41 protein-coding genes are annotated in these 51,970 nt (G+C 52.9%); 22 read left to right on the forward strand and 19 right to left on the reverse strand.

Annotated features, from left to right (window positions below; all coding sequences use genetic code 11):
* Positions 1–174: 174 nt before the first annotated feature.
* Complete coding sequence (locus HQL65_07070; GenBank protein MBF0135984.1) at positions 175–1,326, reverse strand: aminotransferase class I/II-fold pyridoxal phosphate-dependent enzyme; 1,152 nt, start codon at positions 1,324–1,326, stop codon at positions 175–177.
* Positions 1,327–1,364: 38 nt separating this feature from the next.
* On the opposite strand from HQL65_07070, the gene HQL65_07075 reads away from it, so the two are divergent.
* The 4 genes from HQL65_07075 (at position 1,365) to HQL65_07090 (ending at position 5,678) form a co-directional block, all read left to right on the forward strand.
* The gene (locus tag HQL65_07075; GenBank protein ID MBF0135985.1) at positions 1,365–2,843 is read left to right on the forward strand and encodes a tetratricopeptide repeat protein; all 1,479 of its coding nucleotides are present in this window, start codon (positions 1,365–1,367) and stop codon (positions 2,841–2,843) included.
* Positions 2,819–4,480 (forward strand): AMP-binding protein, encoded by a 1,662-nt coding sequence (locus HQL65_07080; GenBank protein MBF0135986.1) that lies wholly within the window; start codon positions 2,819–2,821, stop codon positions 4,478–4,480. The genes HQL65_07075 and HQL65_07080 overlap by 25 nt, the downstream gene beginning before the upstream one ends.
* An 81-nt stretch (positions 4,481–4,561) precedes the next feature.
* Entirely contained in the window at positions 4,562–5,263 is a 702-nt protein-coding gene (locus HQL65_07085) for a hypothetical protein (protein MBF0135987.1), read from the forward strand.
* Positions 5,264–5,273: 10 nt separating this feature from the next.
* The gene (locus tag HQL65_07090; GenBank protein MBF0135988.1) at positions 5,274–5,678 is read left to right on the forward strand and encodes a HEPN domain-containing protein; all 405 of its coding nucleotides are present in this window, start codon (positions 5,274–5,276) and stop codon (positions 5,676–5,678) included.
* Positions 5,679–5,706: 28 nt separating this feature from the next.
* On the opposite strand, the gene HQL65_07095 is transcribed toward HQL65_07090, so the two are convergent.
* Entirely contained in the window at positions 5,707–5,994 is a 288-nt protein-coding gene (locus tag HQL65_07095) for a hypothetical protein (GenBank protein MBF0135989.1), read from the reverse strand.
* Positions 5,936–6,193 carry a hypothetical protein gene (locus HQL65_07100; protein ID MBF0135990.1) on the reverse strand — a complete coding sequence of 86 codons (258 nt, stop codon included), beginning with the start codon at positions 6,191–6,193 and terminating at the stop codon, positions 5,936–5,938. The genes HQL65_07095 and HQL65_07100 overlap by 59 nt, the downstream gene beginning before the upstream one ends.
* Positions 6,194–6,757: 564 nt before the next feature.
* Here HQL65_07100 and HQL65_07105 point away from each other — a divergent pair.
* The gene (locus HQL65_07105; GenBank protein ID MBF0135991.1) at positions 6,758–7,357 is read left to right on the forward strand and encodes a hypothetical protein; all 600 of its coding nucleotides are present in this window, start codon (positions 6,758–6,760) and stop codon (positions 7,355–7,357) included.
* A gap of 159 nt (positions 7,358–7,516) precedes the next feature.
* On the opposite strand, the gene HQL65_07110 is transcribed toward HQL65_07105, so the two are convergent.
* On the reverse strand, positions 7,517–7,978 hold the full coding sequence (locus tag HQL65_07110; protein MBF0135992.1) for a thermonuclease family protein: 462 nt from the start codon (positions 7,976–7,978) through the stop codon (positions 7,517–7,519).
* 142 nt (positions 7,979–8,120) lie between these two features.
* Here HQL65_07110 and HQL65_07115 point away from each other — a divergent pair, with 142 nt between their 5' ends.
* The 4 genes from HQL65_07115 (at position 8,121) to HQL65_07130 (ending at position 12,478) form a co-directional block, all read left to right on the forward strand.
* The gene (locus tag HQL65_07115; protein ID MBF0135993.1) at positions 8,121–8,459 is read left to right on the forward strand and encodes a helix-turn-helix transcriptional regulator; all 339 of its coding nucleotides are present in this window, start codon (positions 8,121–8,123) and stop codon (positions 8,457–8,459) included.
* Between the two features lie 190 nt (positions 8,460–8,649).
* Positions 8,650–9,099: a PIN domain-containing protein gene (locus HQL65_07120; GenBank protein ID MBF0135994.1), complete on the forward strand. Its 450-nt coding sequence runs from the start codon at positions 8,650–8,652 to the stop codon at positions 9,097–9,099.
* A complete protein-coding gene (locus HQL65_07125; protein MBF0135995.1) occupies positions 9,089–9,307 on the forward strand; it encodes a hypothetical protein in 219 nt (72 codons plus the stop codon). Before HQL65_07120 ends, HQL65_07125 begins: the two co-directional genes overlap by 11 nt.
* Before the next feature lie 234 nt (positions 9,308–9,541).
* On the forward strand, positions 9,542–12,478 hold the full coding sequence (locus HQL65_07130; protein MBF0135996.1) for an EAL domain-containing protein: 2,937 nt from the start codon (positions 9,542–9,544) through the stop codon (positions 12,476–12,478).
* 79 nt (positions 12,479–12,557) lie between these two features.
* Here HQL65_07130 and HQL65_07135 read toward each other — a convergent pair whose 3' ends face one another.
* Positions 12,558–13,181: a YdbL family protein gene (locus HQL65_07135; GenBank protein ID MBF0135997.1), complete on the reverse strand. Its 624-nt coding sequence runs from the start codon at positions 13,179–13,181 to the stop codon at positions 12,558–12,560.
* Positions 13,178–15,361 carry a hypothetical protein gene (locus HQL65_07140; protein ID MBF0135998.1) on the reverse strand — a complete coding sequence of 728 codons (2,184 nt, stop codon included), beginning with the start codon at positions 15,359–15,361 and terminating at the stop codon, positions 13,178–13,180. The genes HQL65_07135 and HQL65_07140 overlap by 4 nt, the downstream gene beginning before the upstream one ends.
* Before the next feature lie 197 nt (positions 15,362–15,558).
* Between HQL65_07140 and HQL65_07145 the strand changes: the two genes are divergently transcribed.
* The 6 genes from HQL65_07145 (at position 15,559) to HQL65_07170 (ending at position 24,253) form a co-directional block, all read left to right on the forward strand.
* On the forward strand, positions 15,559–15,993 hold the full coding sequence (locus HQL65_07145; protein MBF0135999.1) for a c-type cytochrome: 435 nt from the start codon (positions 15,559–15,561) through the stop codon (positions 15,991–15,993).
* Between the two features lie 61 nt (positions 15,994–16,054).
* Positions 16,055–19,729 carry a transcription-repair coupling factor gene (gene mfd, locus HQL65_07150; GenBank protein ID MBF0136000.1) on the forward strand — a complete coding sequence of 1,225 codons (3,675 nt, stop codon included), beginning with the start codon at positions 16,055–16,057 and terminating at the stop codon, positions 19,727–19,729.
* Between the two features lie 8 nt (positions 19,730–19,737).
* Positions 19,738–21,660 carry a biosynthetic arginine decarboxylase gene (speA, locus tag HQL65_07155; GenBank protein MBF0136001.1) on the forward strand — a complete coding sequence of 641 codons (1,923 nt, stop codon included), beginning with the start codon at positions 19,738–19,740 and terminating at the stop codon, positions 21,658–21,660.
* A 188-nt stretch (positions 21,661–21,848) separates the two neighbouring features.
* Positions 21,849–22,415 (forward strand): hypothetical protein, encoded by a 567-nt coding sequence (locus HQL65_07160; GenBank protein ID MBF0136002.1) that lies wholly within the window; start codon positions 21,849–21,851, stop codon positions 22,413–22,415.
* A gap of 12 nt (positions 22,416–22,427) precedes the next feature.
* A complete protein-coding gene (locus HQL65_07165) occupies positions 22,428–23,432 on the forward strand; it encodes a hypothetical protein (GenBank protein ID MBF0136003.1) in 1,005 nt (334 codons plus the stop codon).
* Positions 23,429–24,253 (forward strand): hypothetical protein, encoded by an 825-nt coding sequence (locus HQL65_07170; protein MBF0136004.1) that lies wholly within the window; start codon positions 23,429–23,431, stop codon positions 24,251–24,253. The genes HQL65_07165 and HQL65_07170 overlap by 4 nt, the downstream gene beginning before the upstream one ends.
* Positions 24,254–24,355: 102 nt before the next feature.
* Here the strand turns inward: HQL65_07170 and HQL65_07175 are convergent, their stop codons facing one another.
* From HQL65_07175 to HQL65_07195, 5 genes are all read right to left on the reverse strand, one after another.
* The gene (locus tag HQL65_07175) at positions 24,356–25,126 is read right to left on the reverse strand and encodes a ParA family protein (protein MBF0136005.1); all 771 of its coding nucleotides are present in this window, start codon (positions 25,124–25,126) and stop codon (positions 24,356–24,358) included.
* A gap of 40 nt (positions 25,127–25,166) precedes the next feature.
* On the reverse strand, positions 25,167–27,056 hold the full coding sequence (locus HQL65_07180) for a potassium transporter Kup (protein MBF0136006.1): 1,890 nt from the start codon (positions 27,054–27,056) through the stop codon (positions 25,167–25,169).
* 327 nt (positions 27,057–27,383) lie between these two features.
* Positions 27,384–27,842: a PIN domain-containing protein gene (locus HQL65_07185; GenBank protein ID MBF0136007.1), complete on the reverse strand. Its 459-nt coding sequence runs from the start codon at positions 27,840–27,842 to the stop codon at positions 27,384–27,386.
* A complete protein-coding gene (locus HQL65_07190; protein MBF0136008.1) occupies positions 27,839–29,098 on the reverse strand; it encodes an ImmA/IrrE family metallo-endopeptidase in 1,260 nt (419 codons plus the stop codon). The genes HQL65_07185 and HQL65_07190 overlap by 4 nt, the downstream gene beginning before the upstream one ends.
* A gap of 215 nt (positions 29,099–29,313) precedes the next feature.
* Positions 29,314–30,519, reverse strand: coding sequence for a class I SAM-dependent methyltransferase (locus tag HQL65_07195; GenBank protein ID MBF0136009.1), 1,206 nt, complete (start codon positions 30,517–30,519; stop codon positions 29,314–29,316).
* A gap of 287 nt (positions 30,520–30,806) precedes the next feature.
* Between HQL65_07195 and HQL65_07200 the strand changes: the two genes are divergently transcribed.
* Complete coding sequence (locus HQL65_07200; protein MBF0136010.1) at positions 30,807–32,369, forward strand: radical SAM protein; 1,563 nt, start codon at positions 30,807–30,809, stop codon at positions 32,367–32,369.
* Between the two features lie 111 nt (positions 32,370–32,480).
* On the opposite strand, the gene HQL65_07205 is transcribed toward HQL65_07200, so the two are convergent.
* From HQL65_07205 to HQL65_07225, 5 genes are all read right to left on the reverse strand, one after another.
* Positions 32,481–35,807 carry a response regulator gene (locus HQL65_07205; protein MBF0136011.1) on the reverse strand — a complete coding sequence of 1,109 codons (3,327 nt, stop codon included), beginning with the start codon at positions 35,805–35,807 and terminating at the stop codon, positions 32,481–32,483.
* The gene (locus HQL65_07210) at positions 35,767–36,648 is read right to left on the reverse strand and encodes a protein-glutamate O-methyltransferase CheR (GenBank protein MBF0136012.1); all 882 of its coding nucleotides are present in this window, start codon (positions 36,646–36,648) and stop codon (positions 35,767–35,769) included. The genes HQL65_07205 and HQL65_07210 overlap by 41 nt, the downstream gene beginning before the upstream one ends.
* 4 nt (positions 36,649–36,652) lie before the next feature.
* Entirely contained in the window at positions 36,653–40,405 is a 3,753-nt protein-coding gene (locus tag HQL65_07215; protein MBF0136013.1) for a response regulator, read from the reverse strand.
* Positions 40,406–40,662: 257 nt separating this feature from the next.
* The gene (locus HQL65_07220) at positions 40,663–41,250 is read right to left on the reverse strand and encodes a hypothetical protein (protein ID MBF0136014.1); all 588 of its coding nucleotides are present in this window, start codon (positions 41,248–41,250) and stop codon (positions 40,663–40,665) included.
* 155 nt (positions 41,251–41,405) lie between these two features.
* Entirely contained in the window at positions 41,406–42,263 is an 858-nt protein-coding gene (locus tag HQL65_07225; GenBank protein MBF0136015.1) for a co-chaperone YbbN, read from the reverse strand.
* A gap of 271 nt (positions 42,264–42,534) precedes the next feature.
* On the opposite strand from HQL65_07225, the gene HQL65_07230 reads away from it, so the two are divergent.
* A complete protein-coding gene (locus HQL65_07230; protein MBF0136016.1) occupies positions 42,535–42,828 on the forward strand; it encodes a DUF1640 domain-containing protein in 294 nt (97 codons plus the stop codon).
* Positions 42,828–43,553 carry an isoprenylcysteine carboxylmethyltransferase family protein gene (locus HQL65_07235; protein ID MBF0136017.1) on the forward strand — a complete coding sequence of 242 codons (726 nt, stop codon included), beginning with the start codon at positions 42,828–42,830 and terminating at the stop codon, positions 43,551–43,553. The genes HQL65_07230 and HQL65_07235 overlap by 1 nt, the downstream gene beginning before the upstream one ends.
* A gap of 157 nt (positions 43,554–43,710) precedes the next feature.
* Here the strand turns inward: HQL65_07235 and HQL65_07240 are convergent, their stop codons facing one another.
* The 3 genes from HQL65_07240 to HQL65_07250 all read right to left on the reverse strand — a co-directional run bounded on the left by HQL65_07240 (position 43,711) and on the right by HQL65_07250 (position 47,852).
* Positions 43,711–44,109, reverse strand: a complete 399-nt coding sequence (locus tag HQL65_07240; GenBank protein MBF0136018.1) for a response regulator — start codon at positions 44,107–44,109, stop codon at positions 43,711–43,713.
* A gap of 227 nt (positions 44,110–44,336) precedes the next feature.
* Positions 44,337–47,054: a hypothetical protein gene (locus HQL65_07245; GenBank protein ID MBF0136019.1), complete on the reverse strand. Its 2,718-nt coding sequence runs from the start codon at positions 47,052–47,054 to the stop codon at positions 44,337–44,339.
* A gap of 15 nt (positions 47,055–47,069) precedes the next feature.
* The gene (locus HQL65_07250) at positions 47,070–47,852 is read right to left on the reverse strand and encodes a DUF3142 domain-containing protein (GenBank protein MBF0136020.1); all 783 of its coding nucleotides are present in this window, start codon (positions 47,850–47,852) and stop codon (positions 47,070–47,072) included.
* Positions 47,853–48,055: 203 nt separating this feature from the next.
* Here HQL65_07250 and HQL65_07255 point away from each other — a divergent pair, with 203 nt between their 5' ends.
* From HQL65_07255 to HQL65_07270, 4 genes are all read left to right on the forward strand, one after another.
* Positions 48,056–48,613, forward strand: coding sequence for a hypothetical protein (locus tag HQL65_07255; protein MBF0136021.1), 558 nt, complete (start codon positions 48,056–48,058; stop codon positions 48,611–48,613).
* Between the two features lie 25 nt (positions 48,614–48,638).
* Positions 48,639–49,028 (forward strand): DUF1987 domain-containing protein, encoded by a 390-nt coding sequence (locus HQL65_07260; GenBank protein MBF0136022.1) that lies wholly within the window; start codon positions 48,639–48,641, stop codon positions 49,026–49,028.
* 267 nt (positions 49,029–49,295) lie between these two features.
* A complete protein-coding gene (locus HQL65_07265; GenBank protein MBF0136023.1) occupies positions 49,296–51,386 on the forward strand; it encodes a GAF domain-containing protein in 2,091 nt (696 codons plus the stop codon).
* 25 nt (positions 51,387–51,411) lie between these two features.
* Positions 51,412–51,720: a transposase gene (locus tag HQL65_07270; GenBank protein ID MBF0136024.1), complete on the forward strand. Its 309-nt coding sequence runs from the start codon at positions 51,412–51,414 to the stop codon at positions 51,718–51,720.
* Positions 51,721–51,970: the final 250 nt, after the last annotated feature.

Consider the following 51,970-nt stretch of genomic DNA (forward strand, 5'->3'; position numbering starts at 1 on the left):
TCCAGGAGGAAGGGCTGTGCCCTTCCTCCTGGTGGGGTTTGGGGCGAAGCCCCAATAAAGTCTTTCTTCCTGATTTGTTTTATCCGAGAGTTTATGGACAGCCTCGGAAAAACTCATGGGTGGTGTTCCTACCCGGCCCGGAATTTTGTCACACATGGATGGCTTGCATCGTTATCAAGCCAACAAGGTTCGAACGGTCGCGATGACCTGTTCCTGGTCTTTTTCAAGGAGACCTGTCGAACAGGGTAAGGTCAGAATGCGCGGGGCAATCGATTCGCTGACGGGTTGGGGTGTGCGTGGCGCGTGCCGATAGGGAAGCTGTCCGTGGATGGGCTTCCAGAAGGAGCGGGCGGCGACACCGGCCTCTCGAAAAGCTTGATACAATTGTCGAATCGCTGCGCCATCCAGCGTTTCGGGCAGTAGATATCCGGAAAACCAGCAGGCGCTTTCCGCCCACTCCGGCACCGGAAAAGGGGTGATTCCGGGGAGTTCATGACAAACGGCGTTGTAGCGGGCGCGAATGCGCTGTTTGGCGGCCACCAGGGTGGGCAGGCGTTCCATCTGGGCGCACCCCACGGCGGCCTGGAGATTGGTCAGGCGATAGTTGAATCCCACCCGGTCATGGTCATACTCTTCGCCATGGCGGGCGGTGGTGGTGAGATGCCGGACCAGGTCCAGCAAGGCCGGATCATCGCCGGCCACGGCCCCGCCACCGCCACAGGTGATGGTTTTGTTGCCATTGAAGGAAAAAACCGTCAAATCGGCTCCCAATGCCCCAATTGCCCGTCCATGACTGCGTGCCCCCAGGGCTGCCGCGCCGTCGGCCACCACCGGCAAGCCATGCTTTCGTGCCAGGGCCACGATGGCATCCATGTCTGCCGGCGTTCCCAGGACATGGACCGGCATGATGGCGGCCACCCGGCGTCCGGTGGGTTTATGGATCACGAGGTTGTCTCCCCGGCGTTCCGTGCGTTGGCACAGTTCGATTTCCAGCAATTCCGGATCCAGATTCCACCCTTCCTGGTCCACGTCCAGCAACCAGGGCAGCGCCCCGCAATGGGCCACGGCATTGGCACTGCCAATGAATGTATAGGACGGCAGGATCACGAGATCGTCCCGTCCTACCCCGACCGCTGTCAGGGCGGCATGCAGGCCGGTGGTTCCTGCCGAAGTCGCCACGGCCCGTGCCGTCCCGGCGGCGGCAGCCACCAGGGTTTCAAAACGATCCACAAAGGGTCCTACCGACGACACAAACGTCGATTCCATGCACTCTTGTAAATATTTTGCTTCGTTTCCCGTGAGATCCGGCACGGCAAGAGGTATCATGACCTTTTCCCCTGATTCGGCTCGCTGAATGGTCGCGCATGGACTCTGCCACGCTCAAAAATCTTTTGGCCCAGGGAATAAATTCGCAAAAAGCAGGCCAACATCAGGAAGCCGTGACCCTCTTCCACTCCATTCTCAAAGAGGTTCCCGGACATCCCTATGCCTGTTATTTCCTTGGCTTGTCGCTCATGGAGACCGGGGATCCGGACCGGGCCATGGAGGTACTCAGCCGGGCCATCGTCGGTTATCCCGAGGAGGCCCTGTTCCATCAGGCCCTTGGGACCCTGCTCCAGAAACAGGGTCTTTACCACCCTGCCCTGGAACGGTTGCACGACGCCATCCGCCTCGCTCCGCAGGATGCGAATAATTATTTCCTGGCTGGCGACGCCCACATGGATCTGGGGCAATTGCCGGAAGCCACCACCCGGTTTCGGGAGGCTTTGCGCCTGCAACCGGATTTCAAGGAAGCCGCCGTCAATCTTGGTTTGTGCCTGAAGGCTTTGGGGGATCTCGATGCGGCCCTGGGTCTTTTTGACTTTGCCCTGACCCTGGATGCCGATCATCTGCCGGCCCAGCTCAACCGTGCCCTGACCCTGCTCATGGCCGAGCGGTATGCCGAAGGGTGGCAGGCCTACGCTTGTCGTTTTCATCTGCCCGAGATTCGGGAACAGATGCAACGCCTTCCGGCGGATCTTCCTCTCTGGCGGGGCGAACCCCTGATCGGCAAAAAACTCCTCGTCGTCGCCGAGCAGGGATTTGGTGACAATATTCAGTTTGTCCGCTACCTGCCCCTGGTCAAGCAGCTTGGGGGGGAAACGCTCCTGGAGTGCCCCGTTGTTCTGGAATCCCTGTTTCGGCAGCTTCCCGGCATCGACGCTTTCACGAATCGCATCCACGTTGCCCAGGATGGTCAGGGGTGTGATTATTATTGTCCATTATTGAGTCTGCCCGGCTTGTTGGGTACGACCCCCGCTACCATTCCGGCCTCGGTACCCTATCTCCATCCAGATCCGGAATTGCTCGAACTCTGGCGTCCCCGCATTCCTGGGGAGGGTTTCAGGGTGGGGCTTTTCTGGGAGGGAAAGCCCCTGCACCGCAACGATCTGGCCCGGCGGCGCTCCTGCCGTCCCAAAGACCTGGAACCTTTGCTGGCCTTGCCGGGAATCACCTTTTTCAGTTTTCAGATGGCCGATTCGACTGCGCCGACCCGTTTTCGAGCCAAGGTGAAGCAACCCATCGACCTGGCGGAACATTTTACCAATTTTGCCGAGACTGCTTCGGCCCTTTCCCTGATGGATCTTTTGATCACCATCGACACCTCCATGGCCCACCTGGCCGGAGCCATGGGCAAGCCCGTCTGGCTTCTGACCCCGTTTGCCCCGGATTGGCGCTGGCGTCTTTATGGCTCCGACAATCCCTGGTATCCCACCATGACCCTGTTCCGCCAACAACAACCCGGACGCTGGGATCAACCTGTCCAGGAGATGGTTGAATGTTTGCAAACCCGAAAAGCATGAGTGTTCCCACAATCACATCCATCGTTCAGGAACATGGACAGCAGTTTCCGGAGAAAATTTTCTGCCGCCTGTTACAGGAAGGGAGTGAGACAACCCTGACCTATGGTGCCTTGCTGGAGCGGGCCGGGTCTTTTGCCGGACTGTATCAGGCCCATGGTGCCCTGCCCGGAGAGATCATTCCCATTTTTCTGCCCCACAGCCTGGATCTTTACCCGGCCTTTCTGGGAGCCATGTTGGCCGGCTGCATTCCCTCTTTCATGCCGCCTTTGACCGTCAAACAAGAACCCGGACTTTACTGGGAAGCGCATCAAAAACTGTTGCAGCGCATGGAAATACGCCTGCTGCTCGCCGACCAGCGGTTGGCCGATGATGCGGATAAACTGCACTTTCCCCGCGACAAAATCCTCCAACCCGGACAGGCGCAAACGTTGACCCAGCCACCGGTTGCGGTCACCCGTCAGGCCGAAGAGATTGCCTTTTTGCAGCACAGTTCCGGGACAACCGGCCTGAAAAAAGGGGTGGCCCTTTCCCATGCAGCCGTGTTGCGGCAGGCCGCCGCTTATCGTCGGGCGATTGACCTCGGCCCGGAAGATGTTGTCGCTTCCTGGTTGCCTCTTTACCATGACATGGGGTTGCTGGCCTGTTTCATTATTCCCCTGCTGGCCGGGGCGACCCTGGTGACCATGGACCCGTTGGCGTGGGTCATCCACCCCGAATCGTTGTTCGAGGCCGTGGAACAGCATCGTTGCACGCATCTCTGGATGCCCAATTTTGCCTTTCACCATCTCTGTCGCACGGTGGATCCTGCCCGACGCTCGTTTGATTTATCAAGCCTGAAGGCCATCATCAATTGTTCGGAGCCGTGCAAGGCGGAAACCTTTGCCTTGTTCAGCCGGACTTTTGCCCCATTCGGCATCACGCCGGAAAAATTGCAGATCAGTTACGCCATGGCCGAAACCGTCTTTGCCGCCACGCAAACCCCCCTGGGCAAAGCCGTACAACCCCTGGCCGTCGATCAACAATCCCTGCTCGAACAATCATGTTATCATCCACCCTCGGATTCCCGCCCAATCCAATACCTGATGCCGGTCGGAGCCACCCTGGAAGGATTGGCAATCTGCATCATGGCAGCGGATACGCCTTTGGCGGATGGACAGATTGGTGAGGTGGCCATCCGGGGCGATTTTCTTTTTTCAGGCTATTTCAGGCTGCCCGAGATGACCGCCCAGCGACTCAGGAATGGCTGGTATCATACCCGGGATTGTGGCTTCATCCTGAATGGGGAACTCTACATTACGGGTCGCCAGGATGACCTTTTGATCATTCATGGCAAAAATATTTATGCCCACGATGTGGAGCAGGCCATCAACCCCATACCCGGCATCAAACCGGGGCGGGTCGTCGCCGTCGCCCGATTTGACCCGCTCCTGGGCAGTCAGGAGCTGATCATCCTGGCCGAAACCATCACGACCGAGGCCGAAGTTCATAAAAAAATCAAAAAAGAGATCGCCGCCACCCTGGGTGCGATCTTCAACATCACCTCCCCAAAAATCCGGTTGGTGGCCCAGGGGTGGCTGGTCAAAACCACAAGTGGCAAGATCAGCCGGGAGAAAAATTTGGAGAAATTGAATCAATAAATTGTTCCTGTTTTTCTGCGTCAAGTGTAAAATAGTGGGTTGGACAGCGTTTATCAAAGTTTACCATGTTGAGTAAAAAATATGAATATACCTACACCGGTTGCTAACGATGCGGCGATTCATTTATTAAACAATATCGCAGAATTCAAGCCTGGCATGCCAGTTTATGATATTCATGTTGAAGGGTGGAAAGCAAAAATCAGAAGATTGTATCGAGAAAACAAAACAGACAGAACCAATTTTCATATTGTACTTGGAATGTCGGCTTTGCATCAAAAAGATGAGCAGGAGGCTTACAATAATCTAAGAAGCGCAATTCAACTAAAGCATAATTCTTGGTATGTTCATCAGTGTTATTTAATTATGCTTTTTGCTTTCGGGCGCATAGAAGATGTGGTGGATCACATACTTCTTGTTCGTGATAGTTTTCCAATGGAGGGACATTCTATTTATAATTGGTTATTAAATACAGGGTATATAGATAATGAAAAATTAGGAAATCATCTATTTCCTAACGTGTGCAAGCTGGCGCATATATGCAAGAGGAACAATATACTTTTGAGTATGGTTAAGCTTGGGCATTTAGAAGATGATCACGACAGGTGGTTTAGGTATAGTTTTCTACTAAATGAATCACCAGAGACGACAAGGAAAATTCAGGAAGAATGGCATGATTTTATGATTGATCAAGATATTAATGTTCTTGGAGATCATAAAATTAGTATTAGCGTTGAATCTACTGATCTGTCAGTAAAAATGGTGTCTGATCAATACCATTATTAGGAAAATAATAGTGAAACCGTCTGAATTTCTTAAGCATGCAGAAAAAATATTTGAAATGAAAGGTGATGAAGCTGCGATGCGTAGCGCATGTAGCCGTGCATATTATGCGGCTTATCATTCTTGCAGAATCCTTATGAGGTATATAGATGCCAAACCATATAATACAGAAACGGGAGAGCATCAGAAACTTATAAGCCATTTTACTAATTGCATATCTCTTTCCGAGCCTATGAACACAAAGGATAATGTTAAATCAATAAAGAAAATCGGACATATGCTGGGAGATTGCCGAAATTTACGACATGATGCTGATTATCATTTAGAAAGTGTCTTTTTAGAGGTAAATGCCGAGTCGGTTATTGTGAACGCGCAAAATATCATCAATAAAATAAAAGAGTTAAATTCAAGCAGGTAGTGCTGAATTCAAGGTTGTGGTATCAATTTCAGGCCTTGATCGTTATTTTGGCCACAGGGTGAAATATCCGCTCTCCTGCTGTAAATTCAGGATCAAGACGCAAGGTGACAATCTCCCTGGTTCGTGGCGCGACAAGCCGGGCATTTGCGAACCAATGGGCCTCGGGCATAAAGGTATCAGGATCAGCAGTGATGGAGGATTCTATTTCGGTGTCGGTCATTGGTTCTACCGATTGAGGCAATTCGTGTGGCATGGATTTAATCTTCACTGGTTCCAGTCCTTCTTGCGCTAAATCCAAGCTCTTGGACAAATTCATCCAAAGAGACTCCTCCCCCATCCCGTTCATATTCCTCCAGGGCAAGGCGAGCTGCGGCGATGTCTTGTCGATCCTCTTCCATTTCCTGCAAATACCGCTCAATGGCATGCACCACCAACTCGGTGATGGTCCCACCGGTCTCTTCCACCATCGCATGTAACTGTTTTTCCATGGTGTCTGGCAACGTGACAGCAAGCACGATTCATTCTTCCTGGCTGGCGTGAAACCCATTTGGTGCGAAGATAGCACATTTTTTTCATTCGTTCTGTACTCCATGAGGTTTGCACAGGATGTCCCCGGTTTGAAAGAAGTAATTTAGGCAATTTGCAGTTTTTCTTGTTAATATTAAATTATATTAATAATTATATGCATCCAATGTTGGATTTTCAGCGCGATTTTTTTGATTTTGCTTTCGTTCAATATATTGAAATTGTTAGATATTATTGCATAATTTTATTGCGCGACGCAATTCATTGGTTACAAATGGTTTATAGTTTAATAATTTTTATTTGTAAGATTAAATTTTTGTTGCAAATGCAATTATTATTTGGTAATCTAAATCAAATACTAGATTATTTAGTTAATAAGGTTTTTCAGTAGTGTTCTCTCTGTATAAGGTTTAATCTATGGGTGTGGTTTTTTATATATGAGAAAGCCTGTTTTTCTAATGGTCTAGGTGGTATGTTATTAAATACATTTAATTTTTTTCCGGGTTTAGAAGTTTCTCTGTTTGTCATGTGTCCAACGTTATGGAGATTCAATTATGGCATCTGCCTTTACTCATATATTTGAGAACTTTGATAAAACTCTTGACAGTGCAACGATAGATTTGTTCAGGATGTCTTTTGAAGGCTCATTAAAGCATCGTGAGGATGATTTGGTAAATGAGTTATCATCTCTTACCAAAGACAACTATGAAGATCATCCGGATATAAATGGTTACGAAATGCACCTTGAGGATTTAATAGGTGAAGTTTATACAGTAAGAAAACTTGGTTATGAGCTATGCGTGGTTGCCCTGTATAAACAGATTGAAATTCACTGCAAAAAAGTAGTAAAACATAGTGGGTTATATGGTGATAAACAGACGTTAAATATGCGTGAACTAGAGAAAATGCTTCCTTTTAAATTTAATGTGCTTCCAGAATTTTCGGCATATGAGGAGCTGCGCCTACTTAATAACATCATAAAACATAATGGTTGTGTGACAGCAATGTTGGCTAAAAAACTCTCGTCATGGAAAAGAGACGCGGAATTAACCGATCTTGATAAAAGCTATGACCGACTCTTGCCACTTGTCAAACTGTTTGTGAAAGGGTTTGCATTAGAGATTCATAAAATTGCAAAAACAAGCAATAAATAGGAATCCGGAATTTGGGCACTATACCGATTTAACTTTACAGCTATAAGGTAAATAGGTGTGGTGTACCAAGATTTATGGAAATGAATGCTCCAGGAAGTTGTCAAATGTGGTTGGTCAGGACATCAGGAAATGCAACCCATTTTTCCACTTGGCTTTTAATCACGGAACCTCCTCGTCTGAAGTGTATTCACACCACGTCTTGATTTTTCGTTTACCATCATAGGGAACCGCCAAACCATCCTTGATCAGCGAATCACCCAAGTCTATTCCGTCTGCCACGACCCTGGCCACAATGCGAAAGTATTTATCTCGTCCGGTTTCCTTCAGGGTGATGCGTTCTGCTTTTCCCAGCAACTGTTGTATCCTCTCTTTTGTTTTTATGGCGACCATTTTTTCCATTGGGCACTTGGCACGAATTTCCGGGGCATCAATGCCGCGCATGCGCACGGGGATGTTTTGCCCCAGAAGAGGATGCACACCAGGAATGTCAAACCGTATGGTGTCTCCATCATAATTGCGCAGATAGATGACGCCTTCCATGTCACCATAGGTTTGTTTTCCGTTGCCGGAAAATGCTTTCAGAGATGGGGAAAATATCAATATTTCCAATATGATGATCATGATACGCATTCGAGACCAACCTTGCAACTGCCGCGAGCCATGGGTCTGGTCTCTATACTAAGGACTCCTTAGTATCCTTGCAACAGGTAAACTAAGAAAATCTTAGCCCACGTCAACGAACAGGACATGGGCTGGACTGGGGATGGCAAAAACACCGATACCAGAGCGACTCAAGGAAGCCAGAAAGCGGGCGGAATTCTCCCAGACCGAGCTGGGGGTGGCTGCTGGAATGGATCCATCCGGGGCAAGTGCCAGGATGAACCAGTATGAGCGGGACAAACATGTACCGGATTATCAAACGTTGAAAAGGATTGCCGGTGTCCTGGGGTGTCCTGTTCCCTACTTTTACGCCGAGGATGACACCCTTGCTGAAATCCTGTTGCATCTGGGACGGTTGGACGAATCCGGCAAGGCTGCGCTGCTGGAGGAGTTGAGAAAGGCGTCCCGGAAGGCGTCTTGTCTTCAGCCTGATACCGCGTGATTGATGGATGCGTTCATTATGACGAAGTGGAATTGGACGAGTCCGGCAAGGCTGCGATGTTGGAGGATAGGTGATTCGCTTCTTCTGTCCTTTGATTTTGACAAATTGACTCAATCGGCCAATTGGACTTGTTTTACCTCTATATTTGAATGTACAATGACGGTGTACTTTATTGAAAGGTATGCGCCTGATGTTGGTTTATCTCGATCTGTGCTGTTTTAATCGGCCTTTTGATGACCAGGCGCGGTTGCTGGTTCGTTTGCAGACCGAGGCCAAGCTGCATGTACAGTCCATGATTCGCGAAGGGAATCTGAAATTGGTGTGGTCGGCTGTAATCGACCTGGAAAATGCGGCCAATCCCGACGTGGAACGCCGCATGGCAGTAGCATACTGGAAACGATTGGCGAATGTTGATATATCACCTTGTGAGGATGTCGAAAAAATGGCTACGGCATTTTCCCTCAAGGGAGTGAAACCCATGGATGCCCTGCATGTGGCCTGTGCCATCAAAGCCGGTTCGGATTATTTTCTGACAACGGACAAGGCATTGCTGCGAAAATTGGCGTCGGAAACGTGCGTGCGTAGCATTGATCCCACAGATTTTGTGCGTAACCTGTCAGGAGAAACACATGCGAACTGATTCCGAAATCCGTGTTCATGGGATCCAGGTATTGGTGACTGCCATGGGAGAGGTGGAAGCCGAAAGATTCATCACTTTGCTCAATCGGGGGCGTTTTGATTACACGGAGTGGCGTAAAAGTCAATGGGCCGGCGAAACTGTCGCGACCCTGATTGAGTCTGTGCGCATGCTTCAGCAGAAGCAAAATCCAGAATTGGATCAAAACTGAATCGAAACAAGTTGCATCGCATGGGCAAGGAAACCGGAGCGGCCTGGTTTGCCAAGTTGATGTTATTTTGGAGACTATTATAGTCGTTTTGGATTTACTTTTTTTATAATGAAAGTGGACGGGATGATTTATTGATGATGGCTTCCTCTTTCCTGGGATTTGATGGTATAATGATCGCTTGATCACTATAGCACCATGCCAGACAGAATTCAGGAGGAGAAAGAGCGAACCGCCATGTCAAAGTTTGTCGTCAAGTCGGTCAAAACAAAGTTTATATCTTTGTTTTTATTTATGCTTTTGCTGACCTTGTCCGGAAGTGCCCTGGTATCTTTCAAGGTGACCGAGGATGCCATGGTGGAGAGTGCCCTGGCGGCCATGGACAATGTGAATCTGGAACTGGCACATCGGGCAGCAACGTTTCACAACAAGGCCAGGAGTGATCTGCTTCTTTCGGTAGAGAACGAGGTTTTCAAGGAATACTTTTCCCATCCGGATTTTTTGGCGGGGGTGCGTCGTGATGCCAAAGGCGTCATTCAATTCTCCGAGGCGCAAAAATCGCTGAGAAACAGGATAAACTCCTGGTTGTTGTCGTTGCAGAAGCGGCTTCCCATTGTCGAATCCTGCCTGATTGACCGGACGGGTCAGGAACACACGCGCGTGACCTATGGCAAGATTGCCCTGGATGAGGATTATTCGGACCGTGAGAACACTTTGCCATTTTTCCAGTCTGCCATGAATCTCAGAGCTGGTGAGGTCCATATACAGTATCCTTACATGTCCCCGGAAGCCAAAAAGTGGGTTTTTGCCTATGTTACCCCGATCATTCTGGAAAATGGGGAGAAACCGGGAATTTTACATTATGAATTGCCGGTATCGCTGTTTCAGGATCTGCTGCGGGGTGGGGATATCCATGACAGGAGTGAACAGGATCGGAGTCGATTGTTGATTTTGGATCCTGCGGGCCTGATCGTGGCGGACAGTCGCCAGAAAATTTCCCTGGACCAAAGATCCGATGCTGTGGTGGGCAAGGAAGATCCGCTGGCAAGCTCTCTTCCCAACGTCAGCACCATTGATACATCGGAACGTTTCCAGGCTCTTTTTGCCCGCATTCGGCAGGGTGAAACCGGCTCCGGCTGGTTCGAGGCACAGGGTGAACGACAATTCATGGTGTTTCGGCCTCTGACAACCTTTGGCTGGAGCGTGGTCCATATGCGTCCCTACCATGCCCTGTTGCAGGGGAAAAGGTCCCTGAATGAATTGAGATTTTATTTTGCTCTTGCCGCAATTTTGTCGCTGTTGGTGGCTGCGGGTGTCATATGGTATTTTTCGCGCCGGATTACGGAACCCTTGCACAGTCTGACTGGTTTTGCCCGGAAGATCGCCTCGGGCAACCTGGACTTTACCATGCGGGTCAGGGAGGAGACCCAGGATGAACTGGGTCTTTTGGCCCGCACCTTCAACCAGATGGTGGAAACCCTCGCCAGAACGACCGATTCCAAGGAGTTTACCGAGGGTGTCCTGATGGGCATGGTGGATGGGTTGCTGGTCCTGGATATCGAGAACAAAATTCATCGTCTGAACCCGGCCATTCTGGAGATACTTGGTGAGAGTGAATCCGGACTCATGGGACGGCACTTTGATCAGTTGCTGCCCGATCCGGTATTTGCTGCCGAAATGTTTCGGGATTTGTTGGCCGGCAATCCGGTACGGGCGCGGGAAAGCGTGTTTGCCACGACAGACAGGCGGGTTGTTCCGGTTGCCATTTCGAGCAGTTTGTTGCACAAGGAAAATGGCGCAATTGCCGGGGTGGTCATCCTGGTGCAAAACATCAGTCAACGCAAGGCCGACGAAGAACGCCTGTATTTTCTGGCCAATTACGACCCCCTGACCGGATTGCCCAACCGGATCCTGATGCAGGAACGTCTGGGACAGGCGCTCACCCGCATTCCCTGGCGCAAGAAAAGGCTCGGGGTCATGTTTTGTGATCTGGATCGTTTCAAGATCATCAATGATACCCTGGGCCATCGGGCTGGCGACGAATTGCTGAAAACCACGGCCAGCCGCCTGCTGACCTGTGTCCGGGACGGTGATACCGTGGCACGCCTGGGGGGGGATGAATTTGTCATTCTATTGCAGGATGTCGAAAAGCAGGAGGATATTGTCCAGATTGCCGACAAGATCATTCAAGCCGTCTCCCGACCCATGATCCTGGAAAAAGGGGGGGAAGTCGTTGTCACGACAAGCATCGGTATCAGTTTTTCCCCCGATGATGGCAATACCGAAGAAATATTGCTGAAAAATGCCGATATTGCCATGTATCATGCCAAGGATGAAGGGAAAAACAAATATTGCTGCTACTCTGCGGATCTGCACAAAAAATCCTCGACCCGTCTGGGACTCGAAGCCGACCTGCGCCGTGCCGTCGAACAGGGAGGGTTTCTGGTTTATTACCAGCCACGTCTTGATCTGGGCAGGGGCCGGATCATGGGGGCCGAGGCCCTGGTGCGTTGGCAGCATCCAGAGAGGGGCATTGTACCGCCCGGGGATTTTCTCTCCCTGGCCGAAGAGTTGGGCGTAATCGAAGAGATCGACCGCTGGGTATTGAAGGAAGCCTGTCGGCAAAACCGGGTGTGGCGCAGACAGGGGTTTCCTGCCATTCGCATTTCCGTCAACATGTCCCATCGGCTGTTTCGGACCCCGGGACTGGTGCAGGTCGTTGCCCAGATGCTGGATGATCATGAACTGGAAGCGGATGCCCTGGAGCTGGAGCTGACCGAGTCCATTGCCATGGACGAAATTTCCAATTCCATCCAAATTCTCCAAAGCTTGCGGAAAATGTGGATTCATCTGGCAGTCGATGATTTCGGTACGGGCTACTCTTCATTTGCCCATTTGCGGAAACTGCCCGTGCATGTTTTGAAGATTGACCGCTCCTTCATTCGTGATATTGCTGCCGATACCCAGGATGCGGCCATTGCCAAGGCCATCATCGACATGGGACACACGCTCAACCTGCGTATCACGGCAGAAGGGGTGGAGACCGAGGATCAACTGCGCATCCTGACCGCACAAGGGTGCGATGAAATTCAGGGATACCTGATCAGTCGGCCTGTCATGGCCGCCGATTTTGAAAAATTATTCCACCTCTCCCACCCGCCCCGGAAAATATGAATCCGTACCGGGATTTATTCCACCTGTCCCGCCCGCCCCGGAAATAAAGACCGATGACGGGTTTGTTTTCAACCAGGGCTTATTTTTTTTGCCAATTTCCTCCGGCGCTTTGCAACCACCAGCCGCTTCTGGCTTCCTGCCGCCATTTTTCGGCAAACACGCCACGGACTTCGCCGGCCCATTCCGGATGGTCATTGGCCTTGGCAATTTCCTGGTAGAGTTCTTCCCGGTCACGATTTTCCGCTTCGAGCAGACGCCGGACCTCGGCCCGGTCGTGGATGGACAACCCTTCCTCGGAGCGCAGGACCAGTTTACCGTGGGCATCGATTCCCACGGCACCGTTGTCCATGAAGGGAATAATCCGCCCGGAACGTTCCCGGATACGCTCTTTCAGGCTGCGGATGGCGGCTGTCGAGACATTGATGTCGGCGGCCTGGACCGGAGCGACCAGGATATCCAGAAAGGCCGTCAACAGGCTGGCCGGGTTCAAACGGCTGTGGGGAGGGGGAGGGGAGGCAGGAGGCGAAGCCGGAGATTTTTCCCTGGCAGGTGGTTTCTGCCCCTCGCTGCCCCAGACCTCTTTGACAATTTTTTCAGCGGCATCCTGCATGGCGGGAGCCGGAAAATAAATGTTGACTGTGACACATGCTGCCAACAAGAGACCAAGAGCCGTCAGGCCCACTTGCAACACACGTTTGTTCATTGGTTTTTCTCCTCATTGTTTTTCATGTCGTCAGCCTGACGGATGCGTTGCAAGCGATTCATCATGTCTTTCCAACCAATCACCGAACTGTGGATGACCACATTCACCCTGGGAGGCAGGAGCGATCCGGCAACCAGATGCTGTTCATCGCCATCTGCCTGGGGCATGCCGTGCAGATGGAAGGTATCGTGACGCAGTTGGCAACGAAATCCCAGGGCACGATAGCCATAATCCTTGAACATCGACAACAGGCCGCGTTGTAAAAACCCGCTGCTGCCGGAGCCGAGAAGATTGATTTGCTCGATGGCACGCACACTGATCCGTTGCGGGGCGGAACTTTCCACCGAGGCCATTTCGGCCTTGAAGGCCACCGGCTCGCTGCCAGCCATGATCAATTCCTGCACCGATCCGGACAGGGTTCCCTCGATACGGCCCACTTCCATGAACTGGGTCAATTCACCCAAATCCATGCGATCCAGATCCATTCGTGCCCGCCATTCGGGAAGCGTGGAAGAGAGTCGATCCCCTCCCAGATCCGACAGACGGACCTTGCCCCCGAACAGGTGTGCCGTCAAGTCGCCTGTCGTCGTCAGCTTGCCGCGTTCAAGAACGATTTCTGGAAATTGACCTGTCACCTGTCCCTGGACCAGAGGTTTGTCAGCCTGGGCGACCACAAGTTGGCCCAAATCCAGATGGTCGATCTCCAGGGCAAGGGAGAGGCGTGCCCGGTCCAAGCCGACTGCGTCCAGACGGGCTTTTGCGAGGGTCAAACTGCCTCCGGCCAGCGGCACCACGACATCCCTCGCCAGCCGCAGGTCATCGCCCACCATGCCGGGTTGGGCGGTGATTGCAGGAATGACCAGCCTCCCCAGGTGAATATCGCGCAGATGCAGGGAGCCATAAAGCGGTTGGGTGGCAAACGGCAGGTCAAAATCCACTCCACCCACGCGGAAATCGTCGCCCGCCCCGGCAAAAAAACCGTTTTCCAGGCGGAGATTTCCCTGTAACTCCGGGCGTTCACGGGTTGGCAGGAGACGCCAGGCCAATTCACCGGACAGAAGCCCCTGCATCTCACCCCTGGCCAATACCGGCAGGGTCTCTGCCAGGGGTTCGCGCAAATAATCATGCAACACCTTGCCGAGATCCAGGCCGCTGAAACGGGTCCACCCTTGCAGAGGTTCGTGTGGCTGCACATCGACGCCCGCATGAATTTCTCCCAGGGTGGCACTGGTCAAAACGCCCGAGCCGGACCAGGTGCCTTTTTTGATCTGACGCCAGGCAAGATCCGCGACCACATGTTCGGCGTGCAGGTTGCCATAGAACTTGTCCGCCAGCCACTCCCCGGCCTGCACCTGCAAGCGGCTTTTCAGGTTCCAGGATGTTTTTCCATCCCCGTTCAAGGTTCCGGACAACCCACCTGCCAGCCCCTCCACCAGGGCATCGCCGGAACCGCCCGAGTGCCACACGACATCCCGAAACTGGACGGCGAATTGCCCTTTCCAGATGGCAGCCGGGGTTTGTGCGGCGGAAAATGTACCGGTCAGTTTGCCGGATCCCCTGGCGGGTACCTGTTCCGGGGTTGTGGCGGCAGCCTGGAAATGGTTGACATCCAGGTGCAGGGAGCCGGAAATTTTTCCGGATGTCGTTTGTTGCACATGCAAGGAGGTGCGGATGTGAATATTTTCCAGGTGCCACGGTCCCTGGGTCAGGCTGGCATCCCGGATGTGTATCCGGTCTATTCCCACCGGCAGGCCTGGCCAAACGGGCTGTGTGACTTTGGGGGCAGAGGTTTTACTGGTGTCTTTTGCATGTGGCAGAGTGATCCGGAGCTGATCCAATTCGAGGTTGGAGAGAATTCCTTGCAGCAATAAACCGGGCTGCATTCCCAGATGCAAGGCGGCCAGGGTCAGGGTTGTGCCATCGGGTGCCACGCCGGTTACCTCACCCAGATGCAGAGTCGGCCAGGGCTGCATCCAGCCGACCTTGTTGACCGTGACCCGCCAACCCGTTTTTTCCGCCAGTTTTTCCAACACCCATTCCCGTCCCCAGGTGCTGAACAGACCCGCGCCGATCAGGATGACCGACAAGGAGAGGAGCAGCCCGCCGATTCCCAGGAGAGTGGCCAATATTCGCCAGGTTTGGTACCTGAATCTGTTCGAGCCTGTGCCTATTTTACGCACTTTGACCTTTCCAATCCCGTCCGCCATCCCCATAAAATACCCGATCAGGATGGCATCCAACCTGCCTGACGCAACTGTGCCAGCAATCCCGAGTCGAAAAAAACCAAAAAAAGGGATTGCATTGGAAAAAAATTGGACTAGATTGGCACCATGATCTTTTTGGAGAGATTGGCCCGGTGCGGAGGAATCCCTTTGCCATGGATAAACTGATCAAGCCAACCACCTTTGCCATGTTGTTGATTGCCGCAGGGGCGACGGTGGCCATCATTTTTTGGAGATTGCACGGCGATGTCATGATTGGTCGGCGGTTGGTGGAAAATCATTGTGGCGTCTGTCACGATATCACACCGAACAAGAAAAACGAAAAGGGGCCTTATCTGTGGGGCATTGTCAATCGACCCGTGGGCGCTGCCCAGGGCTATAAGTACAGCCAGGCCTTCATGCGCCATGCCCAGGAACACCCCTTCATCTGGACCGAGGACAACCTGAACCTGTTTTTGACCAATCCCCAACGTTTTATTCCCAACGTCCGCATGTCCGAACATCGGGTGGAGCATCAAATCTCCTTTGACGGCATTGAAGACCCGGCCAACCGCCGCGACCTGATTGCCTATCTGAAGAGACTGCAATAAATGTAATATAATTTTTTGCCACAGTTTTTTTCAACACTCCAGCAGAATGGCCAACCCTGGCATGAAGCCCGCAGATCTTTCCCGACTTTTTTCAGATATCATCCAACCACTTCTGGAAAAAACCACCCCCCCGTTCCCCGGGCTTTCCGGTCTTTCCGGGAGTTCGTTGTCGTGGGTGGTTTCACTCCTGGCGCGTCACCGGAAAAAACCTCTGGTATTGGTGGTCGAATCGGCCACCCGGGCCGAGACTGTTTATCGGGAGCTGCTGTTTTTTTTGCAAAAGGCCATGCCGGCGCCGGAGCTGCTTTTGTTTCCGGCCTGGGAGATTTTGCCGTTTGAGCCTTTGTCGCCGTTTGGTCCCCTGGTGGGAGAACGGATCGCATCCCTGTACCGGTTGACGCAGATGTGCGGGATGGGACCGGTCCAGGCCGGCGAGGAAGCAGGGACCACTTCCGGTGTTGTCATTACCACGGTCAACGCGGTCATGCAGCGGCTGTTGCCGGCACCTGTTCTGGCCCGCCATGGTTTTACCATTGCCGTGGGTGATCGGATCGATTTGCCCCTGTTTCGGACTTTTCTGGCCGAGGCCGGCTATCGGGCGACATCCCAGGTCGCCGAGGCCGGAGAGTTTGCCGTGCGGGGCGGCATTCTTGATTTTCACCCGCCCGGCCATGAAGAGGCCGTTCGCATCGAATTGTTTGGTGACAACGTTGAAACGATGCGCCTTTTCGATCCGGTCACCCAGCGTTCGACCGATGATATTCCCCACATTCGCGCCCTTCCCGTCCGGGAAGTGATCCTGAACGAAGAGACCATCAGCCGCTTTCGGACCAACTATCGCAAACATTTCGGCAACGCCGCCACAGAGGGTGAAATCTACCGGCAGGTATCGCAAGGCATTCCATACCCGGGAATGGAACAGTATCTGCCATTTTTTTACGAAACCACGGCCACGTTGTTCGATTATCTGCCGGAAGGGAGCCTCTTTTTTCTTGACCCGGAGTTTGATGCCCTGGTCAGGGAACGCCACAACGAAATCATGGAGCGTCATGCCCATGCCCGGGTGGATCAATATCCCTGTGTGCCGCCGGAACAGTTTTATCTGCAACCGGAAATTCTGCCAAAGCTCCTGGGCGGATTTCCGGTTCTGGCCCTGCAACATGGGGACCAACCCTCGGCCAATCACCTCAGTTTCGGGTTTGAGCTGATTCCGGAATTTTTCCGTGGCCTGGAGGCGGAAACCAAGCCGGTCATGGAAAAAGTGGCGGAATATCTGCACCAGTTGTGGAGCGAAGATATTCGGGTCGGCATGGTGGTGCGGACCATCGGCCAGAAGGAACGTTTGCGGGAGCTGTTGGAGGACAAGAAAATCCGGGTGCGGGACATTCCGGACTGGGAGGCGATGCTCAATGCCAGTCCGGGGGTGGTCTATCTTTCCGTAGGCGATCTGATCGACTGTTTTTTGCATCGGCGTCTGCGCCTGGCCATCATCACGGAGGAGGCCATATTCGGCCTGCGCGTGCGGCGGCGGCAACTCGATCAACGCTATCTGGACCAGTTGATCGCCGGTTTTGCCGAGTTGAACGATGGCGATCTCGTGGTGCATGCCGATCATGGCATCGGACGTTTTGGCGGGTTGGTCACCCTGGCGGTGGGGTCGATCAAGAACGATTTTCTGGTCATTCTCTACGCCGATGACGACAAGCTTTATGTCCCGGTGGAAAATCTGGATCGGGTTGGCAAATATTCTGGTGGCGACCACGCCGTTCTCGACAAACTGGGCAGCGGCAAATGGGAAAAGGTCACGCAACGCGCCCGCATCCGCATCATGGAAATGGCCGCCGAGCTGGTGCAACTCCAGGCCCAACGCGAATCTGGACAGGGTTTTGCCTTTTCGCCGCCAGACCCCCTGTATCAGGAATTTGCTGCCTCCTTTCCCTTTGAGGAGACCCCCGATCAGGCGCAGGCCATTCAGACCGTCCTGGAAGACATGGCCTCCAAAAAACCCATGGATCGGCTGGTCTGTGGGGATGTGGGGTTTGGCAAGACCGAGGTGGCCTTGCGGGCGACGTTCCGGGCGGTGATGGATGGCAAGCAGGTGGCGGTTCTGGTGCCAACGACCATTCTGGCGCAGCAACATTTCGAAACCTTTTCCCGCCGGCTTGCGCCCTATCCGGTCAAGGTGGCCCTGCTCTCCCGCTTTCGGACTCCGGCCCAGCAGAGGGTCGCCATCGACGACCTGGCCAAAGGTGAGGTGGATGTGGTCATCGGTACCCACCGCCTGCTCCAGGATGACATTGAATTCAAGGATCTGGGGTTGCTGGTCGTCGATGAGGAACAGCGGTTCGGGGTGGCCCACAAGGAGCAGATCAAAAAATTGCGGGCCACGCTCGATATTCTCACCCTGACGGCCACCCCGATTCCCCGGACCCTCAATCTGGCCATGTCCGGCGTGCGCGATATTTCCATCATCGCCTCGCCGCCCACCAACCGCCTGTCGATTCGCACCATTGTGACCCAGTTTGACCGGCAAAAGGTGCGCGAGGCCATCATTCGGGAAATTTATCGGGGTGGGCAGGTTTTCTATCTGTTCAACCGGGTTCAGGATATCGACAAGGCCGCCACCATGATTACCGAACTGGTCCCCGAGGCCAAGGTCGGGGTGGCGCACGGCCAGATGCGCGAAAGCCGCCTGGAACGGGTCATGATGTCCTTCTATCGCCAGGAATTCAATGTCCTGGTCTGCACGACCATCATTGAAAACGGTGTCGATATTCCCTCGGCCAACACCATCATCATCCATCGGGCGGACAAGTTCGGTCTGGGGCAGTTGCACCAGTTGCGGGGACGGGTGGGACGCTCCCGGCATCGGGCCTATGCCTACCTGCTGATCCCGCCGCCGCAAACCCTCTCCGCCGATGCCCAAAAACGCCTGGAAGCCATCGAAAATTTGGGTGATCTCGGGGCCGGCTTCATGCTGGCCACCCATGACCTGGAAATCCGGGGAGCCGGCAACATTCTGGGCGATGAACAATCCGGGGAAATTCGTGAAGTCGGCTTCGACCTCTATCACCAAATGCTCCGGGAGGCCATCACCGCTCTCAAGGCCAACCCAGAGGGAGAGCAGGCCAACGATTCACCCCAGGAAATCTCCACCATCATCAATCTCCATCTCTCGACCTATATTCCGGAAAATTACATTCCCGACGTGCATCAGCGGCTCTCCATGTACAAACGGATTGCCCAACTGGCCACGCCGGATGACATTCTCGACATGCGCAGTGAACTGCAAGACCGTTTTGGTTCCCTGCCCGATTCTGTTGAGAATCTGCTCAAGATTGTGCGGATCAAGGGTCTGTGTCGTATCATGAAAATCGTCAAGCTGGAGGCCGGTCCCAAGGGGGGTGTCATCCATTTTCATGCCGAACCCAATATTGAACCTTCTGCCATTCTGGTCATGTTGCAGGGGGGAGCCGGCAACATTCGTTTCAACCAGAAAAATCGTACCTTGAGCCTGAAAAACCGGGATTGGGAAGAGACCGGTCGCCGCTTGACGGAGCTGCGGCAGTCTTTGGAAAGTCTTCTGCCCCACAACCAGACCGGGCGTTCCGATGCTGGCATGCCTGGTGTTGCTCCAGCCCCAACGGTTGGCGATCCGCGACAATTTTCTGGAAAACCACCAGCCAACCCCGCAGCCCGGCCCGCCGGCAAAACACCTGCAAAGAGATCAGGATAAGACAATCAATGGCAACTGAACCGGACAACGACTGGACCATTGCGGATTCTCTCAACCTGTACAATGTGCAGGGGTGGGGAATCGGTTTTTTTGGTGCCAACGATCTGGGGCATTTGACGGTCGCCCCGCTCCTGGACAGGGGTCCCACGCTCGACCTGATGGAGCTTGTTGAAAACATTCAGAGTCGTGGCATATCCCTGCCGGTTTTGATCCGTTTTTCGGACATTTTGCGGGTTCGCATCCAGACCCTCCATGCCTGTTTTCAAAAGGCCAGGGAAGATTATGAATATACGGGACATTATTTAGGGGTATACCCGATCAAGGTCAATCAGCAGCGACAGGTTGTGGAAGAGCTGGTCCAGTTTGGTCACAGCGTCGATATGGGGTTGGAGGCCGGTTCGCGTCCGGAACTCCAGATCGTCCTGGCCATGCTCGACAATCCCGACGCCCTGATCATTTGTAACGGCTACAAGGATGATGAATTCATCCGTCTGGCGCTCATGGGGCAGCAAATGGGTCGCCATATCCATGTCGTGGTTGAAAAGCCCCAGGAGCTGACCAAACTTCTCCAGATTGCCGATGAATTGAATATCCGCCCCAATATTGGCCTGCGCGTCAAACTGGAGGCAAGTGGTTCGGGCAAATGGGAGGCTTCCGGGGGGTTGTTTTCCAAATTTGGCTTGACGGCCATGGAAATTCTTGAAGCCGTGGAAGCTGTGCAGTCCCGGGGCATGCTGGATTGTGTCCGCCTGTTGCACTTTCACATCGGCTCGCAAATCACGAACATTCGCAAATTCAAGAATGGGTTGCGGGAGGCCGCCCGTTTTTATGCCGAACTGCGTCGTCTGGGGTGTGCGGTTCAATACGTGGACATTGGCGGGGGCCTGGGGGTTGATTACGACGGCTCGCAAACCACCCAGGATTCGTCGGTCAACTATTCCATTCAGGAATATGCCAATGACGTGGTCGCCTATCTGCATGAGGTGTGCGAAAACGAAGAGTTGCCCCATCCCGACATTATTTCCGAGAGTGGCCGTGCCCTGACCGCCCATCATGCCATGCTCGTCATCAACGTTCTGGAAGTGGCCCGTTCGGTTCCTTTCGACAGACCGGTCACCACAGACCCCGATGATGCCCCGGAGATTCAGGAACTCTCCGAAATGCTGCACGACCTCAACCCCAAAAATGCCCTTGAGGTGTGGCATGATACCCTGGAACTCAAGGACGATTTTCAAAAAATGTTTGCTCTGGGTGCCCTGGATCTTGTCCAGAGGTCGAAAGGGGAACGTTTGATCCGGCAGATAGCTTTCCGTATTGAAGAGATGATCCGGACCATGGAAAAACCTCCACCGGAACTTCTTTCCACCATGGAGTATCTGATCGACAAATATTACTGCAACTTTTCCATTTTTCAGTCGCTGCCGGACCATTGGGCCATTGATCAACTGTTTCCGGTGGTTCCCATTCATCGTCTCAACGAACGTCCTTTGCGCATGGGGACGCTTCAGGATATCACCTGCGATTCCGATGGCAGCATGGATCGCTTCATTCATCGGGAGGGAGGGGCGCAAAATTCCCTGGAACTGCATGCCCTGAACCCGGGCGAAACCTATCTGCTGGGTGCCTTTTTGACTGGTGCTTATCAGGAAATTCTGGGTGATCTGCACAATCTGTTTGGGGACACCAACGTGGTTCATGTGTCGGTGGCCGAAACCGCCAAAGGGTGGGAGTTCCGGCAGATTCAGGCGGGTGAACTGGTACGGGATGTTCTCCGGTATGTTTCGTATGATCCTGAAGAGCTGGTGCGCCGTGTGGGGCGTTTTACCCGCAAGGCCGTCAGTGAAGGTCGGGCCAATCCAGACCAGGCACGCGCTTTTGTTCGTGCCTACGCTGCGGCCCTGAATGACTACACCTACCTGGAAACCAGTTAGAGGCTGTCTAATAACATGTTAATTTCAAAAAAAAAACGAATGAAAAACTGGGATGGAGGTCCAGGAGGAAGCGGCTCTGCCCTTCCTCGAAAATACTTGGAGGATTTATCCATGTCGCGGTGACTATGGATCACTGGATGTGAGTTTGATCAGTAATTTGTTCTGGACGGAATGTTGCGAGAGTTGCCATGACCCGTGTTGCGATCCCACATTGGAATATTGCCGGCGTGATACCACCAGTCAACTCGGCAAGGGGAAATTCTTCTGACCGTTCCCCATATCCGGTTTCCCTTTTGGATCTGGTAGAACGCTTTTCTACATCTCCGGAACGGATGAAGATTCTGGATGGTTTGTTGCGCTGCCGCGCAGCACTTCATGGTCTCGGTTTGACACAGGGTTTCCAATGGTTGAATGGCAGTTTTCTGGAGCATGTGGAAAAACTGGAAAAACGTTCCCCAAGGGATATCGATGTGGTGACGTTCTACCATTTGCCTCCTGGAGAGACACAGCGATCTTTGATCGAAAAAAATGCCACTCTGTTTGATTTACAGCAGTCCAAAAATATTTACTTTGTTGATCATTATTTACAACAAATGCGTTCAGATCAATTGGAACGCCTGGTAACCAAATCTGTCTACTGGTATAGCATGTGGTCACACCGACGTGACAAAAGCTGGAAGGGATATCTGCAAATCAATCTGGCTCCGGACGAAGATGCAGCAGCAAGAACCGGTCTTGATGAATCAAGTTTGTGAGGATGTGTTGCCATGAACATGGATGAACAACTGTTCCTCCTTGCCGAGCGGGGTGAATTGGAGCGAATGTTGGCCATGACATCGGAGGAGGATGTCATTGATCGTATAAGTCTCCAAAGGCGTCTGGAATTGGTCAATGCAGAACTGGAAAAGATTCCGGATTCCAGGCGAAATCCCTTTTGTGTCCAACTGACCTTCCGGGGAAAACCGGTGGTGGGCAGTCATGGCATCGATGCAGAGTTTGGTGTGGTCGCAGTACAAAGATTCACGGATGCCGTTGCGGCTTTTACGGCCAATTTTGCCAATCAGGCGGGTTTTCTCGGACAGCCTTTGACCCTCGGACAACCTTTGCCGGATCGTACCCAACGCCGTCTTTTGATCACAGGCACGGCCATTGGATCTTTCGGGTTTGAACTGGAAGAGCCGTTTCCAAGTCAAGATCCAGACCCGACCGTTTCAGCCACCCTTGCAACGGTCATGAAACATATTCAAACCGACCTGGATCTTGTTTCCCCAACTGAAACCGCCGTGAGACAAATGTGTGCCCTGATGCAGGCATCCGTTGCAAGTGACGATGACGGATTGGCCGATGTCATGGCTGAAGCGGATCCTTCCGCCATAAAAAAATTGCATGAATTTATCAAGTTTCTGGCAGATCGGGAAGCGGTTTGTGCTATTGCTTTTGAGCAACACGCTTTTCAATTTCGTGATGCAGAGGAGGTGCTTCGCAGTGTAGAACGGTTGAGTCAGGGCAATCTGCACGAACAGGAGCAAACCTTTTCTGGTCTTTTCATGGGTGTCTTGCCGGAAAAACGGGACTTTGAATTTCGTGTGCTGCCCGCCGACCGGGTCATTCGTGGCAAGGTGGGAAAATCGATCAATAATGTCTCTGCAATCAATCAATGTTTACACGGGCCAAGCCGGATCACGGTCCAGGCAATCCGGCTAGGCAAGGGCAGGCCACACTACCTTTTGTTGGACTATGCCGCAGAACCCCAAACCGGAGATGGATCATGAGTGACGAGGAACCGTTCAATCCTTTGCAGCGCCGTGGCACTCTGGACGAAATCCTGCTACGCCAACTCGATTCCGAGCAGCATTATTTTCGCGTCATTGGCGAATTGCGGTATTTGCTGAGAGGAATGCTTCAGGCTGATTCCACCGAGGCGGGTCGGGAGGAATTCACTCTGCGTTCCAGGATTTATCTGGGGGATCCCAGAATCCTGGACAAGGTGACGGCCCAACGACTGCTGCGGGAAAACTACAGAGATATGATGGGAGACCGGGAAAGGCTGGTCTGGTTGGAGGATAAGTTCAGGGAGATGGATCCTGCCGATTCCCAATGGCTGGGCATGCGGAATCAATGCATGCATGAGGATCCGGCCAATGAAGCGCCCATTCCCAAGCCTGGATCCGCCACGGCCTGTCTGATTTTCATCGAGCTTTGCCACGAGTGCGACAAGAAAGAAAAAACCCTGGATCTGCTCGTGAAACATGCGGCCCCGGTGTTGCTTGATCAAGGGATGAACGCGCCTCCGGTTCCCCCCCCCAAGATGGATGCCCGTCTGCGGCACATGCAAAAACTGGAGGAAGATCCAGAGTATCGGGACATGGTGGAGTCTTCTTTGGGAACGCTGAAAAAGATTGTGACCGAAAATCCCGAACTGATATCGGCCCTGCGCGATTCGCTCCGGATGACCCAATTCATCGGTTTTCCCGATGCGGCCAGAGTCAAAGAAGACCATGCCGTGATGCAGGAGGAGGTCGAGGCCCTGCTGCATGCCGTGGAGAGCGGCGAGATCGGCAAAAAGGATTCCGTCAATAAAACCAGGCATTGATTGGGCCGACCTGGAAGAAGCTCAACATCAGGCGCGTCTGAGCGGCAGGGCTGCCTGAGAGGCTGGTTCAAGGGACGGGTTGTTGTTTGTTCAAGAAGATCATCAATGAACAAACAATGCCTTGGAAAGCTCTTCAGCGAGTTCGGTATAGGCGACGGACCCTTTGGCCTGCCGGTCGAACCATACGGCGGGTTTGCCGTGGCTTTGGGACTCGCCAATACGGACATTACGGGGAATCATGGTCCGGAAAACCTTGTCGGGGAAAAATTTGCGAACTTCTTCTGCCACCTGCCGGGTCAGGTTGGACCGGCCATCGTACATGGTGAAGAGAATGCCTTCGACGGTGAGTTTGGGATTGAGGCGTCGCCGGATGATTTCAATGATCTGGAGGAGCTGATTCAGCCCGACCATGGGGAGAAATTCACAGGGCATGGGAATCAGGATGGTGTCCGCCACGACCAGGGCATTGACCGTCAAAAGTCCCAGGGAGGGGGGGCAATCGATGAGGACCAGGTCATAATCACCCAGGGCCGTTTCCAATCCCTCTTGCAGACGGTATTCGCGGCCAATTTCGCTGACCAGTTCCACTTCGGCACCACTCAGGTCCGGTGTGGCCGGGATGATGTGGGGGTAGGGGGGAAAAGGGATGGTGATGGCATCGGTCATGGTGCAGGAGCCGATCAAAACGTGATAGATCGAGTTTCGGCTTTCGCGGGTGTCGATGCCGAAAGCCGTGGTGGCATTTCCCTGGGGATCCAGATCCACGAGCAATACCTTGCGCCCGCTATCGGCAAAGGCTGCCCCAAGATTCACGGCTGTGGAGGTCTTGCCAACACCCCCCTTTTGATTGGCAATGGCCAAAATTTTTGCCATAACGTGCATCTCTCCTTAATTCCTGAACAGGTTGACGACATTACAAGATGATGCGTGTCCCGATATCCATCACCTGTTGCGGGGGAAGCTTGAAAAACGACGCGGGACTTTCAGCAGCATTGGTCAGGCTGAGAAAGAGACGCAGGCGCCAATTGGCCATGACGGCGTTGCCACCGGGTACGAAGGTGGCCTTGCCCAGGAAGAACGTGGCTTCTTCGATGGCAAAAGGCTCATTTCCCAGTTTGAGGGGTTTCATGGCCAGTGGAATATCCGGTTTTTCCATGAAGCCGAAGCGCAGGACGACCTGATAAAACCGGTTTGTCAACGGGGTGACTGTGAGACGTTCTTCGGTTGCGACATAGGGGGTGGGGGCGTTGCGCACGACCAGGATGATCACCGTCTCGCGCAGTGAACCAAACTTGCTGATGATCTGCACCAGGGGCATGGGGGTCAGATCCGGGTTGGAGGTCATGAATATGGCAATGCCGGGCACCCAGACAGGCCCTTCTTTCTCGAAACCACGCAAGAATGGAGCCAGGGGAATGCTTTCCTGGCGCACGGCATGTTCGGTGATGGTCCGGCCCTGACTCCAGGTGGACATCAGGAAATAGATGACGCCGCCCATGACCAGGGGGAACCATCCGCCATCCATGATTTTCATGACGTTGGCCGAGAAGAAAGCCAGATCAATGGTGAAAAAGAAACTGAACAACAGCAAGGTACGCAGCCAACCCCAGGCAAACATGGAGCGCAGCACAATCCCGAAGGCCAGGATGGTCACTGCGAGCATGTCCCCGGTGACCGCAATCCCATAGGCAGAAGCCAGATTGGATGAACTCCCAAACCCGACAACCACGCCCATGACCGCCACCAGCAAGGTCCAATTGATGGCGGGAATATAAATCTGTCCCTTTTCCCGATCCGAGGTGTGAATGACCGTGAGGCGCGGCAACAAGCCCAGTTGCATGGCCTGCTGCCCGGCCGAGAAAGCCCCCGAAATCACGGCCTGTGAGGCAATGACCGTGGCCATGGTGGCCAGCGCGACCAGGGGATAGAGACCCCAGGAGGGTGCGGAGAGATAGAAGGATTGGGAGGCCGCAGTCGGAACCCGCAGGACCAGGGCACCCTGGCCCAGATAGTTGAGAATCAATGCGGGAAAAACAAAATAAGTCCAGGCCCGGTTGATGGTCAGCTTGCCAAAATGGCCCATGTCCGCATACAGGGCTTCGGCACCGGTCACGGCCAGAAAGACCATTCCCAGCACCATCAGGGCATGGTGGCCTTGCGACAGGAGGTAGCGCACACCGAACCATGGGTTGAAGGCCTGCAATATTTCCGTATTCTGAATGATGTTGAACACCCCCAGCAAGGCCAGGGTGGTAAACCAGAGACACATGACCGGACCGAACAGGGCACCGACCTTCGATGTGCCTTTGTGCTGAAAGAAAAAAAGTATGAACAGTACGGTCAGGGTGATTGGAATGACGTAAGGTTTCAAGGCCGGAGTGGCCACTTCCAGTCCCTCGACGGCGCTCAGGACCGAGATGGCTGGTGTGATGACGCCATCGCCAAAGAAAAGCGACACCCCGAACATGCCAATACCCAGGACAATTTTATTGAAATGCGGGGAATTGGCGACGCGCTTCATGGCCAGGGTGGTCAGGGCCAAGGTTCCTCCCTCACCCTGACTGTCGGCGCGCATGATGAAAAATTGATATTTCAGGGAAAGGACGATGGCCATCGACCAAATGATGAGGGAGATCACACCCAGCACATTTTCCGGCGCAGGAACCGCTGAACCGTCTCGTCCGCCAAGGGCTTCCTGAACAGCGTAGAGTGGGCTGGTGCCAATGTCACCAAAAACCACACCAATCGAGGCAATGATTCCCTGCATCAGCCGCTCACGTCGCTGCGGCGAAAAATCGTTCATCTCCTGGTCCACTCCTGTACATGCCGTCAAGACTGTCGTTTCTGCTTGCACAGAATGCGCAGGACGGTACCCCTCAATGGCGCTCAGGTCAATGGACCACTTTGACCCCGTTCGCCAACTGACTGGAAATGCGGGTGTTTCAGATGGATTCTTGCCCGCCAGAGGGCATGGCCGGCAGCACGACGAAATGCCATTGGGGTTTGGACAGACGTTGCACGATGGTCATCCAGATGACGGCGATTGAGATACAAAACAGGGTCAGGGGTTTGCCTGCCACATGGCAGATGGCACGGGATGCCTTCGCAACCAGGCCAGGGTGTGGCGCTTCTACGATCCGGACTGGGAAGTAAAAGGATTACAAATATCAAGCCCGCAGACGGCCATTTCCGAGAAATCCTTGTCATTTCTTGTCGCAAGTGTCATATCTTTCACGAAGGCAGTCGCCCCGATGACGATATCTGCAAGCCCTCGGCTGCGACCACGGGCCATGAGTTCACCCCGCCACTGGCCTGCCTGAATGGCAATATCTTTTGTGACATCATGGATTACAGAAACCGCTTGCAGGTGAGAAAACCATGCACTCAAATCTTTGACATTTTTCCCTTGCGCGGTATCCTTTGCGATGCCAGATTGGATTTCGGTGAGTGTGATAACGCTGATGTTTGTGATGCGCAACCCCATGAAAAAGCGAGAAACGGCTTCATCAGGTTTACGTTTAGTCAGTTCGCTGACAATGTTTGTGTCCAGTAAATAGTCTTGTCCATAATCCTGACTTGTGTCACTCATGTTCTTGAAAAATCAATTTCGATATTATTGGCGACAAGTATTTCACGCAGCTCGGAAAACAACACCGCAGGACAGCCGGGTCCGAACAAAAGTCTTGGTAATTCTATGACGACGGAACTGTCAGAGTCCAGCCCCAATGTCCATGCGTATTGATCGCGGGTGATTGATGCCAGTAAAAACAGTTCTGTTGCCATCCGGGCCATGTTTGAGCGATATTCCATGGGAATCTGGTTCAGGGGAAATTCTTCAAGACTTGGCTCGGACTCCATCTGCTGCCATCTGTCAAGATCAAGTTCGGATGCCGGTTGGGGAGGAACCTCAAGATTAGCAACGTTTTTCAAAATAGTTCGCACGGTTGTGTAAGGCAATCCGTAGTTGACAACGACATGTTCAACGGCTTTCCGGGAATCCTGGAATTGATCAACAAAATCGAGCAACACATTTCTGGGACACAGGAAATAGGCGGCAAAGGCATTGGCGCGTTGCTCGACCTCGAATTGGGAATCGCTCATATGGCGGGAGACGTGTGCCATGGGACGACGCAGCCCGATGTCGGTCAGGGCATGACCCAACTCGTGGGCCAGATTAAAACGGCGTACCCATGGCAGCCTGTTTTTGGGAATTGCCTGGTTCAGGACAACCGTGACACCTCGGCTCTTGTCTGCGAACAGAATGCCTTCTGGTCCATTATGTCCGAGCAGACCGTCCAGCAGGGTCAAACCGGGAAAATGGTTTTTTACCAGATTCCGCATGGATGCAACGGGTTGATTGCCCAAGTTCAGGGTCCGCCGCAGGGCAATGGCCAACTTTTCCCCTTGTTGCCAGGGCAGCAGGGTTGCATCAGGGCGCGGAAGGTCAAGTTTATCGCGAGCCTCGATAAAGCGTTCCCACGAACTGGATTGGGACAAACTGTACTGGAGAGATTCCAGATTGCGGGCATCCTGGGAAAGCTGGAAAACCCGCAGTCGGGACTCTTCGTCCAGCTCTATGAATTCCCGTCGCAACGTCAACATGCGGACTGGTTCATCGTCGGTTGGTGTTTCATACAGCCCGGCAGAGTGTGGTTCCTTGGCCAAACGCAAGGTCCGCAATAGTCGATCTGTTTCTTGATTGCCGAGCGGTTTTCCCGCTGCGATTTCCTCCAGATTTTGGATGGTTATTCCTGCATCAGCGGCAACGGCAGCGGGGGTGATACCGAAGCCCTGGTACACCGTTCGCAGTGCGGTCGCAATCAATTTGCCTGCCGTTGAGTCCATACATCCTCCAAACGATGCTCATACGGTACACATCAAGAGCCAACTCAGTTTGGCACCATCCTGAAAGAATCAGCAAGAATCAGCAAGAATCAGCAAGAATCAGCAAGATTCTGCCATGACGGACATTCATCCGTCAAACAGAAAACAGCTTTGTGCATGTCCGGCAGGCCATGAGACTGTGTTTGAGCTGTGCAACCAAAGGATATTCAAGGAATTCAGAAAATTTCTTGCCCGCCAGAGGGCATGGCCGGCAGCACGACGAAACGCCATTGGGGTTTGGACAGACGTTGTACGATGGGTGCGGACTGTTCCGGGAGGAATGGCATGAACAGGGTTGTGCCAACCGGAATATCCAGGGAGCGGATGGGACGCCCCAGATGGTGTCGGCCAAACTGGCGCGGGTCTTCATCGACAAAAAAATCGATATCTCCCACCCGGGTTCGTTCTTGAAACATCCAGGTGGCGGCGATTGAGGTGCCAAACAGGGCCAGGGGTTTGCCTTCCACATGGCAGATGGCACGCGATGCTTTCTGCAACCAGGTCAGGCTGTCATGAAACAGACTCTTTTGCTGCGCCACGCTCTCCCCTGCATCGGGATTCTGGACATCATTCCTGGCAGGTTGTGCAATCAAGGACAACTCTTTGGTCACCCAGCGGTTGGTGAGGTGCCGGATGGTGAAGCCGCTTGCAGCAAGAACAGGACGCAAGGTGGCGGCGGTAAAATGGGTGCAATGATCCGCCACCACGAGATCGAAGGGATTGCGGCGCAGATTGGGAACCTGGACAAACAAAATGCCGTTGGGGGTCAGTTTTGGCATCAAACGGCGCAAAAAGGCAACGGGATTGGGAACATGTTCCAGCACATGCACCACCGTGATCAGGTCGAAGCGGCCCGGGGCCTGTTCCGGGTCTCCGACAAAAAATCCTTTGACACCCGGGATGGCCTCAATGGTGCGGCGGTGTTGATCGTTCCATTCGGTGCCATACAACTGCCAGTCGGGCTGAATTCTGGAAAAACTTTCCAGGAGACTCCCATTGCCGCAGCCGATATCCAACAGGCTACCGCTTGCAGGGAGTGGAACGGCTTGCAGGAGATTGTGCAGGAGTTTTTCCGAACGATTGATGATGTGTCCCTGGGATTCAAAGACGGGATGTTCACCGCTGCCGGTTTGGGCGTAAATCTGGTAGGCTGCATAGATTTGGCGCGTCTCCGCCTGCCAGTGGCGGTCGGGATTTTTTTGAATGGTGCCACACCGGGTGCAGCAATGGACCATGCCGCCGGCAGGGAAGGGTTGACAATCGGAGGTTACCCGATAATGGGAGGCAAAATCAGGGGCACCGGTCATGATCGTGTGTTGACAGAGATGACACCCGACCAGGGATGGTTGGGGGGGGAGGGAAGACGGATCTGGTTCAGACATTGGCATGGTCCTGTGTATTTGCCGTCGGCGCGAAATGATTGCTGGTCAATGGTTCGAATCGTTGCGGGTCCATTGTTGCCAATGCGGCAATTTTTGCCTGGATCATAACCATTTTTGTTGCTTTTCCCAAGCGTATTTACGTGACAGTCTGGCCGGGTGGGGCGTTGTTGGCCGGATTTTTTGTTGTGAGGGGGGTGCTTGCAATAAATGGTACGAATTATGCTTAGATGGGTGAGAGCTTTCCTGCCGGGACGTGACCACACTTTATTGCAGGAGTTACAGGCACCATGGACAAAGGCCACAGGGATACCATCCAACGCATCCTGATCACCGTTCCCAACACCTCATGGTTTGGCAAGCGGCTCTGGGTTGTTCCACCCTATACCCTCTCCCTGCTCAGTGCGGTCACCCCCAAAAATTTCACGGTTCAATTGTTTGATCCGCACCTGGGCAACGTTTCCTTCGAGGATGCGGTCAACAGGATTGCTGACTTTGCCCCGGATGTGGTGGGGATCACCTGCATGTCCCTGGAATATGCCCCCACGTTCCATCGCTATGCCCTTGCCATCAAGGAGCGCCTGCCGCACACCCGAATCATCCTGGGCGGGCCTTATGTGACCACTTCCACGGAAGAGGCCATGCGGGATGGTGTGGCGGATTATGCGGTGTTGGGGGAGGGGGAGCGGCGCTGGCCCAGGTTGCTGCGGGCACTGGCCCAGGGCGACAAGGATTTCAGCCACTTTGATGGTCTCGGTTGGCGCAGGTCCGGCCAGGTGATCATCAATCCCATCGTGGATTTCATTGCGGATCTGGATGAGGTGCCGTTCCCGGACTATGAAAAGGCGGCCTATCCGAGTTACTTTACGACCAACAATGCCTACGGCAATGTGATGAATGCGCGTTACGAACCCTACGCCATGACTGTCACCAGCCGTGGTTGTCCCTATCCCTGTATCTACTGTTCCACCCAGGCCATCGATGGCCGCAAGGTGCGTTGGCGCTCGGCAGAAAACGTCTTGCGGGAAGTGGATTGGCTCGTGGAAAAATATGGCGTGAAAGAAATTCTCTTTCTCGATGACAACCTGATCCTGAACCGACCGCGCTTCAAGAAAATTTTGCACGGATTGATCGAACGCAACCACGATTTGCACTGGAAATCGGTCAACCTGGCCACCTTTCTGCTGACAGACGATCTCCTTGAACTGATGTGGCAGGCGAAATGTTACCAACTCATCCTGCCCATTGAGTCTGGCAATCAATATGTCCTGGACGAGGTACTGAAGAAACCGGTCAAACTCGACAAAATATCCGGTATCATGAAAAAAGCACGGGAACTCGGTTTCGAAACGGCCAGCGATTTTATCATCGGCATTCCGGGTGAAACCTGGGATCAGATTCGCGACACGTTTCGTTTTGCCGAGGAGATGGATACCGACATGACCTCGTTCCACATTGCCACACCTTTGCCCAAAACCGAAATGTATACCATTGCCCGTGACCGGGGTTATCTTCCGGAAGGGTTTCATTTTGGGGGCACGCAGTTTTTTGGTTTTGGCCGGGGCTGCATCACCACGGAAGAGTTTTCACCCCAGGAGTTGCACATGTTGCGTGCCATGGAATGGGATCGCATCAATTTCAAAAGCCCTGAAAAAAAGGCCCGTTTTGCGCGGATGGCCGGCATCGGTCTGGAGGAGTTGGAACGCTGGCGCCGCAACACCATCCGCAATCTGGGTATCTATTTTCCCAATGCCGAAGGGAAGGAGACCACCACCAACCGGCCATCACCTGTGCCACCTTTGGAAGGACTTCTGGATAAGAGTGGACGGTTTTCCCAGGTCGTCAACGGGTAGAGAAAGCAGTGGGAATGACTGGTCCCAGGTCATCAACGGGCAGGGAGTGCAGCGGGAAGGTCTGCTCCCAGGTCGGCAACGGGCAGGGAATACAGCGGGAACCTCAAGTATTCAGGAGAGGGAGCTTGTTTCCGGTTGTCCATGGGCCAGGGTATCTTCAGGAATTGCCAACAGGTTGGCAATAATGGTCTGTGTCTGCCGTGCGCTTTTGAAATCGATCTTTTCGATCTGTTCTGCCATGCGCATCAGTTCTTTCTGCACGTCGGCGGAGGCACCGTTCAGGAGGGGTTTGAGGCGGTCAAACGTGCGCAGGGTTTCGAAGGCGTGGAGTCGCAGCAGTTGGGACAGCTCTGCCATCAGGGGAATGATCACGTCCATCTGCAAGGGCTTGGTGGACCCCGCCTCTGCAACATTTTTGGCAGCCTCCTTCGCCTTGACCTGACGCTGCAATTCACCGATTGTGGTGACGACTTCGGCCAGTGTCCTGGAAAAAAGGTCAAGCGTCCGGGGCAGGTTGTTTGTTTCCGAGGCCATCGCTTTTTCCAGGGCCACGGCGGTGGCAAAGAGGTCTTGTGCCGCAATATTGCCAGCCATGCCTTTGACTGTATGAACGATTCGTGCGGCAGATTGGGCATCATCCGGATTGTTGCTGGTCAACAGGGTGCGAATCGTCTGGTCTGATTGCGCATAATCACGATGGAATTCAAACAACAACGACTGAAACAAGCGGCGATTGCCATTGAGTCGCTCCAGGGCTGCGTTCACGCCCAGTCCTGGCAAATGATCGGGAATATCCGGACCAGCCTGTTCACTTTTCGGGGTACGTTCTGGAACAGCGACCAAGCCAAGCCCTGCCCGGGGGGGTATCCATTTTACCAATGTCGCATAAAGCCGGGTCCTGTTGATGGGTTTGGACACATGATCATTCATACCGGCACGGATGCTTTTTTCCCGATCTCCCTTCATGGCGTGAGCGGTCATGGCAATAATAGGTAAATCCTTGAATTTTTCATTGTTCCGAATCTGGTGTGTGGCATTGTAGCCATCCATGACGGGCATTTGGATATCCATGAGGACAATGTCATAATCCGCCTCCATGACCTTGGCCAAGGCTTCCTTGCCATCGTGGGCCATATCCACGACGAGACCGATATTGGCCAGGATTTCCCCGGCCACTTGCCGGTTGATGGCATTATCCTCGACCAGCAGAACCCGTGCCCCGCCGATACGTTCCAGGATGTTTTTCGTGTCGATGACCTGACTTCCCTGTCGATAAGCCCTGGTGACTTCGTGGCCGAAAAGGGTCATGATCGTGTCGAACAGAATGGAACAGTTGACCGGCTTCAGGAGGTGGGCATGCACGCCTTCCGCCTGGCCGGTTTTGCGTAACTTTTCCTCACGATCACAGGGAATCATGAGGATTGTTTTTGGAAAATGTTTTTTCGGTACCCTGGTCTTGATTTTCCGGATGGTCTGGATGCCATCCATTTCCGGCATGAGCCAATCCATCAACACCAGTTGGAAGGGAGTGCCTGCATCAACGTTTTGTTTGATGATTTCGATGGCTTCCTGTCCGGAATCAACTGCTGTGCCGGCAAAATTGAACATGCCGATCACTTTCAACATGGCGCTGCGGGCGCTCTTGTTGTCGTCCACAATCAATACCTTGAGACCTGCCATGCCCTCGGGGGCGTGCATGGTTTCATGACCCGGATTTGCATGGCGCAGGAATCTGGCAGTAAAATAAAATTGGCTGCCTTGTCCAGGCTGGGAGGTTGCCCAGATTTTGCCGCCCATCATTTCAACCAGCTTTTTGCTGATGGAGAGTCCCAATCCTGATCCGCCATATTTGCGGGTAATGGTATTGTCGGCTTGTGAAAAGGCCTGGAAAAGCTTGCTGACCTGTTCCTCCGTCATGCCAATGCCAGTGTCCCGGATGCAAAATTCCAGGGTCAAATCGCTTTCCGATTCCAGAACCGTGTGGACCCCCACCTCAATTTCACCTTCATCGGTAAACTTGATGGCATTGCCGATCAGATTCAGCAATACCTGTTCGAGACGCAGGAAATCACCTTGTAATTCAAAGTGAAACCCTTCTGAAACACTCATGATCAGTTCAAGATTTTTTTCCGTGATTCTGGCCCGGAACAGGTCGATCAGGTGGTCAAAAACGTCCCTGAGAAAAAAATCCGCCATTTCCAGTTCGAGTTTTCCTTCCTCGATTTTGGAAAAGTCCAGAATATCGTTGATGATGCGCAACAGGGATTGCGAGGATTTGGAAATTTTGACCAGATAATCGCGCAATTTTGGCGTCACCTCCATCTGCAACGCCAGATCGGCCAGGCCGATCACTGCATTCATCGGGGTTCGAATCTCGTGGCTCATGTTGGCCAGAAAAATACTCTTGGCATGGTTCGCATTTTCCGCATCCCTTTTGGCTCTTTGCAGAACATCATCCATTTGGCGGCGATCAATGATTCCGGCCAGGGTTTGGGAAATGTCGGACAGGAGCAGATCATGCAGGGATTCCCGGCGATAACCTTCTTCGACATAGAGATTGAGTACGCCCAGGAGGGTGTCACCTTGCAGGATGGGCACGCAATAATGTCCATGCGGTTCCATGTCGTCATAACGGACATCATGCCGGTCATCAATTTGTGTTGCAAAAACAATCTCTTTTGTCTGGGATGCTTTTCCACAGAGACAGAAGCCTGGTGAAATCCGGGCGCAGGCGGTCAATAAATATTCGGCCAGATTGCACTGCGCGGTCATGACCAGATTTCCGGTTTTTGTATCGACCAGAAAAATGCTTCCTTTGGCAAGAATGGCCAACCAGGGAATATTCAGGATGATTTCCAGAGATCTTTGTAATTGCTGCGCCAGTGTCATGGGTTCCAGGAGGGTTTGCAGCAGGAGCTGCCGGGTGGCGCGCGATTGGGCGGACTCCTTCAGGAATGATTCAGCCTGCTTGCGGATCAAGATTTCTTTTTGCAATTCTTGATTTCTGGCGTCCAGTATCTTGGCCTGAATGGCCAGGGTACGTCGATGATCATGCAGTTCCAGGAAAATTTTTACCTTGGAAAGGAGGATCCGGTCATTGATGGGTTTGGTGATGTAGTCCACGGCACCGGACTCATAACCCTTCACCTGGTAAAGCTCATCAGAATAGTAGGCGGTGATGAAAATGATCGGGATGGACCGGGTTTGACTGGAGCCATGCAAATTTTCCGCCACCTCGAAGCCATCCATCTCCGGCATGTTGACATCCAGGAGGACCAGGGCAAAATCGTGTTTCAGGCAGAGAAGCAAGGCCTCGCGCCCCGATTCAGCTTCCATGACCTCGGCATCCACGCCGGCGAGGAGTTGCCTGAGAGAGAACAGATTGGCAGGGATGTCGTCAACGATGAGAATCCTGCTTTTGGGCTGGTCTTCGGGCACCAATTTTTCTTCCCCTTTTGAACCCCGTCATGAATATTCGATGCCTGTCTGATACGGTCTTGAAATCGTGGCTGGCCTGACAACACATGAGGCTTTCCGAGGTGCCAAGGCAGAGATGTCCTCCGCGGCTCAGGCTCTCATGGAACAGCGTGAACACTTTTTTTTGCAAAGATTCATCAAAATAGATGAGAACATTTCGACAAAGAATCAGGTTCATTTCGGCAAATGTGCCATCCGTAGCCAGGTTATGATTGGAAAACACCACATTCTTTTTTAGTTCAGGATCCATCTGGATCTGATCATGGTCCACTTTGCAATAGTTCAGGAGCGACTCCCGGCCCCCTGCACTTTTATAGTTCAGTTCGAATTCTTTCCATCGGTCTGCCCCATAGATGCCTTCGCGGGCAGAGTGGATGGACTCTTCGTTGATGTCCGTGGCAAAAATTTGTGCCCGTTCATAGATCCCTTCTTCCTGCAACAGGATGGCCATTGTATAGACTTCTTCCCCGGTGGCACAACCCGCGATCCAGATGTTGACGAAATGGTGCGTTTTTAACATGGGTACAGTCAGTTCCCGCAAGGCCAGAAACACGGGCGGGTCCCGGAAAAGAGAGGTGACCGAGACGGTCAGGACACCCAGCAAACGCTCCAGAAACAATCCTTCATGCAACAGTCTGGGGATGATTTCCGAAATGTGCGTCAAATGGCATACGGCGAGACATTGGAGGATTCGGCGGCGCAACGAGGTTGCAACATAGTTGCGAAAATCGTAACCGTATCGCAGGCGCAATGCTTCCAGCAACAGTTGTATTTCAATATCCTGGATCTCTTCCCGAGTCATGGAATCACTGTTGTTCCCTGAAGATGAGATCCTGTAATTGTCCGAGGAGATGTTCGATATCCACGGGCTTGGAGAGGAAGCGATCCATGCCGGCTGCCAGGGATTTTTGTCGATCTTCTTCCATGGTCTTGGCACTCAGGCCAATGATGGGTATGGCCTGGAAACCTTCTTTTTCCCGGATGCGGCGGGTGACTTCATGACCATCCAGACCGGGCATCATGACATCCATCAACACGGCATCGACAGGCCGTGCAGCGTGATTCAAAAGATCCAGGGCGGTCAATCCATCCGGGGCCATGATGACGTTGATTCCCCTTTTTTCCAGGGTTCGGGAGAGGGAAAAAGTATTGCGGACATCGTCATCCACCAGGAGGATGCTGGTGTTGCTGAAGACTTTTTTCCAATCCTGAAACGACGTTGTTCCGGTTGAGGACTCTTCTGGCGGCGTCACCACGGCCTGATGTAAAAACGCACCAACCTCCCTGGCAAGGCGTTCTCCAGAATCCGGTGTTCCCTTGGTTACCAGGGCATCCGTGTAGTGGCGCAGGCGGAAATACTCTTCCCGTGACAAATCCCGGCCCGAATGGATCACAACCGGCAGTTTTTGGATCGACAGGTCGTGTGCCATGTGTTCCAGCAGTTCAAAGCCGCTGCAATCCGGGAGACTCAGATCCAGGATCATGCAATCAAAGGGTTCCGTGCGCAGCAACTGCATGGCTTCGTGACAGTTTTTCGCCACGGCCATTGCAATACCATCCTTTTTCAGAATTTTGGCTGTCACCTTGCAGGAATCGGGATCGTCTTCCACCAAAAGAAGCCTGGCTTGTTTATCTTTTGGGTGACAATCCAGCTCCTCCAGGACCTTCTGGATTTTTTCTCTGGTCACGGGCCTGTCCAGAATTCCCAGGACGCCTTTTCCCGGTTTGCCCAGCTCCTGTTGTGGTTCCAGACCGTCTGTCGCAGGGATACCATCAAGTGGTGGGGTGGCAGGGGAGGGGGGAGGGGATCCTGGACCAGGATCCGTACTGGAGTTTCCAGCCCCGGCAGGCAGCAGAAGGCTGAAGGTACTCCCTTTGCCAACCTCGCTGTCCAGACGGATTTCCCCGCCCAACAGGCGGGCCAGCTCCCGGACGATGGAAAGGCCAAGGCCGGTACCGCCGAATTTTCGGCTGGTCCCGCCATCGGCTTGCTGAAAGGCCTCGAAAATCATGCGATGTTTATTTTTGGGGATGCCAATTCCGGTGTCCACCACGGAAAAAATCAATCCACCCTCTTCCCGATGTGCAAACACCACCGAGACGCTGCCTTTTTCGGTAAATTTAAAAGAATTGGCGAGAAAATTTTTGGCGATTTGTTTGACCTTGCCCACATCCGTCCATATTTTTTCAGGGGCATCCTTGTGGACCGTGACGTTCCAATCCAGATTTTTAGCCTGCGCCACATGCTTGAACTGTGTGCGAATGCTGTCTGCAAAATCGACAACATGCATGGCCGTGACATGAAGATCCATTTTGCCGGCCTCAATTTTGGAAAGATCCAGGATGTCATTGATCAATTCCAACAAATCGGCTCCACTGCCATGCATGATCCGGGCAGCTTCCACCTGATCCCGGGTCAGATTGCCATCCTCGTTGTCAGCAAAACCTTTGGCGAGAATGAGAAGACTGTTCAGGGGGGTGCGCAATTCATGGGACATATTGGCCAGAAACTGGGATTTGTAACGGTTTGCCGCATCCAGGTCCGCTGCTTTGAGTTCAATTTCCTTGCGCGTTTTCATCAGGTCTGCATAGGCTTGTTCCAGGGCAGCCTGCTGGGTGCGTAATTCCTCCTCATTTTTAACGAGAACCTGGGACTGTTCTTCCAGTTCTTCATTGGCACGTCGCACTTTTTCATTCTGGCTTTGCAGCTCTTCATTGGCCTGCCGGACTTTTTCACTCTGAACCTGAAGTTCTTCATTGGCACGCCGCATCTCTTCGCTCTGACTGTCCAACTCCTCGGCTTGGCGTTGCGTTTTTTGCAATAATTGCGTGGTCCGTTGATTGCGCTTCAGGTTTTCCAGGCCAAGACCCAGGGTCGAAACCAGTTCTTCCAGGAGCATCTTGTGGCTTGGAGAGAAGGGCTGGGGGGAGGCCAGTTCGATGACGGCTAAGACATGGTCCTGGAAAATCAATGGGATGGCCATGATGGCCAGGGGTGCCGATTCGCCCAGACCCGTGGTGATTCGGACATGATCGCCCGCAACGCCACTCAGCAGGATGGATTTTTTCTCCAGGGCACACTGACCGACCAGTCCCTCTCCCAAGGCAAAAACATGGCTGAGATTTTTCCGCTCCTTGTAGCCATAGCTTCCCAGCAGATGAAAATGCCGATCTTCGTCATCGAGAACGAACATGACACCGTGACCACATCCCAGGAGGGGGGTCAATTTGCGAATCAATGCCGCAGCAAAACTCTCCGGGGAGTCGGATGTCTGGATGATGGTGGTCATTTCGGAGAGGGAGGATTTGACCCAGAATTGCTCTTCATTGTTGATGGCCATCCGGTTGAAAGCTGTGGCCAGTTGGCCCAATTCATCGGTTCCATCCACAGCCACCCGGGTTGACCAGTCTCCTGTTGAAATTTTGTCGGCGGCCTTGTTCATGTCCAGCAGAGGGTTGGCAAAACTTCTGGAGATCAAGAAAGCGGCCCCGGTGACCAGACCTGACAGAAAGAGCCCCAGCACGATGGTGACCAGGTTCAAATTTCGAATCGGTTCCTCGACCTCTTCCAGTTCCATGGCACCAATGATGGCCCATTGCAGGCCAGGGAGTTCGAGGGGCAGGTACGACAGCAACTGCGTCTTGCCAATGCTGCCCAGGCCCACTTCCTGACCACCTTTGCCCAGGAACACTTTTTCAAAAAACGGTCCCAGTGCATGTTGTCCGATTTTGCCGTGATGGACGGGTCGATCACTTCGATAGGAGATGATCCCTTCATGCTTGCCAACCAGAAAAGTTTCGCCGGTTTTTCCCATGCCGACCCGGGCGGTCATGATGGTATTGATTGGATCGGTTGGCAGTTGAAAAACCAATACCCCGATGCGTTGCCCATCCTTTTTTACGGGTGCCCCGATAAACGCCGCATGACGATAATCGGACGGGGCATAGGGTTCGAAATCCTGGAACGCCTTGTCGATTTGTGCTTGGACAAATATCTTGCCTAATGGAGAGTTTTTCATTGCCTTTTGGGTGACATTGGTCCCCAGATCGGCTTCCCCGGCTGCGGTATAAACAACGTCTCCATCATTGCTCAAGAACAAAATATCATGGTAACCATAATATTTATTGATTCTCAGAATCTGGGTAACAAATCGTTGATCCAGGCTTTTTTCCCATTTTTGATCACCAATTCCCTGCTTTTCTTTATCAAAATCATTGAAAACTTTACGAAAATGTTCCATGGTGGCGATGGTTGTTTCGTCGCTGGCCATGTTGACAAGATCGGCCATGCGTTCAGCCATATAGGATTCGATTTGGGCTTTTTTGGCTTGTTGGACTGTTTCAAGTTGCCGGAATGTTTTGTCCAACAGGGCACTGCCGGCAATATGATTGGAAAACCACGTTGTCAAGACCAATGGCAGCAGGCCGATCAACAAAAACATGGCGATCAGCCTGGGCCTGATGGAAATATTTCTCAACTTCACCACGACCACTCCCTTATCGGCATGACTGCACGGAACACGCCGTGCCGACTCACCAGCCATGACCTTGGAGTTCAAATTTGGATTTCCAGTTCCCTGAAATATAGCAACTGAATCGGGTAAATTCAATATTTTTTGAAGATTTTATAGTTTCAGGCCGTTCCGGAAAAGAGTGAATAATTATGCAACTGATTGAAATATAATTAAAAAAATAATCAATTCCACAAATGTGGCGGTCTTTCACTCTGAAGGATTTGAAAAGATGAAAAAAAAAGCCGGAATCCTTTGGAGATTCCGGCCCTTTTCAGGAAAATCTGGATTTCTGGATTTATTTTTCAGGCATAGCGATCCACCGACACGGCCTGTTTCCGTGCCAGAATGGCTGGGTTGGTTCCATAATGCGGTTTGGGGTGGGAAGGAACCCGTTCGGCATGTTTTTCGGAACCGCCGTTTGGATAGACCTTGAACAGATTGTCCACCTTTTCCTTGATGGCCCGCATCACGGGTTCGGCTTTGGTTTGCGTATCGATCTGTTCCCTGGCTGCGGCAACTTCCTTTGCGTTGCCTTGGGAGTTGGCCGAGTCGTTCCACGGACGCAGGATGCCATCCGGGGCCGGTTTGGCTGGGACCGGGCGATCACCGGTCACCTTTTGGCCACCCCGCAAAAGGGGTGGGAGAGTTTTATCTTCGGCACCCCTGCCGTCGCGGTTACTTCCTGCATCACGCCAAGCGGGTGGTGTTGGTGAAGATTTCCCGGCGGCAACCGCTTTGCCGTCACCGAGAGAGAGGGTCGAGGCCGGTTCTTGCCACGCAGACCGCCCGGCATCCGTCTGACGGGGTTCTGGCCGCTCAACGGCTTGATCGTTCACTTCTGGTTGAATTTGTTGCAAGGCTTGCAAGCCTTGCAGATGGGTGATTTCCATGTCTTTGACCTCCTGCACTCAATTTCGGTCGCCAACCCGAATACCTTCCCTGGCGGAGGTGAGCTGTTCATTTTTACAGAGCCAGCCCGTACCCGTGGCTTGCTTCATGGATCGGCAAAAAGGGGGGCGGAGTTGAGGAGTTTTTTGTGCCTCGTTCAGGAAAACAGGATGGTCGAAAGTTTGGAGCGGTAGGCCCGGACCAGGGGATGGGTTGGTCCCAGCATGTCGAAGGCCTGCAACAAGGCCTTGCGACCGGCGTCTTCCTGGAATGTTCGATCCCGCCTGACCACCTCCAGGAACTGATCCATGCCGGATTCATACTGTTGCTGGGCGATCAGGGCGCGGCCCAGATCGAGAAGCAGGGACAAATCGTTGGGGTTGGCCTGAATTTTTTTTTGGAGCTTGCCAATATCGATGCCATCATTCTGGAAGGTCAGGCGGGCCAGAATGGTCTTGGCCTCGGGACGGTCGGCATCCTGCGGAGAAAGATTGCCAAGGGTGGCACGGGCCTCGTCATTCTTGCCCATGGCCATCAGAACCTGTGCCAGTCCCAGGATGGAATTGACGTGCCGTGGATCCTTTTCCAAGGCGGCACGAAACTGCGTCTGTGCCCCTTTGAAATTACCCTGGCGAGCGAGTTGGATGCCCTGGGTTGCCAGCTTTTCCGCAGCCGATGGAAGGGCCTTGTCGAGAAACTTGCGCACCGCCGACTCCGGCAGGGCACCCGTAAACCGGTCCGCCACCTGTCCATCGACAAACAGCAGCACTGCCGGGATTCCCTGGATACCAAACTCCTTGCCCAATTGTGGATTTTGATCGGAATTGATTTTGGCCAGGACAAACCGGCCATCCATTTCGATGGCCAATTTTTCCAGCAAAGGACCCAAGGTCCGGCATGGTCCGCACCAGGGTGCCCAAAAATCCACCAGTACCGGCACATCCAGTGAACCGTCCAACACCAACTTTGCAAAGCTCCCGTCGTCTACATCAATGATCCATTTGGATTTAGCCATGATCGTCCGTCACCCTTCATCATCTTGTCTGGTCAGGATTTTTCATCGCAGAACTTTTTGCGACTCCGCATGTCCATCAGGCTGGACATACTCGACTATTTTTCTGCAAAATGCAACGTGTGCCGGGCGTGGTTGGAAGTGGGACCTGCTGCTTGCAAAGAGCGGAAAAGGTTGACATCACCCGTGCCGGGACGGTAGAAGAGAGAAGCAGAAGCAGCAGCAGCAGGATGAGCAGTGGAGCAGAGTGGACAAAGGACCAAAGGGGAGAGCCATGAGTATTGCCACGACTTTCGACACGCATGCCTTCATCAAACGCTTCAAGGCTGTTGGGTTTTCTGAACAACAGGCCGAGGAGGTTGCGACTGCGCTGCGCGAGGTGCGTGATGCACGCATGGAAGATTTGGCCACCAGGGGGGATTTGGAACACACCATCGAACTTGCCAAGGCGGAATTGCGCAAGGACATCGAGGCATCCAAGGCCGAAATTATCAAGTGGATGTTTGGTGTGGCCGCTGGGCAGTGCGTGTTCATCTTCACCATCCTCAAGATGCTTCCCCTGCGCTGATGTTTCATTTCATCTTCGGCCTTGTTGCCTACGCTGCGTTCAATGTTGTTTTCATGTATTTTGCCGGATTTCTGGCCAACTTTTATGTGCCAAAATCCATCGATGCCCCGCTGACCGGTAGCGACCTGTCACTGGCGCTCACAATCAACTTGGTATTGTTGGCCGTTTTTGCCCTGCATCACAGCATCACACCACGCCATTTTTTCAAAAAATGGCTGTTGCGGCATCTTCCCGCCCATCTTGAGCGAAGCGTGTATGTTTTGTTGGCTTCGGTGTTGCTGGCCCTGGTCATGTGGCAATGGCAACCCATGCCGCAGATGCTTTGGCAGGTGGAAAACATATGGGGAAAGACGATCCTCCTGGCCTTGTATCTTGTGGGTGTCGTGGCTCCCCTGGTGGCCTCTTTCCATATTGATCATTATGACTTGTTTGGTCTGCGGCAGGTCCAGTGCTATTTGTTGAATCGCCCCTATGTATCCCCCCCGTTTGATGAAAAAGGGCTGTACAGGCTCGTGCGTCATCCCATCATGCTGGGCACCTTGATTGTGCTTTGGGCAACCCCGGCCATGACCATGGGACATTTTTTGTTGGCCCTGTTTTTGACGGGATATATTTTTGTCGGTATCTTTTTCGAGGAGCGGGATTTGTTGCGCACCATCGGTAAACCCTATGACTCGTACCGAAAGAGGGTGCCAATGCTGTTTCCGTTCCTGAAGCGCCCATGATCTTCGACCATGGAAAAAATAAAAGCGTCCGTCTTCTCCGTAAAAATCCATGCAGAGCGAAATCCGGAATCTACCCCTCCCTGTGGCTGATTCACGTATTTTTTACAAGATTTCTCGACGAGCATGCTTTTCAGGTCTGAATATTTCCCGAAAACATTCATGCTTTGATGAGGCGATAGGTCCGTAGTTTTTCAATCACCTTGTCTTTCTTGACGGGTTTGACAAGATAGTCAGTACATCCTCCTTCAAGGAAGGCTTTGACCATGTGTCCTTCGGTGTCCAAAGCCGTTACCATCATGATGATCGTCTCGCGGTCATTGGGACGCAGGGTGGTTTCCAGCTCGCGCATTTTCTTCAAGGCCATGTGACCATCGAATTTTGGCATCATGATGTCCAGACAGACCAGGCTGTAAGGTTCACCATGAACCAGGGCCATTTCGAAGATTTCGAAGGCCTCGCGGCCATTGGTGGCATGATCGCATCGTCCATACGGCGAGAGAATATGGTCCATCAGTAACCGGTTATGGGCGTTATCATCTGCGATCAGGAATTTCATGTCCGTGGCTTTCCCGGTTCAGAAAGGTCAGTGGCATTTCGTGCAAAGTTATCTAAGAGAATTCTAGCGATCTTGGCAGAATAAAGCAATCATGAAACATGCCGTTTGATGGTTTCTGGATTTAAATAGTTTCAGATGGAAATCCAACAAAGTTCCTGGTGTCAAATGTATTTCGAAATGGTTTTGATGGGTTGCAAAATTTTAAGAAATATTCAGAATGGATTTCATCATTGGTACCAGTAGGGGGTTTTTTGTGTCCATGGGGAGTTGGGATAGTGTTTGTGGAGGAGGTTCCAGGCCTGTCGGGGCTGATCCCCTTTTTGATGGCTGAAACGGCCACAACGCACCAGAAGATGGAGTGCCTCCGGGGCCAGAGGTTCTTCCGGGTGGGAACGCACCCAGGGCAGGATACGGGCTGCGGTCCAGGCCAGAACACCTGGCAAACGGGACAGGCGATCCTGCTCCCGGATGGCCTGCTGCATCTCCTTTTTCTGGATAAAAATGGGAGGTTGCACACTGAATTCATGAAACACACATGTGGGGCAGAGGATATGGTGCAGACGGGTATGATCCCTGGCCATATCGGGATCATCTTGCTGGGCAGGGAACTCATCCTGGGCGGGGGTCACGGGATCGGCCCACCAGCGTCCGTGATGATGACCGATTTCATTTCTGGGATGGAAGTAACCAAATCCGGGCCTGAAATCGAGATTGGCACCAGGCAGCCGCAAGATTGCCAGAGCAGCCAGAAACGCACGTTCATTTTCTTCCTGGCTGGCCGTAAAACGGGTGAAAATGGGGTTTGTTTCCGGAAAATGGTGGGCCAGTTCCGGGGCCAGATCGGTGGCCAGATCCAGGCGGTTCAGGACGATGGCTCTGACCCAGGCCAGCAGAATCGTATCGCGATGCAAGTGGCGTGGAAAAGGGTTTTTCAAGGCGATGTCGTGCAGGCGTTTGATGGGAATGCTGGTATTGAAAATTGAGACGACATCCGAATCAAAATATCGGGGGTCCTGTTGCAACTCTTTTCTGATATTCAATAACCGTTGGGTAAAATATTTATTGTAATCCTCTGGAAGCAGGGGAACGGCAATCCGGCTTTCCGGATCGGAAATTTCATTGAAATTGGCCACGTAGGCCGCCCGACGGGTGGCATCCAGCAGCCAGAGATGTTGCGTGGGTGCCGTTGCCAGGCGCTCGACGAGAAACAGATTGCGGGAGATGGTATCCAGGTCGGGCAGGGCCAGCACGTCATCAAGCATGGAACGGGCTTCGACGAGGCGATTGTCCTGGATCAGGAGACGTGCCAGGTGCCATCTGACAGTCAGATAGGCTGGAGATTCTGGCGGAAGATACTGCCCGGCTTGTTCCACCTCGGAACGCCAGGGGTCATCCACCCGGGTCATTGCCAGGGCAACCACCAGCCAGGGCAGGGTGCCTTTTTTCTGCCAGAGATGAAACATGGCTTGGGGGTCAAGAGGTGGTTTTTCCGTTGTTACAGGTTGCTGCATTTTGTTGGAAGTGGGGCCTGTCTGGCAGGTCCCGTATTTGCGAGGATTCGTGATCTGTCTGTGCAAATAATTGGTTTGCGACCGGCGGATCCGGCTTTGGCAGGTTTGATCATAAAGTTGCAACCATGTGCCCAGATCGGTCTTTTGTTTTTTTCTGGTCAGCAATAATATAAAATCGTGAAATTCAATGGCGGCATCCGGAGAGAGTTGCGGAGCCAGCAGACGGTGTTCCAGGGTTGTGGCCAGGGTCTCTGGTTGCAGCAGATAATCGATGCGATTGAGGGTCAGGGATGCGGTCCTCTGATAGGCCGTTTGGCGGGAATCTTTCAACATGGACTCCAGAATGAGACGGGCCTGGGCCAGTTTTTCCCGCGCCGGCCCGGACAGGGGAGGTGGTGAAAAATCGCCAGGAGGATCAAACTCCCGTTCCCTTCGCCAGGAGGTTTCGGCTTCTCTCTGGCAGAGTTTGGCCATGTGAATCAGGGTTCTGGCCTGAAGATAAATGGCCAGAGCCTGCCACGGAGATGTGGTATCGGCAGCAATTTCCTGAAAAGCTGCCAGGGCCTGGGGCAAACGGTTTTGGTAAAACAAAGCCGCCGCCCGTTGATAGGCCCGGTCAGCCTGAAGCCAGGGGGAAACTGTGCCAGGCAGGAGATCCGGCGTCTGGTTGGCGTTGTTGCAGTTGGCGAAAACCATCTCCTGTCCGCGAACCCATTCCCGAACTTCAGGGTGATCCGCACCGTGGGACCGGATACGCTCCTGCAAGGTTTCGGCAGCCACCTTGAAGGCATCCGGGTGACAGATGCGCATCACCGTGTCGTCATCATCAACATAATAATTTTCATCGGATCGATAGTATTTAAAGGGTTTTCTGGACCTGGATGCCTGCGAAAAGTCTTTGACCGGTTCGTTCACCAGGGCACGCACGGTGTTCCACAGTTTGTTTCCATCCGTTTCTGGTGCCCTTGATTGTTGAGGGGCTTCAGGTGCAATCCAGGTGGTGGCAGGCCCCAGCAGGAACAACTCATGGTCGCTGCGGCTGACCGACAGCCCCAGCAACTGCCGATAAAAAACAAATCGTTGGCTCAATGACCAATCGGAACGCAGGATGCCCGGTCGGGTGGCCGTCAGGCGCGTTGGCCAGCCAGGGTCCAATCCCTCCCTGCCAACCATGACCACTTCAGGAACACCCACGCCAGAGGCGTGAACAGACATTGCGATGCCCAATCCGACCAGCATGAGAGCAACAGATGAAAACAGGGACCATGATCGTCTTTGCCGGGAGTGTACGGAAAGATGCGGGGTGTGGTGCATGGGGTTGTCCAAGAAAATAGGGTGTTCATGAAGGTGTAAATCCAGATTATACAAGGTCAAGCGCAGAGTGGTCAAGCGCAGAGTGGTCAAGCGCAGGGTGGTCAAGCGCAGGGTGGTCAAGCGGGGTTCCGGGTCTCATGAAGTGATCCGGGAAAGCATGGTGTGCAACAAGGTTGGAGTCCAGGGTTGGGGAGCGAAAAGATAGATGCGCCGACCTGCTTTGGGAAGAGACAGGGGTTCATCGGTGGCCAAACCAAGGCTTTGATGGCAGACTGGTTGCCGAAATTGGCCCCCTGCTGCCAGCCATGCTCGCAAAAGGGGGGTGGCTTCGCTGCCCATGCGATAGGCCATGGGGACAATTTCGTCTACCGGCAATTTTTCCAGCCACTGCTGTTCCATGCACCAGGATGCCAGTGCCGTAATGGAAAGGGGGATCTCCGTCGGCCACTGACGGCGCAACTCGTTCAACAGGGCACGGTAAAACGGGCGTTGGGACAGGGAGGCTTCAAAATCAAGCTGCATGGCTGCCAGACGGGGATGACGCCATATTCCCAGGATGGCCTCGGTCGTGGCGAGCAGGTGCGATTCCTGGAGCGTGGTGCCCGGTCGAACCTCCAGGCGGACCACCGCCACCCGAATGGTATTGGTCGGAACCCACAAGGGATTACCCCGGGGTTGTTCGCGAATTCCCCGCTTGTCCACCAGGATATGCGTGGCGAGAAATGCCACCCCCACCTGGGCGGGATTGATAAAATCCAAATCTTCCGGACGATCCCAGGCCCAGATCATGACGGGTGGCAGGGGGAGGGGAGAGATGGGATGGTACCGCGCCGCGTCCGTGACCAGGGTGAATGGCAACAGCAGAATGAAAACCCATCCACCCACCTGCCGCCGGCAGGTCATTAAAACATTGGGCATGACATTTAATTTTTCCTTCGCCGGTCACGGGAAAGAATTTACAATACCTTCCCAGTGAATGATTGGTTATAAAATTTGATGATGGACCACGGAACAATTGTATCGCGAAAGAGGCGTGTGGCACGGGACAGAAGCGTATATTGAATTGCCGATGGTTTGCAAATGGTTTACACTGCTTTTGCGCCAAGAAAGGATCCAGGATCATGGTCGCTCAAGAGTTGTTGCGTTTTCGCAACATGTTGCAGGACGAAGGGGTCATGTTTTGCTACAGCGGCTATGTCACCGAGGATGTGTTGTCGGGCATGGGCAAGGCTCTGCGCAGCAAGCTGACCATCGACACCGGTGACAAAAAAATGGTCCGGAATTTGTTCTCTCTGTTTGTCGAACAGGTACAAAACATCATCCGCTATTCGACGGAGCGCGAACAAGATACGAGTGGCGACAAACCAGAAGAAATCTCTTTTGGCGTCGTCGTGGTTGGAAAAGCTGCCGACGGACGCTACTATGTCAATTGTGGCAATCTGGTTCATTTGACGGATGTGCCGCGTTTACGAGGGAAGCTGGATCACTTGCGTTCTCTGGATCAGGATGGCATCCGTGCCCTTTACAAACAGGTTCTTAAAGGAGATGTTCCCGAAGGGAGCAAGGGAGCCGGCGTGGGATTCATAGACATGGTCCGCCTGGCTACCCAAGGCTTCGAGTATGAATTCATCGAGGTCAATGCTGACAGCGCATTTTTTTCATTCAAGGCTTACGTTTAACGACACCTGCATGGGACACCAACATATGGACAATATTCATATCAAATCCTCCGAACGGGCACCCGCCATTGATTTTGACTTTTCAAGCAACCAATTTGCCTTGCAGGGCGAGTCCTATCCCGAGAATGTCGCGGAATTTTATGGTCCGATCCTGAACAAGTTCAAGGAACATGTCACCGGACTTGCCGGAGCCAGTCTGATCTTTGACTTTGATCTGATCTATTTCAACAGCTCCAGTGCCAAAGTACTCATGGGATTGTTCGACACCCTGGACCAGGTTGCTGCCAAAGGCAACAAGGTGGTGATCAACTGGCATTTTGAGGCGGACGATGACAACATGCAAGAACTGGGTGAAGAGTTTGGCGAGGAACTGTCCAACGCCGAATTCAATCTGGTGCCCAAAACCGCACCTTGAATATACCTGGAACTTCCTGGACTGCTTGCAGGCATGTCCCATTGTATCTATTCAGAACCCCTGCAAAAAAAGAGTTTGATATGAAAGACTTTGTTGGGGCTCCGCTTCAAACCCCGCCAGGAGGAAGGGCACAGCCCTTCCTCCTGGACCTCCATCCCTGTTTTTCAAACGTTTTTTAGCAGGGAAGCTGAATAGTTACGTCCCATTCAAGTCTGAAGGGTGCAAAACCAGGATGGGTGCCACCGGATACCGTCGGGAGTCGCATGCATGAGTTATGATGCTTTTGAAGAGGAACAACAGATCCTGGATGCCGGTGATGCCCTGCTGGAGCGGTCCGATTTGACGACGGAGGCGTTGCGCCAGGCGTTCTTGGTCCATCATGCGGCCTACCGCAAACTGATCAAGACAACCAGACGGTTGGTCAAGGTAAACGACCGCAACGAAGAGTCTCTCAAGGATGCCAACCTTCAGGTCAGAAAACAGCAAACCGAGTTGCAGGAAGCCCATGCCGAACTCGGTCGCCACGCCGAAGTGCTGGAAGCCAAGGTGCGTGATCGTACCAAGGCGCTGGTCTACTCCCAGGACAAACTGCAAAAACTGGTCGAATTGGGCATAGCCCTTTCTGCCGAGCAGGATTTGAATGTATTGCTCAAGCGCATTTTATGGAGTGGCAAGGAGATCAGTCAGGCCGATGCGGCCACGCTCTATCTGCGCACCGAAGACAATCATCTGCGTTTTGCCCTGCGTTCCAAGACGGATGAAATGCCCAGTTTTACCATTCCCTTGTACGATCCGGTCACGGGTCAGCCCAACCTGAACTATGTGTCCACCTGTGTGGCCTTGAGCGGGGAGTCGGTGCGGATTGATGATGTCTATCAGGAGACCCGATTCGATTTGTCCGGCACCCGGAAAGTGGATGCCGAAACTGGTTATCGCACCGTTTCCATGTTGACCGTATCGCTTAAATCCCGCAAAGGGGAGTGTATCGGAGTCTTGCAACTGATCAATTCCCTCGACCAGGAAACCGGTGCTGTCCAGCCGTTCGATGCCAATCTGACCGGATTTGTCGAAGCCCTGGGAGCCCAGGCTGCCATTGCCCTGGATAATCTGTATCTCATCAAGGCCCAGGCAGAACTGTTCGATTCCGTGATCAAGATCATTGCAGCAGCCATCGATGCCAAATCCCCGTATACCGGCGGCCATTGCGAGCGGGTGCCGGAATTGGGTCGCATGCTGGCTGAGGCCGCCTGTCAGGAAACCACGGGACCATTTGCCGAATTCAGCATGGATACCGATGCCTGGCGGGAATTTCATCTGGCGGGTTGGTTGCACGACTGCGGCAAGGTCACCACGCCGGAATATGTCGTGGACAAGGCCACCAAGCTGGAGACCATCTACAACCGTATCCATGAAATCCGGACCCGTTTCGAGGTGTTGCGCCGGGATCGTATCATTGATTTTCAGGAACGCCTCCTCGCCGGTGGCCAGCGGGATCTTTTGCAGGCAGAACTCGATCAGCAGTTGCAGAAACTGAACGAAGATTTTGCTTTTGTTGCCGAAAGCAATGTCGGTGGAGAGTTCATGAGTCCCAGCCGCCTGGCGCGCCTGGAGCAGATTGCCGCCATTGAATGGACACGGTATTTTGATGACCGTCTGGGAATCTCCGAGGGTGAACTGGAGCGGTTGCGGGATGTGCCCAAAACACCGTTACCAAACCGGGAAAAGTTGCTGGCCGACAAGCCGGACATGATCGTGCCACGCAAGACACACCCCCTGTCGTATGATCCGGCCCACTGGGGCTTCAAGGTGACCGTCCCGGAGGCGTTGTACAACTATGGAGAATTGTACAATCTGCGCATTGCCCGGGGAACCTTGACCGAAGAAGAACGCTTCAAGATCGTCGAGCATGTCATCAATACCATCGTCATGCTCGACAAGCTGCCGTTCCCCAAAAACATGCAGCGGGTCAGTGCCTTTGCCGGTGCCCACCACGAGACCATGATCGGCACCGGTTATCCGCGCCGCCTCAAGCGCGATGACATGCCGGTGCAGGCCCGCATCCTGGCCATTGCCGATATTTTCGAGGCCCTGACGGCCTCGGATCGCCCCTATAAAAAGGCCAAAACCGTCAACGAGGCTTTGCGCATCATGAAATTCATGTGCAAGGATCAGCATATCGATCCGGATTTGTTTGAACTGTTCGTCAAGAGCCAGGTCTGGAAAAGTTACGCCGATATTTATCTTCATCCACACCAGATCGATAAGGTGGATTTGGCTGCCTATCTGACCTTGCCGGAGAAATGTGTTTTGCCTCAGTTGAAATCCGACAATTCCATCTTTTGGTTAAGCTATATATGATGGCTGCCAATCGGAGGAACAAGTCGTGTCCAAAAGACGAAAAAATTACTCACCCCAGGAAAAGGCCAGCATCCTACGGGAGCATTTGATCAACAAGGTTCCGGTCTCGGATCTCTGTGATCAACATGGCATCCATCCCACACTTTTTTACAAGTGGCAAAAGGTCATGTTCGAGGGTATGAACTCACTTTTTGAACCAAAACAAGATGTTGATGCATCAAAACACCGAAAACAGATTGAGACGTTGAAAGAGAAATTAGCCAACAAAGACATGGTGATAGCTCAGATCATGGAGGATTACGTTGCGGTAAAAAAAAGTCTTGGGGAAATCTGATGCGCTCCTGGATTTCCCCAGAGACCCGTGATGAAGTGGTTGTTTTCATAAGGCGTTATGCTGAGTTGACTGAAATTCCCGTTATCCGTCTCATTGGTTGGATTGGAATTGGCCGCGACAAATTCTATGCTTGGTGCCATCGCCATGGTCAGGTCAATTGTCACAACGGTGCCATTCCTCGGGACTTTTGGCTTGACCCATGTTCGTCATCTGTAGTGCAAAATCTGATTTATTTCAATATTTTACTAAA

This window comes from Magnetococcales bacterium (genome assembly GCA_015228935.1).
Lineage (GTDB): Bacteria > Pseudomonadota > Magnetococcia > Magnetococcales > DC0425bin3 > HA3dbin3.

Excerpts from the sequence above, each read along its gene's own strand:
- speA (MBF0136001.1), top strand. The coding sequence starts at position 19,738 with ATGGCAACTGAACCGGACAACGACTGGACCATTGCGGATTCTCTCAAC.
- HQL65_07145 (MBF0135999.1), top strand. The coding sequence starts at position 15,559 with ATGGATAAACTGATCAAGCCAACCACCTTTGCCATGTTGTTGATTGCC.
- HQL65_07120 (MBF0135994.1), top strand. The coding sequence starts at position 8,650 with ATGTTGGTTTATCTCGATCTGTGCTGTTTTAATCGGCCTTTTGATGAC.
- HQL65_07185 (MBF0136007.1), bottom strand. The coding sequence starts at position 27,842 with ATGAGTGACACAAGTCAGGATTATGGACAAGACTATTTACTGGACACA.
- HQL65_07135 (MBF0135997.1), bottom strand. The coding sequence starts at position 13,181 with ATGAACAAACGTGTGTTGCAAGTGGGCCTGACGGCTCTTGGTCTCTTG.
- HQL65_07260 (MBF0136022.1), top strand. The coding sequence starts at position 48,639 with ATGGACAATATTCATATCAAATCCTCCGAACGGGCACCCGCCATTGAT.
- HQL65_07180 (MBF0136006.1), bottom strand. The coding sequence starts at position 27,056 with ATGAACGATTTTTCGCCGCAGCGACGTGAGCGGCTGATGCAGGGAATC.
- HQL65_07075 (MBF0135985.1), top strand. The coding sequence starts at position 1,365 with ATGGACTCTGCCACGCTCAAAAATCTTTTGGCCCAGGGAATAAATTCG.
- HQL65_07220 (MBF0136014.1), bottom strand. The coding sequence starts at position 41,250 with ATGGAAATCACCCATCTGCAAGGCTTGCAAGCCTTGCAACAAATTCAA.
- HQL65_07110 (MBF0135992.1), bottom strand. The coding sequence starts at position 7,978 with ATGATCATCATATTGGAAATATTGATATTTTCCCCATCTCTGAAAGCA.
- HQL65_07115 (MBF0135993.1), top strand. The coding sequence starts at position 8,121 with ATGGCAAAAACACCGATACCAGAGCGACTCAAGGAAGCCAGAAAGCGG.
- HQL65_07265 (MBF0136023.1), top strand. The coding sequence starts at position 49,296 with ATGAGTTATGATGCTTTTGAAGAGGAACAACAGATCCTGGATGCCGGT.
- HQL65_07085 (MBF0135987.1), top strand. The coding sequence starts at position 4,562 with ATGAATATACCTACACCGGTTGCTAACGATGCGGCGATTCATTTATTA.
- HQL65_07200 (MBF0136010.1), top strand. The coding sequence starts at position 30,807 with ATGGACAAAGGCCACAGGGATACCATCCAACGCATCCTGATCACCGTT.
- HQL65_07165 (MBF0136003.1), top strand. The coding sequence starts at position 22,428 with ATGAACATGGATGAACAACTGTTCCTCCTTGCCGAGCGGGGTGAATTG.
- HQL65_07130 (MBF0135996.1), top strand. The coding sequence starts at position 9,542 with ATGTCAAAGTTTGTCGTCAAGTCGGTCAAAACAAAGTTTATATCTTTG.
- HQL65_07235 (MBF0136017.1), top strand. The coding sequence starts at position 42,828 with ATGTTTCATTTCATCTTCGGCCTTGTTGCCTACGCTGCGTTCAATGTT.
- HQL65_07195 (MBF0136009.1), bottom strand. The coding sequence starts at position 30,519 with ATGTCTGAACCAGATCCGTCTTCCCTCCCCCCCCAACCATCCCTGGTC.
- HQL65_07105 (MBF0135991.1), top strand. The coding sequence starts at position 6,758 with ATGGCATCTGCCTTTACTCATATATTTGAGAACTTTGATAAAACTCTT.
- HQL65_07250 (MBF0136020.1), bottom strand. The coding sequence starts at position 47,852 with ATGCCCAATGTTTTAATGACCTGCCGGCGGCAGGTGGGTGGATGGGTT.
- HQL65_07225 (MBF0136015.1), bottom strand. The coding sequence starts at position 42,263 with ATGGCTAAATCCAAATGGATCATTGATGTAGACGACGGGAGCTTTGCA.
- HQL65_07175 (MBF0136005.1), bottom strand. The coding sequence starts at position 25,126 with ATGGCAAAAATTTTGGCCATTGCCAATCAAAAGGGGGGTGTTGGCAAG.
- HQL65_07255 (MBF0136021.1), top strand. The coding sequence starts at position 48,056 with ATGGTCGCTCAAGAGTTGTTGCGTTTTCGCAACATGTTGCAGGACGAA.
- HQL65_07070 (MBF0135984.1), bottom strand. The coding sequence starts at position 1,326 with ATGATACCTCTTGCCGTGCCGGATCTCACGGGAAACGAAGCAAAATAT.
- HQL65_07160 (MBF0136002.1), top strand. The coding sequence starts at position 21,849 with ATGACCCGTGTTGCGATCCCACATTGGAATATTGCCGGCGTGATACCA.
- HQL65_07170 (MBF0136004.1), top strand. The coding sequence starts at position 23,429 with ATGAGTGACGAGGAACCGTTCAATCCTTTGCAGCGCCGTGGCACTCTG.
- HQL65_07080 (MBF0135986.1), top strand. The coding sequence starts at position 2,819 with ATGTTTGCAAACCCGAAAAGCATGAGTGTTCCCACAATCACATCCATC.
- HQL65_07125 (MBF0135995.1), top strand. The coding sequence starts at position 9,089 with ATGCGAACTGATTCCGAAATCCGTGTTCATGGGATCCAGGTATTGGTG.
- HQL65_07095 (MBF0135989.1), bottom strand. The coding sequence starts at position 5,994 with ATGAATTTGTCCAAGAGCTTGGATTTAGCGCAAGAAGGACTGGAACCA.
- HQL65_07230 (MBF0136016.1), top strand. The coding sequence starts at position 42,535 with ATGAGTATTGCCACGACTTTCGACACGCATGCCTTCATCAAACGCTTC.
- HQL65_07190 (MBF0136008.1), bottom strand. The coding sequence starts at position 29,098 with ATGGACTCAACGGCAGGCAAATTGATTGCGACCGCACTGCGAACGGTG.
- HQL65_07240 (MBF0136018.1), bottom strand. The coding sequence starts at position 44,109 with ATGAAATTCCTGATCGCAGATGATAACGCCCATAACCGGTTACTGATG.
- HQL65_07210 (MBF0136012.1), bottom strand. The coding sequence starts at position 36,648 with ATGACTCGGGAAGAGATCCAGGATATTGAAATACAACTGTTGCTGGAA.
- mfd (MBF0136000.1), top strand. The coding sequence starts at position 16,055 with ATGAAGCCCGCAGATCTTTCCCGACTTTTTTCAGATATCATCCAACCA.